Source organism: Donghicola mangrovi (assembly GCF_013377535.1).
GTDB classification, from domain to species: Bacteria; Pseudomonadota; Alphaproteobacteria; order Rhodobacterales; family Rhodobacteraceae; genus Donghicola; species Donghicola mangrovi.
Genome location: NZ_JABCJE010000017.1, coordinates 1 through 44230 on the forward strand (window position 1 = coordinate 1; position 44230 = coordinate 44230).

A 44230-nucleotide genomic window follows, 5' to 3' on the forward strand; every position below is an offset into this window, starting at 1 on the left:
GGCCGAGCGTTCATGTGACGCTTGACAACCATTTCCTGAAGGCCACGAGCGGCGGATAGTCTGCGTTCACATGCGGCCAGCACAGGTAATACATCTCGTCACTGCGCATCTTATGGGGAAGGGCGCGCACTAGCGCTCCTGCTTCCAATTCGTTTTGGATCAAGAATTCTGGCAATAGGGCCACGCCAAGACCCACCATTGCCGCTTGGGCAGCCGTAGCGAACTGATCGAAGAGCATGCCGTGTAGTGGCTCGGTCTCCACATCGTGACGCGCCATGAATTTCTCCCACGCATCGGGGCGCGATGTCAGATGGAGCAGTGGCGCTTGGACCAGATCAGCTACCTCCTTAAACCCAAATTGCTCGAGCAGCGCAGGGGCGCAGGCCGGAACCACGTCCTCTTTACACAGGGGAAGTGCGGCACATTGGGGCCAATCCGCACGGCCAAAGTGAATAGCCGCATCCAAGGGGACTTGAGTGAAATCGAAAGGTTCAAGCTTTGTGGTAAGGTTAATGGTGATCCCGGGATTTTTCTGCAAAAAGTCCGGTAGGCGCGGGGCCAGCCAGCGGGTGCCAAAGGTCGGAAGAATGGCCAATGCCAGTGTGCCGCCGCTTGGGTTGGCCCTTAGGTTCATGGACGCAGACGATATCTTTTGTAGCGCTTCTCGGATCTCTCTGGCATAGCGTTCGCCGCCGGCGGTAAGGCGGATGGATTGCTTTTCCCGGTGGAAAAGCTCTGTGCCCAATTGCTCTTCCAGTGCTCTGATCTGACGAGAAACCGCGCTTTGCGTTAAGGATAACTCCTTGGCGGCAGTGGTCACATTCTGGGTGCGCGCAGCCGTTTCGAACGCCTGAAGTAGGGATGTCGATGGCAAAAAGCGGCGGGGGATCGGCATGGTGCACCTGTGGACTTGGTATTCTGAAAGCGAATGGATGTTGCTAGGCTGCTTGGCAAGTAGGTTTAGCCGAACGTCGATCTACGCCTAAATTTTCCGCGTCAGGCTGAAATTTGGAAATCACTCGCTTTAGATCTCCTAAGAAGTCCCTAACCAAAGCAGTAGCCATTACCAAACGGAATGAGGTTACGCGCAAGAGTGACTGGCGCGAAGGGCGAAGTTGGGCAACCGTTTCCGGCAGGGAAGCAGCCCGTTCAAGACACCGGATCACGTGAACATGACCACCAAATCGCTCAGCCATGGCTTATGGGCCGCCAGCGCCCCCGAGGCTCCGACCACCCCAGCATTGGATCGGAAAATCCATGTCGATGTGGCTGTGATCGGTGCCGGTTACACCGGCCTGTCGGCCGCGCTGCATCTGGCAGAGCTTGGACGATCGGTCGCCGTGCTCGAGGCCGAAGTGCCAGGTCACGGTGGGTCAGGGCGCAACGTGGGGTTGGTAAATGCCGGGATGTGGGTGATGCCCGATGCCCTGCGCCAAAATCTGGGAGAGGATTTGGGCGGGCGCATGCTGTCCTTTCTGGGGGACGGGCCTTCGGCGGTGTTCGATCTGATTAACCAACATGGCATAGACTGCGAGGCGACGCGGCGGGGTACGCTTCACTGTGCGGTTGGCGCCTCGGGGTTAACCGAGATTTCCGAGCGGGCGCGGCAGTGGTCTGCGCTGAAAGCTCCGGTCGAGGTATTGGCGGCGAAAGATGCGGCAGAGAAACTGGGGACCAAGGCTTTTGAGGGGGCGCTGTGGGACCATCGGGCGGGCACGGTCCAGCCCATGGCCTATGTTCGGGGCCTGTGCCGCGCCGCGATGAAGGCGGGTGCACAGGTTTATGGAAAGTCACCGGTGACGGAGGTTGCTCAGGGGCCGGATCACTGGACGTTAACCACGCCCACCGGGAAGGTTCATGCGGATTGGTTGATTGCGGCGACCAATGTGTACACTGCGTCGGTTTGGCCAGAACTCGCAACCAGCCAAGTCGTTCTGCCCTATTTCAACATGGCCACTGCGCCGCTGCCCGCGGATGTGCTGGCCTCGATCCTGCCTGAACGGCAGGGGGCTTGGGACACGCGGTCGGTGCTGACGTCATTTCGGTTGGATCAGGCGGGGCGGCTTATCTTTGGCAGTGTCGGGCAACTCGGGGTCGAGGCCGCGATCCACGCCGGATTTTCGCAGCGCAGTCTGCGGGCGATGTACCCACAGCTGGGGGACGTTACGTTTGAATATCAGTGGTGGGGCCAGATCGGGATGACGCCGGATAACCTGCCGCGATTAACCAAGTTGGGGCGCAACGCGCTGGCGGTGTCGGGGTACAACGGGCGGGGCATCGCGCCCGGCACCGTGTGTGGCAGGGCGCTGGCCCATCATATCGCGGGCAATCTGCCGATTTCGGAAATTCCGTTGCCGGTGGTGGATCTGACGCCCGACCCGATGCGCGCCGCCCGAGGGCTAGGGTATCGGGCGGGGGCGGCAGCCCTCCACGCCGTGGCGCAGAGGGTCTGAAGGTTAACAAATACGCGGCAGTTGCTCGCCCACCAACATGTCCACGATGCGTGCGCCACCGAACAGGGTGCGCATGGTGACCTGACCAGCGGGGCCCTTTTTCGCGCGGCCGATGATGCAGGCGCCTTGGCCAGCTTCGGTGGACTTCATCGCAGCCAGTGCGGCCTCGGCCTGTTCCTCGGGCACGAACAGAACCAAGGTCCCCTCGTTCGCCAGATACAGTGGATCAAGGCCGAGGATTTCGCAGACCCCTTTCACCTCGGTGCGCAGGGGTAGGGCGGTTTCTTCGATCTCGATCGCCAGCCCGCATGCATCCGCCATCTCGTTCAGGGCACTCGCCACGCCGCCACGGGTCGCATCGCGGCAGGCGCGTACATCGGCGGCCTGACACACTGCCTGCATCAGATGACCGAGGCCCTGACAGTCGGACTGGATGTCGGTGGACAGCATCATGTCGCCCCGCGCCGCCAGAATGGCCGCGCCGTGATCACCAAGGACGCCGTTCACGATGGCAACGTCACCCTCTTGGATGCGGTCGGCGGACAGAGTGCGCCCCGCCGGAATCACGCCCACGCCCGAGGTGGTGATGAACACCTTGTCCGCGCTGCCACGGCCCACGACCTTGGTGTCGCCGGTCACGATGCGGACGCCGGCCTTCTCGGCCTCGATCCGCATGGATTCGACGATCCGACGTAGCAGGGCGATCTCGGTACCTTCTTCGATGATGAACGCTGCCGACAGCCACAGGGGTTTCGCGCCCCCAACGGCCAGATCGTTTACCGTGCCGCAGACGGCGATCTTACCGATATCACCACCCGGAAATTCCACCGGATCGACCACAAAGCTGTCGGTGGTAAAGGCCAGACGCGCACCCGGTTCCTGTAGCGCGGCATCCATCAGGCGGGCCTGATCTTCCATACCGTCGGGCTGGAACACGCTGGTAAAGACGCTCTCGATCAGATCGCGCATCGCCTTGCCGCCGCCGCCATGGGCCAGTGTGACGGTGTCCTGTTTAAGTCGCATCATGTTCATTCCGCAGGCTCCACGGCTCGGGCCCCGCCGTATTGGTAGTAGGCCGCGCAGGCCCCTTCGGAGCTAACCATCAGCGCGCCAAGGGGCATCTCAGGGGTGCAGCCTTTGCCGAACATCGGGCATTGGGTGGGCTTCATCCGGCCGGTCATCACTGCGCCGCATTCGCAGCCCTCGGGTTCCTGAACCGAGCGGGTGCCGGTGGCGTAGCCGATGCCAAACTTCTCTTCGGCGTCGAAGGCTTTGTACTGCTCGCGAATGCGCAGACCGGAGTGGTCGATCTCACCCAATCCGCGCCATTCAAAGCTGGGGCGCTGCTCGTAAACATCATTGATCGCGGCGATGCTGACGGGGTTGCCGTGTTCGGGCACCACGCGGGCGTATTGGTTCTGCACCACCGCTTTGCCGTCGCGGATCTGCTCCAGCACCATCAGGACCGATTGCAGCAGGTCGAGGGGTTCGAACCCCGCCACGACGATGGGCTTGCCGTATTCTTCGGCGATGAAATCATAGGGGTGCGTGCCGATTACCATGCTCACGTGGCCGGGGCCGACAAAGCCGTCCAGCTTCATGAAGGGGTCATCCAGCAGCGCCTTGATCGGGGGCGGCACGGTGATGTGGTTGCAGAAGACGGTGAAGTTGGTCAGGTCCTCTCGGGCCGCCTGCTGGATCGACAAGGCGGTCGAGGGGGTGGTCGTCTCGAACCCGAGGCCAAAGAAGATCACCTCTTTGCCCGGGTTCCGGCGGGCCAGTTCCAGCGCATCAAGGGGCGAGTACACCATGCGGATATCCGCGCCGTCCGCCTTGGCCTGAAGCAAGGATTTGCGGGTGCCGGGCACGCGCATCGCATCGCCAAAGGTGGTGAAGATCACGTTGGGCTGCTCGGCCAGTTGGACGCATTCGTCCACGCGGCTCATGGGCAGAACGCAGACGGGGCAACCGGGGCCGTGGATGAACTCGATCCCCGGATGGGTCAGCTTATCAAGGCCATAGCGGAAGATCGCGTGGGTGTGGCCGCCGCAAATCTCCATGATCCGGACGGGGTTTTCAGCGGTCGCGCCGATCTGGTCGCAGACACGCGCAATGGCGTCCAAGGCCGCGCGGGCGGCGATAGGATCGCGGAATTCCTCTGCGTATTTCATGCCCGTCCCTCCAGTGCGGCGTCGCCTGCGGCCATCGCCTCCAGGGTTTCCTGCGCCTCTCCCAAACCGCGCAGAGCTTCCAAAGTCTTCTCGGCTTCATCCTCGTCAATGACGGCCATGGCAAAGCCCACGTGGATCAAGGCCCACTTGCCCACCACATCCACCAGTTCGCCGGTGACGATAGGGGCCACGTTCACCTCGCGGCGGACGCCCGACACTTCGGCCATGGCCATCATGCGGGTAGGATCGGTAATCGCTGTGATCTGACCGGGTATTCCCAGACACATGGCTTAGTCCTCCTTGTCACTGGCGTCGGCACGGACGGGGCTGTCGATGCCATAGCGTTCGATTTTCGCGCGCAGACCCACGCGGGACAGGCCCAGTTCGTTGGCGGCGCGGCTTTTGTTCCAACGCAGGCGCGTCAGAGTTTCGCGCAGGATGCGCATCTCGATCATCTCGATCCGGTCCTTGAGCGTGCCTTCGGTGGCCAGAACCGCGTCGGTGTCCAGATCGCTGCCCGCATCGCGGGGGGCGGCCTGCAGGATGTGGCGGCTGATCAGTTCCGGCCCCAAGGTCGGGTCCTGGGAAAAGATCAGCATCCGCAGCACTTCGTTTTCCAACTCGCGCAGGTTTCCGGGCCAGTCGTATTCCGACAAAAAGCGCAGGGCGTCATCCGACAGCCCATGCACCGGTTTACCGTGGGCATTGGCCGCGTCGAACAGGGCGCGCGCGGCCAGAACCGGCAGGTCGCCGATCCGCTGACGCAGGGACGGAATTTGCAGAACCGTGGGCGCAAGCGCGTAGTACAGGTCACTGCGGAAATTGTCGTTCGCCACCTCGTGGCGCAGGTCGCGGTCGCTGCCGGTCAGCAGACGGATGTCCACGCGGATGGTCTCGAACGCACCGATGGGGCGGAAGGCACCCTCGGTCGCGACACGCAGCAGCGCCAGCTGCATCCGCGGCGACAAGTCCTGCACCCCGTTGATGAACAGCGTCCCGCGGTCGGCCTTTTGCAACAGGCCCGTCTTTTTCGAGGCCAGCCCCGGCACCGCCCCACGGCGGGCGCCGAACAGTTCCAGCTCCAGAATATCGTCGTCGATGCCGGTGACGTTCAGCTCATAAAACGGCTTGTCCGACCGGAGCGAGGAATAGTGCATCGCGCGGGCAAAGGTCGATTTGCCAGTGCCCGGTTCGCCTTGCAGCAGGACCGGCACGTTGAAGCTGGCATATTGGCGCGCCTGTTCGATCACCGCATTGATGGGCGAATTCGAGGCCCGCAGCACGCTTTCGAACCCCAGCCCCTCGCGCAGGGCTTTGCGCTGCTCTTCGACGCTGCTTTCGACGCGGCGGGACAGGTAGCGCATTTCCAGCGACATGCGTTCGTGTTCGCGGTTCAGGCGGAACAGATCGGTGGCGTTCTTGGCCACCATCAGCAGTTGGTCGGGGTGCCAAGGTTTCGTCAGGAATTGATAGATCCCCGCCTCATTGATGGCGGAAATCATGTCGTTGGTTTCGGTGTAGCCCGTGATGATAATGCGAACGGTTTCGGGCCAGCGCTCGCGCACTTCGGCTAGAAACTCGACGCCCGATTTGCCCGGCATCCGCTGGTCGCAAAAGATCACCTGAACGTCCTGCTCCTGCATGACTTGCAGAGCGGCGTCGGCGCCGGTTGCGGTGTGACACTCGAAGTCATCTTCGAGCGCCATCCGCATCGCGGACAGCGAATGTTCTTCGTCATCGACCAGCAGGATGGTGGGCAGAGCAGTCATTATTCCGCAGCCTCGGGTTTTGCCTTTTGCGCCAAGCGGTCACGCAGCCACGTGATCCAGGTTTCCATACCTTCGCCGGTGCGGGCACTGACGCGCAGGATGTCGATGGTCGGGTTCACGCGGCGCAGGTTCGCCTCGTAGAGGTCAAGATCCACGTCGCAATAGGGGGCCAGATCGACCTTGTTCAGGATCGCCAGACGGGCGGCGGTGAACATGTCGGGGTATTTCAGCGGCTTGTCCTCGCCCTCGGTCACGGACAGGATCGCGACTTTGGCGTCCTCTCCCAGATCGAAGCCTGCGGGGCAAACAAGGTTTCCCACGTTCTCGATGAACAGGATCGAGTTCGCGGCCAGCTCCAGATGTTCCATCGCGTGGCCGACCATGTGACCGTCCAAATGGCAGCCCTTGCCGGTGTTGACCTGTACGGCCTTGGCGCCGGTGGCACGGATGCGGTCGGCGTCGTTGGCGGTCTGCTGGTCGCCCTCGATCACGGCAAGGGGCTGATCCCCGAGCGCCTCGATGGTTTTGCACAACAGGGTGGTTTTCCCCGAACCGGGCGAGCTGACAAGGTTCAGCGCCAGAATTTCGCGGCCCGCCAGAATGGTGCGGTTGGCGGCGGCGTAGCGATCGTTCTTCGCCAGAATATCGGTCTCGATCTCGATCAGGCGCTCTTGGGTCATGCCGGGCACTTCGACGCCAGCGGGGCCTTGGCCAAAGTGGATGTCACCGTGGTGGTGATGATGGTGGTGATGGCTATGACCGTGGTCATGGTCATGGTCATGGTCATGGTCATGGTCGTGGTGATGATGCCCCGCGCCATGGTCGTGGTGGTGGCTATGGCCTTCGACACTTCCGGTGCCGCATCCGCAAACGTTACACATCAGATCACCTCCAGATCTTTAATTCTCATCTCGTCGCCGCCCACGGGCATCAAGCGCCCGCCCCCGCAATCGGGACAGGGGGCAAGCCTGTCATCAATCTCGACCTCCTTGACGCAGTCGTAGCACATGGCCCGACCGGGCAGGTCGATCATCTCGAGCCGCGCCCCTTCGGCAACGGACCCGCGCATCACGACCTCGAAGGCGAATTCCAGCGCGGGTTTTTCCACCCCCGCAAAGCGACCGATCTCGACCCGCACAGCCTTGACGCCCTTGATGGCGTGGATGCGGGCCTGATCCTCGATCACGTTCCTGATCCCTTCGCAGAGCGACATCTCATGCATCGGGCAATCCTTTCAGCGACACCGGCGTGCAGGGGTCGAGGATCTCGACCAGCAGCGCGGCCTCATTGTGCTTGTGGGCGGGCAAGGTCTCAAGGGTCTGCTCCATGATCCCGCCTTTGCACAGCAGATGGTCGGTGGGGGTCATCCGGCAGAACCGGGTGACGCGGCCGTCGGTAACCTCGGCGCTGACGGCGTAAATCCCGCGCGCGGCCGGCACAATGGCGTGGCCCTTGGACAGGACCTTCAGCTCGGGGTGCCAGCCGTGGATCAGCGCCTCCAGGTCCAGCGCCCGCGCGGTGACCCGCCACAGGGGGCCACGGCCATAGCGGGCCTCGATGTCCTGCATCAGCGGGTGATCCGTGCGCCGCGTCCCGACAGAGTTTTCCTGCGCCCGCTCCCCCAGAATTTCCACGTCACAGGACAGGGGCAGGCCGTTTGCGACGGCCTCCTCGGGGGCAAAGCGCCGGATCAGTTCCTGCACCATCGGTTGGAAGGCGCTGGGACGGTTCACCAGATCCTCCAGCCGCTCGGGCAGGCTGCCCCCGAACAGGACCTCCGCCAATGCGCGGTCGGTATCACCACGCACGGGCAAGGGGGCAAGGCCCAGTTTCTGGGGCAGCATCAGACACAGTTTGACCAGATGCTCGCGCCGGATTTCAGCGGCCAGTTCGAACTCTTCGTCGGGGGCGACGGACAGGCCAAGCGCGGCCCGCACCGCCATCCTCTGCGCCGTCCGGCACAGGTTGAACACGCGCGGCAGGGTTTCGGCGACCTCTTCGGCGGGGCGGCCGATGACCATCAGATGGATCGGCAGCTTGACGGGCTGCTCGACCCACAGGCCCGAGGGCCGGATATCCCGCACCGCGCCCAACGCTTAGTCCGCCATACCAGCAGAGATGATCGCGCGGCGGGTCGGAGCGTCCGACAGGATCGGCACTTCGGGTTCGGCGGCGGCTTGCTCGGCCTCTTCGGCGGCCTTCAACTCGGCCTCGCGGGTGGCGCGAATGTCGGCGCTGCGATCGGTTTCGGCGCGGTGCTCCTCTTGGAACAGGGCGACCATCACAGCCTCGGCAACCTCGACCGCGGCGGCCTGCGATTTGAAATCACCCATGGGCGAAAACAGCGAGCACGCTTTGTAGCCACCGGTCATTTCCCGCACGTTCGAGATGAACTCGTATTCGCCCGACGGAAAGGTCAGGTGCTCTTTGGCGCCGGCCATCAGGTCCGACCAGTCTTCGCCCTCGGCGGGCAGCTGGATCAGGTTCATGAACCACGGGCTGATCAGGATGCCCAAGGGGCGTCCCTCGTGGACTCGCCAGCCCACGGCCTGAACATGCAGAACCTTGTTCACAATCGGAACGTCCCGCATTTTGGCGTGCCAGACTTCGTTGAAGTCCGTGACCAGCGCCGAGGTTTTCTTGGACAGCATCGCAGCTTCGGCCATCTGGTCCGAACCGGGATCGTGGCTGACCAGAAACTGGGCCTTGGGGGCGTCGCAGTTCGGGCAGGACCAATCCTCGGGCAGATGCATAAAGGGCGTGCCCGGCAGTACCTGACGGGTGTCGTCGCCCTCTTCGGGGTCATAGGGGGTCCAGCAGATCTTACACTCCATGACGGCGCGCGGGCTGATTTTATCGTTGGCTCCCAGATAGCTGCCTTCGAAAGTGCTCATCGGATCGCCTCCAGAACCTCGAGGACACGCTCGTGGCTGTCGGACAGGTCTTCGGCGGCGGCCAGGGCCACTTCAGGCATGGCGGTCACTTCGAAGGTGTCGAGGATCAGCACATCCATCGAGTTAAAGAACTGCACGCGCCACACATGGTCCAGCGCGGTCGCGGTGATGCGGCAGTTGCCATAGCCGCGCGACAGAATATCGGTGCTGCCCTGACCCAAGGCTTGCTCCAGCCAGACCAGATCCTGCTCGGTGTGGGGCAGCAGGCTGAGGTTGATCACATAGACCTCGTCACCGGCCTGATAGGCGGCGGATTTGTCTTGCAACTCGACCAGCAGCGACAGCGCGTTCACCACGCCCGGAACCTTGGGCGCATCGGTGCCAAGAGCGGCGCGGCGGGGGGCAAACGCACGGGTGCGCGCCATATCGGGGGCAGAGCCGACCTCGATCGCGTCAAGGCCCGCGCCCTTGAGCACCCAGATGCCCGCAAACACGGATTCTTGGGCGGCAACGGCGGGAATGCCGTGCATCTTCATCGCGACTTCGCCTTCGCCCATTGTCTCGGCGACCAGACGGCGGTTGGCGGCGTCCAGATCGGACAGGTCGAAACGGGCGTTCGGGGCACCGGCAGAGCACGCCTTGGCGGCATTGGCGACAGTGCCCATCAGTTCCATCGCGGGGCGCAGGGCCTCGTCATACTCGACCTCGGGGATGTGCGCGTAATAGGCGCGCATGTCCTGCGGCATCGACATGTACTGGAGTTCTTCGTCGCCCTCGTTCGCTTGCGATCCGGGGCCATAACCCATGGGGGGCAGGTGGAAATTGCTGACCATTCTGGCTGGCTCCTGTGATTAAGCGTCTGCGGTCTGCGCAAGGATCTGGGTGATCCGCGCCATGTATTCATCCCAGTCGCGGACGCGGGGGATGCCGCCGATCATCTTGCCATCGCGGAAGAAGATCAGGCTGGGGGTCTTCAGAACTTTGGTGTCCTCGCGGACTTGCTGTTCGATGGCGTCTCCCACGACGCCGCAGTCGAAGCGGCCCTGAAAGGCTTGCTTCAGTTCGGGCAGGATCACGGCCACGTCGGCGGTTTCCAGATTGCGGGCGGCGTCGCCGGGAACGAACAGGACATGCACGCCGGGACGGGCGGTGAATTCGGTCACGTCGTGGGCGCTGTCCAGATGCGGCCAGCTGAATTCGGACGTCAGGCGGTCAATCAGCGGATGGGTCATTGTTGGCCTCTCAGGCTGTGGTTTTGCCGGCGTCCAGCGCGGCTTGCAGATGGGGGGGCAGCTGGGGGCCGCGTTCCTCGATGTCGGCGAACGCATCGCCAAGGGCATGGCCCGACATCAGATTGCGAAGGCCATCCAGCGCGGCGGTGATCTTTTGCGCCTCGTCGGCCGAGATGATTTCGCGCGCCGCCCCAAGGAACGTCAGAACCCAGTCGCCGGGTTTCGCGTCATCGGTCAGGGACAGGTCGATCAGCGCCTCTTCGGTGCCGTCAGTGGCGCGGGCAGCGATCCCGTTCACCGAGATCAGCTGCATCGGTACACCCAGACACATGATCAGGCGCTTTCCGGAAAGAAGCGGTGGTCGCCGGTGCGGCAGGCGTCTTCCTCGGAGGGGCGGCCGCCTTCGTAGGCGTCTCGCATGATCGAGGGGTCCGCAAGGTTGCTGATGTCGCCCTGACCTTCGATGGGGTGGATGCCCATCTCGGCCAGCTTCTCCAGCGCGATGTCGATCGCGGGGTCGATGCGGGCGGCCACGATGTCACGCAGGCCTCCGCCGTAATCTTCCAGCTCGACGGGTTGGCAGCCGATCAGGACCAGGCGCTCGGGGCAATAGCCCATCAGCTGTGCAGTCGCGATCACGTCCTGAAAGCCGGTCTGGTGCAGGCTCATTTTCTTGGCGCCCATAAAGCTGGGAACCTCGTCATCCTCGACGATCTTCATGGTGCCGGGCTCCAGCCCGTAATCCACGGCGTCAAAGACGATCAGCGCGTCGGCTTCTTCCAAGAAGGGGAGGAGGTAGAGACCCTGAGTGCCACCATCCAAAACAGTAACGTTCGGCCCGAAAGCCTTGGTCAGTGCGAGCCGCTCAACGCATCGAACCCCAAAGCCTTCGTCAGCCCAAAGTACGTTACCAATACCCAAAACAAGCACATTGGGCGCCATTCGTTCTCTCCTCCTCCGCCGGTGAGCTGGTTGCTAGCTTTCCGGTTTCTTCCAGTGCTGACAGTTTGGCATCTATCCGGAAGGCTTGAAAGAAAATCACCTTTTGGGTGGAATTGTAATTTTCCCTTTTGTTGCATGGGGTTGCGGGGAAAATTGGCGTCACCTGTTGAGATAAAGTGGAAATATAGTATCCACTTTGCAGTATAATTGGAAATTCATTAAACACAAGAAAGGCGGACCCGAAGATCCGCCTTTCCGATTCCTGTCCGAAGTGACAGCCTTCTGATCAATCGACGCGGTCGTCCTTGAAGGTCCGGTGCCCCGAGATCATGGTCGAGACCATGGACTGGCGGCTCAGGATGTCTTCGCGGATGGCGGCGTAGATGTGGATGATCATGAAGACCACGATGAACCACATGCCCAGATGGTGGAAGGTGTGCAGCAGCTGGGTGTTGCCAACCAGACCGATCAGCCAGCCCATCACCTGATCCGGCAGACTGCCTTGACCCGCGCCCTCGGCGTACAGAGCCCAACCGGTCAGCAGCATGAAGGTGATCCCGACGGTCATAAAGAAGAACATCGCGATCTGTGCCAGCGGGTTGTGGCCCACGTATTTCTTGGGCTCGGATTCCAGGAACATGTACCAGCGCAGCTCGAAGAACACTTCTTGCCACCAGTGCTTGTTCAGGATCGGGACATAGAACAGTTGCTTGGCGTGGTGGTTGCCCACGATGGCCCAATACACACGGCCAAAGAAACCAACCGTGAGGATCTGCGCAGCGGCAAAGTGTGCGAACCGCATGTACCCCATGACGAACTGGTGGGTCGCCTCGGCAAAGTTCATGGTCGGCAGCGGGCTGGCGATGAACCAGCCGGTGAAGCACAGCACCAGAATACAGGCTGCGTTCACCCAGTGCCACAGACGCACGGGCCATTCGTAAACGAAGACGGACGTGCGCTTGCGGACGCTATCGATATCCTCGGCGGTGGCGTCACCGGTCAGCCGCGAGGTTTCGAGGGGTCTTACCCCCTCGTTTGCTCGGTGGATGGTGTCATGGGCCATTGCTCACTCCTTCCGGCGGGCGCTGCGGAGGGTATAGAGCAGACCGGCAACCGCGATCAGGCCCAGACCGTGCATGGGCGACAGGACCCAGTGTGCAGCCCCGTTCAGGGCTGCGTCGTGACCGGGGTGCGCTGCGGCGGCGGTTGCACTCAGGAAAAGAGCGGGAATTGCGTATTTCATGGGTGAACTCCGGTATTAGCGCACTTTGACAGTGGTCAGTTCGTCGCCATCGGGCGACATCACGTGGGTCGAGCAAGCAAGGCAAGGGTCGAAGCTGTGCAGGGTGCGCAGGATTTCGACGGGCTCGTCGGGACGCTCCATCGGGGTGTTCATCAGCGACGCTTCGAACGCGCCGATGTTGCCCTTGCTGTCGCGGGGCGAGCCGTTCCAAGTGGTGGGAACCACGCACTGGTAGTTCTCGATCCGGCCGTCCTTGATCTTGATCCAGTGGCCCAAGGCACCGCGGGGTGCTTCGGTCATACCAACGCCTTTGGCCTCTTTCGGCCAGGTGCTGGGGTCCCACTTCTCGACGTTGGCGGTGCTTTCGTCGCCGTTCTTGATGTTCTGGACCAGCTTGTCGAAGAAGTGCTTCTGCAAGCGGCCACAGTATTCGGATTCCAGCGCACGCGCCGCGGTCCGGCCAAGGGTCGAGAACAGAGCGTCCACGGGCAGATCCATGGTGCGCAGCAGGCCATCGACCTGGTTCTTGATGTCCTCGTGACCTTTGGCGTAGCCGACGATGTAGCGGGCCAGCGGGCCGACTTCCATCGCGTTGCCGCGCCAACGGGGGGCCTTGATCCAGCTGTATTTCGCAGCTTCGTCCAGCTCTTCGATGCGGGTCTTGGTGCCTTTGGCGTTCGGACCCAGCTCGAATTTGGGCTCGGTGCGGCCATCCCAGGGGTGCAGACCCATGCCGGGCTCGCCGTAGTCGTACCAGCTGTGATCGACGAACTCCTGAACCTGCTCGGGGTCGCGGGGATCAACGTCGTGTACCTCGTTGAGGTTGCCGTTGATGATCGCGCCGCGGGGCAGGTGCAGCTGCTCGGGGCTGAAGTCGTTGGGATGCTCGGGGATATCGCCGTAGGCCAGACACGCCTTGGACGACAGACCGCCACCATAGAGCCAGTTCTTGTAGAAGCCACCGATCGCCACAACGTCGGGCAGGTACACGTTCTTGTTGAACTCGATGCACTTGTCGATGATCGACGAAACGTGGTTCAGACGCTCCATGTTGATCGCGCCGACAGCACCGGTGCTGTGGACGTTGATCGGGCAGGGCACGCCGCCAACCAGCCAGTTCGGGTGCGGGTTCTTGCCGCCGAAGATGGTGTGAACCTTCACAACCTCTTTCTGCAGGTCCAGCGCCTCGAGGTAGTGGGTGGTCGCCATCAGGTCTGCCTCGGGGGGCAGTTTATAGGCAGGGTTGTCCCAGTAACCGTTCTTGAACAGACCCAGCTGGCCCGATTCAACGAACTTTTTCAGGCGGTTCTGAACATCGCGGAAATAGCCGGGCGACGACAGCGGGTGCGAGGGCGACACCATCTGCTGCAGTTCGCTGGTGGCTTTGGGGTCCGCGCGCAGGGCGTTCACCGGGTTGACCCAATCCAGAGCGTGCAGGTGGTAGAAGTGCACGATGTGGTCGTGGATCTGCAGGTTCAGCTGCATGATGTTCCGGATCGAGTTCGCGTTGTCGGGAATCTGGATTCCCAGCGCGTCTTCCACTGCACGAACCGAGGTCAGCGCGTGGGTGCCGGTGCAAACGCCGCAGATGCGCTCGGTAAAGGCCCACGCGTCACGGGGGTCACGACCCTTGAGGATCACTTCCAGACCGCGCCACATGGTGCCGGTGCTGACTGCGTTGCGGATGACGCCGTTCTCGTCCACGTTCACTTCGCAGCGCATGTGGCCTTCGATACGGGTCACGGGGTCGACGACGATGCGGCGGCCGGTGTTATCGAGGTCAAAGCCGTTCGGAGTTGCGACCATGGCTTATGCCTCCTCTTTGTTGTCTTGGGTTTTGCGTTGGGCGGCCTTCAGCGCGCTGATCGCGGCGTGGGCGGCGACACCTGCGCCAACGACACCTGCGGCGGCCATGCCGATCTTGTCCGCGTTCGCTTCGATGCCGAACTGGGTCAGATCGGTCACGCGGTTGTAGAAGCTGCCCTGATCCCAGAAGCCATCTTCCGAACAGCCGATACAGCCGTGGCCGGACTGGATGGGGAAGCTGACGCCTTCGTTCCAGCGGATGGTCGAGCACGCGTTATAGGTGGTCGGGCCTTTGCAGCCCATCTTGTACAGGCAGTAGCCCTTGCGCGCGTTCTCGTCGTCCCATGCCTCGACGAACTGACCGGCGTCAAAGTGCGGACGGCGGTAGCATTTGTCGTGGATACGCTGGCTGTAGAACATCGCGGGGCGGCCCTGACGGTCCAGCTCGGGCAGACGGTCAAAGGTCAGCATATAGGTGATCACACCGGTCATAACTTCGGCGATGGGCGGGCAGCCCGGAACCTTGATGATCGGCTTGTCGGTGATGACCTTGTGGACCGGAGTCGCTTGGGTCGGGTTCGGTTTCGCTGCCTGCACACAGCCATAGGACGCACAGGCACCCCAGCTGATGATCGCTTTGGCGTCTTTGGCCGCATAACGCAGCTTTTCGACAAAGGGTCGGCCACCGGTGATGCAGAACATGCCATCTTCGTTCAGGGGCGGGTTGCCCTCTACCGCGAGGATGTAGTTGCCCTTGTACTTCTCGATGGTCTCTTCCAGCGCGGCCTCAGCCGCGTGACCGGCCGCAGCCATCAGCGTGTCGTCATAGTCGAGCGAGATCATCGACAGAACCACATCCTTGGCCAGCGGGTGCGCGGCGCGGATGAAGGATTCCGAACAACAGGTACATTCCAGACCGTGGACCCAGATCACCGGCGTACGCGGCTTGGTTTCCATGGCGTGGGCGATTTTCGGCACAAAGCTGGGGCTCAGGCCCAGGGCCGCCGCGGTCAGAGAGCAATACTTCATAAAGCTCCGCCGCGTGATCCCCTGACGTCGCATGACGTCGTAAAAGGTTTCGATCTGGCTCAAAACTGGTCCTCCCCTGACTGGATCGATTCCGTCGGAATGCGATTGCATACATTCCGTCAGGCTAAACTTCGGACAGGTGACAGTTTCGATCAAAGCGAATGGGGGCGCAGTGGGTGCGGATTTAATATGCTTTCAAATCATGGGTTTGCTGCGCAAAATCGCTCAATTTCTGCGGGTGCGTGCGGATGGGGGGTTGCCAGCTTTCCATCCGGTTGGACGGATACTTTCCGGTTAGCCCAAGTGGCGGGCCGCCGCGACCAGTGCCTGACCCAGCGCGAGGCCCCCGTCATTGGCAGGCGTTTTCGTGTGGATCAGCACTGGGGCTTGGGTGCCGATGTGGTGCAATGTCAGGCCTAGTAACACTTCGCTCTGAAAGCAGCCGCCGGACAGGGCAATCGCCTGCGCCTGACCTGAATGCACCAGCTGGACCGCAGCCTGCGCGAACTGCTGCGCCAGCCCCGCGTGAAAGCGCATCGAAATGGTGCTCAGGGGCGTGCCCCTGTCCAGATCGTCCTGGATCTGCTGCCAGAGCGGGGCGGGGTCGATTTCGCTTCCAGTCCGCGCGAACGCATAGGGTGGGGCCGAGGTGGGCTGCGCCAAGGCCTCTAGCGTCATCGCCGCCTCACCCTCATAGCTTTGGCGGTCGGGGCAGAGGCCCAGAACCGCCGCGACAGCCTCGAACAGCCGTCCGGCGCTTGATGATAGCGGGGCGTTCAGCCCCCGTTCCACAGCCATGCGGGCCATTCCCAGCGGTTTGTCCCCGAACAGCGCATCCGCCTTGGCCTGCAAACCCGCCTGATCCAGCCGCGCCAATGCATTCCGCCAAGGCTCTTTGGCCGCCATGTCCCCGCCGATCAGCGGCGCGGGCCGCAGCCAAGCCATACGCTCGAATCCGGTGTAATCCCCCAGCAGCAGTTCTCCGCCCCAGACGGTCCCATCCGCCCCAAGGCCGGTGCCGTCCAGAATGATCCCCGCCACTTTGCCCCCGCCGAGCGGCCACAGATTCTCGCCCATGCAAGCGGCCAAGTGCGCGTGGTGGTGCTGCACCTCTTCTAGCGCCAGCCCCTCGGCCTCGGCCCGCGCGGCCCCGTGGCGCGAGGCTCGGAAATCGGGGTGCAGGTCCACGGCGACGACCTGCGGCTTGTGGTCGAACAGGTCCGCATAATCGCGGTCGGCGTGCTGGAACGCCTCCCACGTCAGGGCTTCGTCCAACTCTCCCAGATGGTGCCCCGACAGGGCCTGACCGTTCTTGATCAGGCAAATCGCTGCCTTCATCTGGCCGCCATAGGCTACGGACTGAGGGGCATCGGCGAACCCTTCGGGCAAAGGCAGCGTCCCCGGAACCCGCCCCCGCGCGCGGCGCAGGATCATGGGGCCGTGAGGGGTGATCCGCTCGACGCTGTCATCCAGACGGCGGGCGATATCGCGGTCATGCATCAGAAAGGCATCCGCAAAGGGGGCCAGTTTTTCCAGCGCCTCATCGTTGCCGATCACTTGGGGCTCGCCCGACAGGTTCCCGCTGGTCATGACCAAGGGCGCACCGAACGCATCCAGCAAGAGGTGATGCAGCGGAGTGTAGGGCAGCATCCAGCCAAGGGTGTTCTGGCCCGGCGCGATATTCGGGGGGAGGCCGTCGGTGCCCTTGATCAGGACGATCGGCGCAGCGGGGTCTTGCAGCAGTGCGACTTCGGCCTCTGACGGGGCGGCGTGCTGGCGGATCATCTCCAACGTGCCCATCAGGGCAAAGGGTTTGGCAGGCCGGTGCTTGCGCTGGCGCAGCAGGGCGATGGCCCCTTCGTTCCGCGCATCACAGGCCAGATGGAAGCCCCCCAGCCCCTTGATCGCCAGAATTTCCCCGTGCCGCAGGCGGGCAGCCGCTTCGGCCAAGGGGGCGTCGTGGGGCGGCTCGATCCAGAGCTTGGGCCCGCAGGCAGGGCAGGCCACAGGCTGCGCGTGGAACCGGCGGTCGGCGGGGTTGGCGTATTCGGCGGCACAGTCGGGGCACATAATGAACGGGGCCATCGTCGTTTGGCCGCGGTCATAGGGCAAGGCGTTCAGGATCGTGAAACGCGGCCCACAATGGGTGCAGTTGGCAAAGGCGTAACCGTGCCGCCGATCCTCGGGGTCCCGGATTTCGCGCAGGCAATCGGGGCAGGTTGCGGCATCGGGCGTGACGCGGGTTTCGGCACCCGTGCCCTGACTGGCAGCGATGGTGAAATCGGGTGGTGCCTCGGCGGTCAGGGGGCATACTTCGATCGCGTCGATGCGGGACAGCGGCGGCGCCTTCGCGCGGATCAGGTCGGGCAGGGTGTCTGTGGGCCCGAAAGCCTCGATCAGCACGCCTTCGGGGTCGTTCAGGACGCGGCCCGTGACCCCCAACTCGCGGGCCAGTTGCCAGATAAAGGGGCGGAAGCCGACGCCTTGGACCTGCCCACGGACCCTGATGCGGACACCTGCCATCAGTGGACCGTGCAAACCATGCAGGGGTCAAAGCTGCGGACGATGTGCTGGACGGACAGGGGGGTATCCTCGCCCTCGGTCACAGGGGCGCCGACCAAGGCTGCCTCGACCGGACCGGGGGTGCCGCCCCCATCGCGAGGGCTGAAATTCCACGTGGTAGGTGCAATGATCTGATAGCTGCTGATCGCGCCGTCCTGAACGGTGATCCAGTGGCCCAATGCGCCCCGCGCTGCCTCGACCACACCCACGCCAGAGCCATTGGCGGGCAGGGTCACCTGATCCATGAACCGCTGTTCGGGATGGATATCGCGCAGCAGGCGCTCCATCTCCAACTGGGTCAAAGCAATCTCCAGCAGCCGCCCGATGACCCGCGCCCTGACGCCGCCCTCAGCCGCAAGCGCCCGCGCCAAGGGGTGGCCGACCACCACCTGCCGCGCCAGTGCGCCCGTTTCAAAGGTCCGACCGCCGAGGCGCGGCGCCTTGCACCAGCTGTAGGCATCCTCGCGCAGCATCTCATCAGGGATCGTTTCGCCTACGCGGGGATGGGCCGTGCTCCCAAGCATCCATGCGTGGCTGATATCCTCGGCGATGGCGGTGAAATCCACGGGGGCCTCGGTGCCGTTGTCCCACGTGCCGCCCCTGAATACGCGCCCGTCTGGCAGGGGGTAGGCGCCAAAGGACAGATACCGCCCCGTTCCGCGCCCCATCGCCCCTGTGCCGGTCGCGGCGGCCACCTGTAGGAACAGGGCAACATCGCCGCCAGTCCAGCCTTCCAACTGCTCTACCGTTTCTAGGCCCGCGAAATCCTCTAGCTTGCCGCCAAAGGTTTCGGCCTCCAGATACCGGCGGAAGGCTTGCAGCGTCGCGCCGATCCGGATCAGATCGCGCGCCGTGGGGGTGCGGGTCACGCCGCCGGGCTGGATGGCCAGCGTGTGGGGCCACTTGCCCCCCAGCATCCCGACAACGTGCATCAACTCGGCCCGCGCCTCGACCGCGCGTCGCAGGGCGCTGCCTTGGCCAGCGGTAAAGCGGTTCACGACCGTCCCGTGCCAGTCCGCCCCCGTATACCCCGCCCGCGCATAGTCGGGCATGAAGAACAGGTTGAAATGGGTCATGTGGTCCGAGACATTCTCGATCATATGGAGCAGGGCTGCGACCTTGGCCCCCTCGGGCGCGGGCTGGACCCCTGCCAGATCGGCCAGCGCCAGCGCCGCCGCCGCCGATTGGCTGATTGAGCAAATCCCGCAGATGCGCGGGGTGATGGTCAGCGCGTCCAGCGGCCCTTTTCCCAGCATCATCCGTTCAAATCCGCGAAACAGAGGGGAGTTGGCGTGGGCCGCAGCGACGGCTCCGTCCTGCACATCCAGCCGGATTTCCAGATCGCCTTCGACGCGGTTGAAAGGGCCAACAAGAAGGGTCGTCATGGTTTCGGCTTTCGCAGGGTCGGCGGGATGGTGATGCGGTCGGCGGTGGCGTTTTCGGCCAACCGTTTGGGGGTCGCGGCCTTGGACAAGGAGGCCAGCGCCATGAACCACGCCTTGGGCATGTCCGACGGCAGGCCCACGGGAATGCCCGCGAATTTCGGGGTTTCGGTAAAGCCGTGCCCGGGTTCCTCGAATTCAGGCGCGGTGCAATTGATGCAAGGGTATCCGGCCCGCGTGCAACTGCCCGTGCCGTTCCAGCCACGGATGTTGCAGTCGCCCACGGCTTGGGTCCCGATGCAGCCCAGATGCTCCATCATGCAGCCCATCTCGCACAGGTGCTCGGCGCTTGCTTTGTATTCGTAGAACTCGTTCTTGGGGCAGGCGTGGTGCACCAGATTGTCGGCGTAGAAACGGGGGCGGGCATAGCCGTCCAGATCGGCCGCCGACAGTTCGCCAGCCTTCAGCAGCAGCAGCGTTTCGGTGACCCAGTCGGGGTGCGTCGGGCAGCCCGCCACGTTGATCACCGGCAGGCCCGATTTCGTCCGCCATTTCGCGGGGAACAGACCGCCCGCGTGGCCGCCATCGTATTGCAGACCAACCGCATCCGTCAGGTTCTCACCGGCCGAAGACACGCCGCCATATGCCGCGCAGGTGCCCACAGCGATCACGTGACTAGCCAAAGGGGCTAGCTCTCGCACCCATTCCATCATCGACCGGCCGGTGCCCGCCATCATGTGGTAGCGCCCCGTACCGTTGGGGCCGCGCAGGATCGAGCCCTCGACACACAGAATGTCCAGCTTTTGTGCTCCGGTAATGACGGCATCCAGAATGCGGCGCACTTCGGCACCCGTCGCTTCGGAGATCGAGGGATGCCACAGGAACTCCAGCCCCGCGCCATCCAGCAGGTCGATCACATTGGGGTCTTCGGCGCACAGCAGCGACATGGTGCAGCCACCGCATCCGCCCGATTGAAGCCATAGGATATTCATGTCTGATCTCCCCGCAGCAGGGTCAGCCGGAAACACGCCCCTTGGACCGAGGGCACCAGCTCCAGTGAGCCGCCGTGTTCTTCGGCGATCTTGTGGCTGATGGACAGGCCAAGGCCGGTGCCTTTGCCCACCTCTTTGGTGGTGAAGAAGGGGTCGAAAATCTTGGCGGCGGCGGTGTCGGGAATGCCGGGGCCGTTGTCGCTGATCTCGATCACCGCATGAGGGCCGTCATAGAAGCTGCGGATGGTCAGGGCCGCGTCATCCTGCTCTGCCATCGCGTCCACTGCGTTCTGCACAAGGTTCATGAGGACCTGCTGCACATGGCCCGCGCGGGCGCTGGCGATGCATGATGGCTCGCCCTCGAACGCGATGGTGACACGGCTTTTGCTGCCACGCTCCACCCAGTCGGCGGCGATACTGGCGGTGCGGACCAGATCGGTGGGGGCCAGTTCACCTGACCCTTCGGCGGACAGACGGCGCAGATCCTCGACGATGTTTTTCACCCGCTCGGCCCCATCGCGGGCCCCTTCGATAGCGGTGCGCAAGTTGCGCAGGTCGCGGTCCAGCTTCAGGGTGCCGCGCAGTTCGACCAGTTCCTCGCGCGGGGCGCCGGCCTGAACGCGGTCGAAATAGGTTTCGAACCGGTTGATGTATTTTTCCAGCGCGTGGGTGTTCGCGTAGACAAAGCTGATCGGGTTATTCAACTCGTGTGCCACACCGGCCAGCAGGCGGCCAAGCGAGGCCAGCTTTTCGTTGCGGACCAGTTGGGTCTGGGTCTGCTTCAGTTCTTCGTGGCTGGCCTCAAGCTCTGAATAAGCGCGGCGCAGTTCGCCCAACGGACGGCCCGTCAGGATCACACCCGCCCGCTTGCGACCGCCGCGCAGGCGCGGGGCGATGCGGAATTCCACGGGCTCGGGGCCGATGGTGGTGGTCAGCTCTGCCTCGACGGTGTTGTCGGCGCGTTGAGCCACACTGCGCGAAATGGCGGTGATCAGGTTCCCGCCCGAGGTGCCCTGCAGGAACCCCGCGATGGGTTGGCCGACCAGCTTTTCCACGGGCAGGCCCACGGCTTTGCAAAAGGACCGGCTGGCATCCGCGATGCACAGCGCGGTGTCGGTCACCACCAGATAGTCGCTGATCGAATGCATGATCGAGGACAGGAAAGTCCGCAGCGCCTCAAGCTCTGCGTTCCGCGTTTCCAGCTGTTCCTGATAGTCCACCAGCTCCGCATAGGTGCGGTCCACAGCCTGCATGACATCCACCCAAGCCGCATCACCGATGTCGGCGCGCAGGGAATCGGTAGACTGGAAGTGGTCCGGTGACATGGCTGCCCTATCGCAAAAAGACCCCGCGGGGGATGCCGCAGGGTCCAACAGATTGAAACCAAAGGTCAAGGGCCAGCAGATTGCCACTAATGGAAGGGGCGCTTTCACTCTCCTCGGGGGTAGCGCTTGCTTTCCTCTAGGATGTTCAGGTCCATGTGGTTGCGCATATAGCGCTCCGAGGCCTTTTGCAGGGGCTGGTAATCCCACGGATAGTAGTCGCCGTTGCGCAGGGCCTCATAAACGACCCAGCGGCGGGCCTGACTGAACCGCACATCCGCGTCAAATCGGTCCAGATCCCAGCGGGCATCGGCCTGCGCCCGGAAATCGGCCAGAACCGAAGCGTAGTCGGGGTTTTCGGCCAGATTGGTCAGCTCGTGCGGGTCGTTTTCCAGATCGAATAGCTGCTCGGGGTCCAGTTTGCAGCGGGTGTATTTCCACTGCCCCTGACGCAAGCACACCAGCGGCGCATAGGACGCCTCGGCGGCGTATTCCATCGCCACGGCAGATTCGCGTTTCACCCCTTGGCCATAGGGCACCAGCGACTCGCCGGTGGTCCAGGGCATGACTTCTTCCATGCTGACGCCGGCCAGATCACACAGGGTCGGGCAGATGTCGATGTTGGACACGGGCTCTGTCACCAGACCGGCCTGCATCTGGGGCGCGCAGACCATGATCGGCACGCGGCTGGAGCCTTCGAAGAAATTCATTTTGAACCACAGGCCCCGTTCCCCCAGCATGTCGCCGTGGTCCGAGACGAACAGGATCACGGTGTCCTCGGTCTGGCGGGTGCCGTCCAGCGCCTCCATGATCTGGCCTACCTTGTCATCCAGATAGGTGATGTTGGCGAAATAGGCGCGGCGTGAGCGGCGGATGTCATCCTCGGTGATGTCGAAGTTGCGCCAGTCGTTGGCGTCGAAGATGCGCTTGGAGTGGGCGTCCTGTTCCTCATAGGGGATGGCGCCGATGGTGGGCATCAGGTGCTCGCAATCCTCGTACATGTCCCAGTATTTCTTGCGGGCCACATACGGGTCGTGCGGGTGGGTAAAGCTGACGGTTAGACACCACGGGCGCGCATCCAGCCCGCGCCCCAGATCATAGATCTTGCGGACGGCGTTGTAGGCGACCTCGTCGTCATATTCCATCTGGTTGGTGATCTCGGCCACGCCTGCGCCGGTCACGCTGCCCATGTTGTGGTACCACCAGTCGATACGCTCGCCGGGTTTGCGATAATCCGGGGTCCAGCCGAAGTCGGCGGGGTAGATGTCGGTGGTCAGGCGCTCTTCGAACCCGTGCATCTGGTCAGGTCCGACGAAATGCATTTTACCCGATAGGCAAGTCTGATAGCCCGCACGGCGCAAATGGTGCGCATATGTCGGGATTGACGAAGTGAATTCGGCGGCGTTGTCATAAACACCCGTATCACTGGGCAGTTGGCCCGACATAAAGGAGGCGCGGCCAGGTGCGCACAAAGGGGACGCCGTGTAGGCATTGCGGAACCGCGTCGAGCGTTCTGCCAGCTTTTTCAGGTGCGGGGTGTGCAGCCAGTCTGCCGGCCCGTCAGGAAAGAGCGTCCCGTTGAGCTGGTCGACCATAATAATCAGGATGTTTGGGCGTTTGGTCTCGGTCATCTCGAGGTGTCCTCTCCCGGTTGATACGAATGCCATGCGCTTTGTTGTGCGACACATCGCACTGTTCCACCGCAAACCGCATAAAATCTGGCCCGTTGCGGCGCGAAACCACGCCTTTCAGGCTTTTTCGTTGACTCCAACAGCGAGACCAGATTTTTATTGACCAGTCAATCAACAAAACTTCACGCAAGCAGAACAGGGAAAAACAGATGAAATTGAAGGCTACAATCTCGGCACTGGCGGTACTGGCAGCAGCCCCCGCATTCGCAGATTGCTCCAAGGTAACGTTCTCGGACGTTGGCTGGACCGACATCACCACCACCACTGCAACCGCGACCCACATCCTCGAAGGTCTGGGCTACAAGGTTGACACCAAAGTGCTTTCGGTTCCCGTAACTTTCGCTTCGCTCGAAAGCGATGACGTTGACGTGTTCCTGGGCAACTGGATCCCCGCACAGTCGGGCGCGATCCAGCCCTACCTCGACAAAGGCGAGATCGACCAGCTGGTCGTGAACCTCGAAGGCACCAAATACACCCTGGCCGTTCCCACCTACACCTATGAGCGCGGCCTGCAGTCCTATGCTGATATCCACAAGTTCGAAGAATCGCTGGGTGGCAAAATCTACGGCATCGAGCCCGGCAACGAAGGCAACGACTACCTGATCGGCCTGACCAAGGACAACAAGTTCGACCTGAAGAACTTCGAAGTCGTGGAAAGCTCGGAGCAGGGCATGCTGGCGATGGTTGACCGCGCCTACAAAGACGAGAAGGACGTTGTTTTCCTGGGTTGGGAACCCCACCCCATGAACGCGAACTTCAGCCTGAAATACCTGCCCGGCGGCGAAGACTTCTTTGGCGGTGAAGGCGTTGTCTACACCACCACCCGCAAAGGCTATGCAGACGAATGCCCGAACGTTGGCACCCTGCTGAAGAACATGAAGTTCAGCCTGGCCATGGAAAACGAAGTCATGGGCAAAATCCTGAACGACGGCGAAGAAGCTGGCGACGCGACCGAAGTCTGGCTGAAAGCCAACTTTGATCAGGTCGAGCCCTGGCTGGCAGGCGTGACCACTCTGGACGGTGGCGACGCGGTTGCCGCAGTCAAAGCGCATCTGGGTCTCTGATCGCGAACCTAACAAGGGGTCTGGCATCACTCTGTCAGGCCCCGTCAAAGGTTACATTTTACGACAGAGAACGAGAGACAGATGCTTGATTGGTTAACTGATAATAAGATTCCAGTAGGCGCCGCTGCCGCAGACGTATTCGACTTTCTGCGCGACAACGCCGAATTCTTCTTCGAAGGCATGTCCAATGCGATGGAGGGGCTGATTGCCGCCATCCTATGGTTATTGCAGACGCCGCACCCGCTGGTTGTGGTGGCGTTCTTTGTTGCACTGACATGGGTGATCCAGCGCAGCTGGAAGACCTGCCTGTTCGTTTTCCTTGGGTTCCTGTTCATCCTGAACCAGGACTACTGGGAGGAAACGACGGAAAGCATCACGCTGGTGATGTCGGCCTGTGTGGTCTGTATGCTGGTCGGGGTCCCGATCGGGATTTTCGCGGCCCACAAGCCCAAGTTCTATACCTATCTGCGTCCGATCCTTGACCTGATGCAGACGCTGCCGACCTTTGTGTACCTGATCCCCGCGATCGTGTTTTTTGGCATCGGGATGGTGCCGGGCCTGATCGCGACCGTGATTTTCGTGCTGCCCGCACCGATCCGCCTGACCTATCTGGGTGTGTCCTCTACGCCGCAGCAACTGCTAGAGGCCGCGCGTGCCTTTGGCGCGACCCCCAATCAGGTGCTGTTCAAGGTCGAGCTTCCCTATGCCCTTCCGCAGATCATGGCGGGCCTGAACCAGACCATCATGCTATCGCTGTCGATGGTTGTGGTCGCAGCGCTGGTTGGCGCGGATGGTCTGGGTGTGCCTGTGGTGCGCGCGCTGAACCAGGTGAACACCAAGCTCGGGTTTGAGTCCGGCTTCGTGATCGTGGTCGTCGCCATCATGCTGGACCGTATGCTGAGCAAAGGGGATCAGAAATGAGCACTGCTGTAAAATTCGACAACGTCTCGATTGTCTTTGGTGACAACCCCAAAAGCGCTCTGCCCCTGATGGACAACGGGGCCGACCGTGGCACCGTCCAGCAGGAATGCGGTCAGGTCTTGGGCGTGCACAACTGCTCGCTCGAGGTCGGGACCGGTGAAATTCTGGTGCTGATGGGCCTGTCGGGTTCGGGCAAATCGACCCTGCTGCGGGCCGTGAACGCGCTGAACCCCGTCGTGCGTGGCTCGGTTCTGGTGAATGACGGCAACCAGATGGTCGACATCACCCACGCAGACAAAGCGAACCTGCGCCGCATGCGTCTGAGCCAGATCGCCATGGTCTTCCAGCAGTTTGGTCTGCTGCCGTGGCGCACTGTGCGCGAGAACGTGCAGCTGGGTCTGGAACTTGGCGGCATGGACAAGGCCGAGCGCGATTCCAAGGTGGAAAAGCAGCTGGAGCTTGTAGGCCTGTCCCAGTGGGCCGACCGCAAGGTGGGTGAGCTTTCTGGCGGTATGCAGCAGCGTGTGGGTCTGGCCCGCGCGTTCGTGACCGACGCGCCGATCCTGCTAATGGACGAACCTTTCAGTGCGCTAGACCCGCTGATCCGCGCCAAACTGCAGGACGAACTTCTGGAGCTTCAGCAGAAGCTGAACCGCACCATCATCTTCGTGAGCCACGATCTGGACGAGGCGTTCAAGATCGGCAACCGCATCGCGATCATGGAAGGCGGCCGGATCGTCCAGTGCGGCACTCCGCAAGAAATCTTCTCGAAACCCGCAGATGATTACGTGACCGAGTTTGTGGCGCACATGAACCCGCTGGGTGTTCTGCGCGCGGGAGATATCATGTCGGCGGCGTCGGGAATGGCGGTTGATCAGGTCGATGCAGCCATGCCCGTGGGCGAGGTTATGCAGCGCATCATGGGCACCGAGGCGCCCTTGGCCGTGGTGAACGGCGGTCAAATCGTCGGTCAGATCACCAAGGACGACATTCTGCGCAATCTGGTGGACCCGCGCAGCGCGGCCTAACCGATTTTCAGGATCGGGCCACCGGCGGCCTCGGCTTCGGCGGGGTCGTGGGTGACCATCACAACCGGCAGATTTCTGGTGCGGGCGCGGGTGAAAACCAGCGCCCGTATCTGTTCGCGCAGTTCAGGGTCCAGACCGCTGAACGCCTCGTCCAGCAGCAGAGCTTCTGGTTCACTTAGCAGCATCCGCATCAGGGCAACGCGCGCCTTTTGCCCGCCGGACAGGGTCGCGGGATCACGGTCGTAAAAACCCGCCAGTCCGATGTCGTTCAGGGCCTCGAAGATGCGGGCTTTGCGCTGTTGGCGTGTGCCCCCAGCGCGCAGGCCAAAGGACAGGTTTTCCCCGACGCTTAAATGCGGAAACAGCAGGTCGTCCTGAAACAGGATACCAACGCGGCGCTGTTCCGTCGGCAGGTCAGTGATGTCTCGGCCGTTCAGGATGACCCGCCCGGTCGTGGTAAACCCATCGGCCAAGGTGCCGGTCAGCGCGGCCAGTAACGTGGACTTTCCCGCCCCCGACGGCCCCATAATTGACAGGACTTCGCCCGCCGGAACGTGGGTGTCGATCTGCACCAAAGGCGCCCCATGCCGAGAGATGGCAAGTGAATTCAGGGTTAATCCCGTGGTCATGGTCACTCCGGTCTCAGGGCGCGGCGGTTGCGGAACAAGATGCGCGGCAGGGTTAACGCAATGGCAAAGGGGATCAGCGCGGCGCAGGTCTGCGCGATCCCGTAGACCCCAATGGCGCGGCGGTTGCCGCCCGATGTCAGGGCGACGGCCTCGGTGGTCAGGGTGGCGATGCGGCCCCCTCCGGCCAAGAGGGTGGGCAGGTATTGCCCCACGGACACGGCGCACCCCACGGCGGCGGCGGTCAGGATCGGGGTCAGAAGCATAGGCAGGCGAATGCGGAACAGAACGCGGTTCGGACTGGCACCCAAGGCACGTCCAACGGTGCCATACCGCCGATCCCAAGCGCGCCACGGATCGGACAGGGACAGGAACACATAGGGGATAACAAAGACCAGATGGCTCAGGATCACCACCCAGCGCCCCGAGGTTAGCCCCCAATTCAGCAGCAGCACTTGAAGGCCCGGTAGGAAGGCGATCTGCGGGACCAGTAGCGGCAGATACAGCAGCGCCATCGCGCGGGTGGTCGGGCGCAGGTTGTGGCGGGCCTCGGCCTCTAGGCTGCCGATGCACAGGATCAGGGCGATCAGCGTGGTGGTCAGAGCGATGATCGCGGTCTCTTGGATCGGTGCGCCGAGCGCAGGTCCGAACCGTTGCCAGTTGCGCAGGGTTAATGGGGCGGGCAGGGCGTCGGGAAAGCTCCACTGTCCGGCAAAGGACCACACCAGCAGGCCCGCGATGCCCGTCAGAACCACAGCGGCAGATGCAGTGCCAAGGCCGCTTGCGATGGGGCGCAGAAGGCCGATCCCATGGCTGCGTGCGCCGCTGGTGATCCAACGCCGGCCAAGGGCAGCGATCAGATGTTCGCCCACCCACCAAACCGCCAGCGCGCCGATGACCAAGGCCAGTTGCAGCAGGGCACCGGCCGCCCCCAGCAGTCGCAGGCTCAGGTCGGGGTCGGACATCCAGCGCAGGATTTGCACGGATAGCGTGGTTGGCAGCGTCGGCCCGAGGATCATCGCCACATCCACAACCGTCATCGAATAGGCCAGCACCACGTACACGGGCAGGCGGATTTGGCGGTAGACGGCGGGGAATACGGTTTTCAACCACGCGCCGGACAGGCTGTGCCCCAAGGCGCGGGCGATGAGCAGGGATTGGCCGGCTCGGATCTGTCCCAGCGCGGCCAGTGACATGAGCAGTAGAAAGGGCGCCTCTTTCACAGCGAGGCCGAGGGTCAGCGCAATACCCCACGGGTCATTCAGGATGAGCAGGTCCGGCGGTTGCGCCCAACCCGTGGCCCACGGGCTGAACAGGCGGGCGATCCAACCGGAAGGGGCAATCAGGAACGCCAGCCCGAACGCCGCAGCGGCATGGGGCATCGAAAGCAGCGGGGACAGAAGGCGGCGCAGGACCGCCAGCCCCCGCGTGCCGTGCAGTTGGGACAGGATCAGGACCACCAGCGCCAGCGCCATTAGGGTCGCACCGAAACCGCTGGTGATGCTTAGGGCAGAGGCGTCAGTCAGGCCGGGCCACGCCAAGAGGTCCGCTATGGCCTGATCAGGATCGGCCCCCGCAATGTGGACCAACCCCAGAAGGGGGGCGATCACCCCCCAGAGCCCCGCTCCGACCGGCAGCAGCAATGCGGCCAGCGTCAGGCGGGGAACCCATGTCAGACTGGGCCTCACTTGACCCCGTAGCGGGTGGTCCACTCGGCCTTGAGCATTTCCATCCAGCTGGGATGGGGCTCGGGCAGGGCGGTGCCAAGTTCTGCGGGTGTCAGGGTCGCCATGCCTAGTTCAATCGCGTCAAAGGCAGCTTTCTGCTCGTCGGACAGGGTCTTCATGTCCAGAACGGTGCCGTAGCCAAGGTTCAGTGGGTCCAGACCGTGGGCCTGCGCCTCGGGGGACAGGATGAAGTTCGCCACAACCATCGCCCCCGCCGCTGCATTCGCGTTGTAGGGGATCGCCAGATAGCTGGCGTTGCCCAACGTGCCCTTGTCCAGAACATAGGTGCGGACGGTGTCGGGCAGCTCGAAATTGGCGATGGCGGTCGAAGCCTCGCCGGGGCTGAAGCTGATGGCCAGATCAATCTCGCCGTCGTTCATCAGCTGGATTTGCTGGGGGCCGGTCTGGGGATAGGCTTGGCCTTGGCGCCACAGAACGGGGGTCAGTTTATCCAGAAAATCCCACAGGGGCGCGGTGACTTTGTCGAACGTCTCGGGCGTGGCGGGCTGCATCAGGGGGGCCGGATCATCGGTCAGGTCCAGCAGAGCCTGCTTCAGGAACGTCGCGCCAAGGAAATCGGGCGGCTGGGGATAGGTGAAGCGGCCGGGATGAGCCTGCGCCCACTCCAGAATGGCGTTCATCGAGGGCAGGGGCGCGTCGATGTCGGCGGTGTCATACATGAAAACAACCTGCGCCATGGCCCACGGGCTCTCGTAGCCGTCGGTCGGGATGGTGAAATCGGTCTGGACGGTTTTGCCTGCGGTGTCGACGTACTGCCAGTTGGGCAGCTGTTCCGCGAACGGGCCGAACAGCAGGTCCTGCCGCTTCATCGAGGCAAAGTTTTCACCGTTGAGCCAGATGATGTCGACCGCGCCGCCTTCGTTCTTGCCGGCTTGCTGTTCGGCCAGAACGCGGGCAACGGCGTCGGCGGTGTCGGTCAGTTTCACATGTTCTAGGGTGACGTCGTATTCCTCGGCCACGCGGTCACCGACCCACGCGATAAAGTCGTTGGTAGTGGTCGAGCCGCCCCATGCGTTCCAGTACACGGTCTGACCGCGCGCCTCTTCCAGAACGCTTTCCCAGTTGGTCGGATCGGGTTGGGCCATAGCTGTGGTGGCCAGCAGCGTCGCCGCCAAAGCCGCAGTGATGCGTTTCATCAAATGCTCTCCTCGTTTCGGGTATTGGGCCCGAACACCTGTCGGGCCAGCAGAATGCGGGAAATGGCCGTCACAAAGCACAGCGCGCCAAACACATAGGACGCGGGCGCAAACAGGACAGGCCATAGGCAGATCAGGGCAAAGAAACCGATGGTCTCGGCACCCTCGAGGATGCCGCCGGTGAAATAGAGCGACTTGGCCCCGCGCTTGGCGGTCTGCATCCCGTGCTTTTCCGCCAGAATCGCGTAGCCAAGGAAACTGGCCCCGTTGAAGTAAAAGCTCGTCAGCAGGAACGCCCCAGCCAGCCCGTTCGCGGCAGGGTCCAGCACGACGAACCCCAGGGGGATCGCGCCATAGAACAGAAAATCGCAAGTGATATCGAGGTAGCCGCCGAAATCCGTGCCCTTAGTCGCGCGGGCGATGGCGCCGTCCAGACCGTCGGCCAGACGGCTGGCCAGCATCAGCGCCAGCCCCAGATTGGTCAGCCCCACGGCGATAAATCCCGCAGCGGCTAACCCCAGCGCCAGCCCCGCCAGCGTGACGCCGTTCGCACTGAAACCGGCGCGCGCCAACCCACGGCCGAGCCGGTTCAGGGTGGGGTCAATCAGAGGGCGAAGGGCTGCATCGAACATGGGCGGGAATTTGCTGCGAGGTCGGCGGGTTGTCACCCGTTTTGTAACAGTCTTGCAGGAAACCGACAGGATCGTGAACGAGGATTCCTAGAAAAATCCAACAGATATCGTTAGTCACAGGGGAACCTTTGGCGGTGTGTATGTGTTGCCTAAGTGTAATTCTCCGTTCCGGCACAGGCTGCATGTGCACCGGCCCGTCCCCTCGGGTGCCGAACAAAACGAACTCAAGAACAAGAAGAAACTGCACGACATGATCCGACCCCTCTCGACCCTGTCGAAGCTGATGCTGGCCTGTATCGTGGCGCTGACCCTTGTCTGGTCCGGTGCCTTGCTGGCCCAAGAAGCAACCACCGATACTGCTGCATCGACTGAAACGGCGACCTCTGCCGAAACCGATAAACTGATCGAGGTGCTGCAAGACGACGGCACCCGTGACCGCCTGATCGAGGCTCTGAAGGCCATTGATCAGGCCCCCGAAACCACAACCACCACTGCGGACACCGCTGAAACGCCCGTCGAACAGGCCGCCCAAAAGGCCGAAGCCGTCGCGGCCAGCGACGAGGCTACCTTTGGCAAGCAGATCGCGACCTTTACCAAATCGCTGGCCGAGGAGTTGATCGACGAAGGCCAGCAGGCCTGGAGCCAAGTGGTGTTCTCTTTCTCGACCATCACGTCACTGGGCAGCGGGGATGCCGCTGATCTGTTCGCCACGTTCAAGGACGTGGCTTTCGTGATCCTGTCCACCGTCGCGGTGTTTCTGGTGCTGCGCGGGTTTGCGACGACCTACTACACCCGTCTCGGGGCCAAGGCCTCGGACAGTCCGTTCCTGAAATCGGTTGGGCTGTTCTTCTTGTCCGGCTTCATCGACGTGCTGGTGGTGCTGGTGTCGTGGCTGACGGGCTACATTTTGGCGCTGACCGTCTTTGGCGAGTTTGGCCAGATCGGCATCCGTCAAACCCTGTATCTGAACGCCTTCCTCGTGGTCGAGCTGATCAAGGTGGTGGTGCGTCTGGTCTTTTCCCCCACGACGTCGAGCCTGCGGATGTTCCCGTTGGATGACCCGACCGCGCGCTATATTTCGCGCCGTTTGAACCTGCTGATCGGCCTGCTTGGCTATGGTCAGCTGCTGGTCGTGCCGGTGATTAATCAGGACGTATCGTATATGACGGGCCGCGCGGTGACGCTGGTTCTGGCGCTGTTGGTGCTGGGGATCATCGTGGCGACCGTGCTGCGCAACCGTTCGAACGTGGCCAGCTACCTGCTGGGTCAGGACGAAGACCGCGCCCCCCGTGGGGCGGCCCGCGTGCTGGCGCGCAACTGGCATTGGCCGGTGCTGCTGTATCTGGCTGGCGTGTTCTTGATCGTGATGACCCGCTCGAACGCGGTGGTGTTCGACACCTTTGTGAACACGGCGCAGGTCGCGCTGGTGGTTCTGCTGGGGATGCTGGCGTCCGGTTGGCTGACCCACATGGTGCGTCACGGCATCCATCTGCCCGACAGCTGGAACGCCCGCCTGCCGCTGCTGCAAACGCGCCTGAACAGCTTTGTGCCCAAGATCATGGCAGGTCTGCGCGTGCTGATCTTCTTGTTCGTGCTGGTCTTTGCGCTGAACGCTTTGGGCGTGTTTGATCTGGGGGCGGCTTTGGCAACCCCGACCGGCGTGTTCCTGTCCGGCAAAGCGGTGAGTGTGGTGCTGATCCTTGCGGCGTCCTGCCTGATCTGGCTGGCGATGACCTCTTGGGTGGATTACCGCCTGAACCCCGATTGGGGCACCATCGCCAGCGCCCGAGAGGCAACCCTGCTGACCCTGCTGCGCAATGCGGCGACCATTGCGCTGATCATCATTACCCTGATGTTCACCCTGTCCGAGATCGGACTGGACATCGCGCCGCTGCTGGCCTCGGCCGGGGTGCTGGGTCTGGCCATCGGTTTCGGTGCCCAGAAGATGGTGCAGGATATCATCACCGGTATCTTCATCCAGTTCGAGGGCGTGATTAACGTCGGTGACGTGATCACCCTGAACGGCACCACCGGTGTGGTCGAAAAGCTGACCATCCGCTCGGTGTCCCTGCGCGACTATCAGGGCGTTTACCACATGATCCCCTTCAGCAGCGTCGATATGGTGTCGAACTACATGAAGGACTACGGCTACTTTGTTGCCGACATGGGCGTCGCCTACCGCGAGAGCGTCCCCGAGGTGAAAGAAGCCATGTTCGCCGCCTTTGAGGAACTGGTGTCCGATCCCGACAACAAGGTTAAAATCGTTGGCGATCTGGAATGGATGGGTCTGAACGCGTTTGGCGACAGTGCCATCGTTCTGCGGGCGCGGATCAAGTGTCGCCCCGGCGATCAGTGGGGCATCGGCCGCGCGTATAACGAAATCGTCAAACGGATCTTTGACGAGCGCGGGATCGAGATTCCCTATCCCTATCAGACCCTCACCTTTGCCGAGGCCAAGGATGGCAAAGGCCAATCCGTCGGCGTCAAGATGGAGGAGAAGGTCGTCAAAACCATCAAGCCCGAGTCCAAGCCTTCGATCGTGGATCATACCCACGACCCCAAGGAACTGGATTTGCCCGATCACACCGACGACGATGTTGGCGATGACGGGGATGATGGCGGGCGGTAATCCGCCGGACTAGGACCAATTTACGATGGCCCGCGGGGATTACGTCCTTGCGGGCCATTTGCCATTCAGAGACACTGCGGCAGCCAGTCTGCCGAGTGAGGATTTAGGCAGACTCGCCTGTATGGGAGGTGCCTTGTGTCCGATCTTCGTGACCACGCAGACCGTGTTCTTTCCGTCGTCGAGTCCGGTTCCGCCGCAGCGCGTTCGCGGCTGGCGGCGTCGTGGCGGCGTTCTTTGGTGCGCCATGGGATTGACCCCGCCACCGGGCAGGGGCCCCAGCGCCTGAGCCAGCGGGAACTGAGCCCGATCCTTGAATACAATGACAATTTCATGCGCAGTGCGACGCCGCGGGTGGATAACCTGTATGCCTTGGTCGGGCAGTCGGGCTGTGCCGTCCTGCTGACCGATGCCCGCGGGATCGTTCTGCAGCACCGCGTGAATGGCAGCGACGAGGACGTATTTTCCAAGTGGGGTCTGTGGTCCGGCGGCAACTGGAGCGAAGAGGCCGAAGGTACTAATGGTATCGGCACCTGTCTGGCCGAACGCCGTCGCGTCACCATCCACCGCGAGGATCACTTCATCGCCCGCAACACCAGCCTCAGCTGCATGGACGCGCCGATCTTTGGTCCCGAGGGGCAACTTCTGGGGGCCTTGGATGTGTCCTCGGCCCGCAGTGACCAGACCGAAGGGTTCAACCAGCTGATCTCGGCGATGGTGGAACAGACCGCCCGCCAGATCGAAGTGGACTACTTCCGCGCGACCTTCCCCAAGGCCCGTATCATTGTGGCAGGCGAAGAGGGGCGCGAAGGATCGCTCTTGGCGGTTGATCAGGATGATTTGGTGATTGGGGCCACCCGCTTGGCCCGCGCCGCGCTGGACCTGCCGACCGAAGGCGTTCTGCGCCCGATCCCCGCCGTGGACCTGCTCGGCCGGTCCGAAGAATCACCCACCGGATTCGAAGGCGCCGAGCGCGCGGCCCTGATGCGTGCGCTTTCACGTGCGGATGGCAACGTTTCTGCGGCGGCCAAAGCGCTCGGAATCGGGCGGGCCACGATGTATCGCCGGATGAAGCGTCTCGGAATCTCGGAAAAGTCTCACTGACTGTCTCAGTCCTGAGACAGTCCCCCCGAGACTGAGACTTTGGTGGGGATGCGCAGGATCAAAAGGGTGGGCATCGTCTTCTCAATCCCGGTCGGAGGATATCGGGTCTACGAGGAGGAATACCATGAACGAGATGGCTCAAGCCGGTTCTGCAGCACGCGTGTCGCCCTTCAAAGAGCGTTACGACAACTTCATCGGCGGCAAGTTCGTTGCCCCCGTTTCTGGCCGTTACTTTGACAACGGCAGCCCCATCACTGGCGGCAAAATCTGTGAAATCGCACGTTCGGAAGCCGCCGACGTCGAAGCAGCTCTGGACGCAGCACACGCAGCCAAAGCCGCATGGGGCCACACCGCCCCCGCCGCACGCGCAGCCGTTCTGTTGAAAATCGCGGACGTCATGGAAGCCAACATGGAACTGCTGGCAACCTGCGAAACCTGGGACAACGGTAAGCCGATCCGCGAAACCATGGCGGCTGACCTTCCGCTGGCAATCGACCACTTCCGCTACTTTGCTGGCGTTCTGCGTTCGCAGGAAGGTTCGATCTCGGAAATCGACGCAGACACCATTGCGTACCACTTCCACGAGCCTCTGGGTGTTGTTGGCCAGATCATTCCCTGGAACTTCCCCCTGCTGATGGCGTGCTGGAAACTGGCACCCGCGCTGGCAGGCGGCAACTGTGTGGTTCTGAAGCCCGCAGAACAGACCCCCGCAGCGATCATGGTTCTGTGTGAACTGCTGGCCGACGTCATCCCCGCAGGCGTTCTGAACGTTGTGAACGGTTTCGGTCTGGAAGCAGGCAAGCCGCTGGCACAGTCGAAGCGCATCGCAAAGATCGCGTTCACCGGCGAAACCTCGACCGGCCGTCTGATCATGCAGTACGCATCGGAAAACCTGATCCCCGTTACTCTGGAACTGGGTGGCAAGTCGCCGAACATCTTCTTCGAAGACGTTGCAGCACACGACGACGACTTCTTCGACAAAGCGATCGAAGGCTTCGTAATGTTCGCGCTGAACCAGGGCGAAGTTTGCACCTGCCCCAGCCGCGCACTGATCCAGGAATCGATCTACGAGAAGTTCATGGAGCGCGCTCTGGCCCGCGTTGAAGCCATCGTTCAGGGCGACCCGCTGGACCCCAACACCATGATCGGTGCACAGGCTTCGCAAGAGCAGCTGGAAAAGATCCTGAGCTACATCCAGATCGGTCGTGACGAAGGCGCAGAAGTTCTGGCTGGCGGCGACCGCAACATCCTGGGTGGCGATCTCGAGAACGGCTACTACGTCAAGCCGACCGTGATGAAGGGCCACAACAAGATGCGCATCTTCCAGGAAGAGATCTTTGGCCCGGTTGTATCGGTTACCACCTTCAAGGATGCCGAAGAAGCGCTGGAAATCGCAAACGACACCCTGTTCGGTCTGGGTGCAGGCGTATGGTCGCGTGACGCGAACACCTGCTACCGCTTTGGCCGCGCCATCCAGGCCGGCCGCGTCTGGACCAACTGCTACCACGCATACCCTGCACACGCAGCGTTCGGTGGTTACAAGCAGTCGGGTGTTGGCCGCGAAACCCACAAGATGATGCTGGACCACTATCAGCAGACCAAAAACATGCTGGTCAGCTACAGCCCCAAGAAACTGGGCTTCTTCTAAGTCCGGAATACGTGGGGGGCCGTCGGCCCCCCACACCCCCCGAGGGTATTTTCGCCAAGATGAAGGAGGCGGGTCATGTCTGAAAAACTGGACAAGGTCACTGCCACCCCAGGCGCGCTGGAACTATTGGCCGAGATCGTCGCAGATCATGGTCCCGTCATGTTCCACCAGTCCGGAGGCTGCTGCGATGGCTCGGCCCCGATGTGTTATGCGCAAGGGGATTTCAAAATTGGTGTTCACGATGTTTTAATGGGAGAGATTGGCGGCATGCCATTCTACATCTCGGATCGTCAGTACGAGTTGTGGAAGCATACGGACCTGATCATTGATGTGATCGATGGCCGCGGTGGCATGTTCAGCCTTGATAATGGGCGGGAGCGTCGTTTCCTCACACGCTCTGTGCTCTGCGCCACCTGACTCCCCTACTTCCATCCCAAGTGGCGCTCTCCGGCGCAGGCCCCTCCTCACTGGCCTGCGCCTTTCCCCTTTTTAGGGGGACAGGAATTGTGGGGCTCCGAAGGTGGCGCGCCATTGGGCGATGAACCGTTTGCGGCGGTGCTGGTCGCGGGCCACCAGCAGCATCGGGTCGATCGGGATCGCCCGTTCCGAGCTTTCTGGCAAAAACGTTTCCTCTGGGTCGCGGCGCTGGACGAGGCCGCTTTCCTTGAGCAGCGCCTCGCCGCGGGCAGACAGAAGGAAGTCCAAAAGGCGCGTGGCGTCGCCCTGATTGCGGGCATGGCGCGGGATCATGTAGGCGCGCGACAGGAACAGGGTGTAATCCTCGGGCATGACGACGCTGACATTGTCGCGGTACTGCGTGCTGACATAGGAGCCGAGCACGTTGTAGGCGATCAGATAACGGCCGGAACTGACGCCCTGAATAATCTCGTTCGAGCAGCAGGTGGCGACCGCATCCACGCGGCTGAACCCTTCGAGGAGGGCGCCGAATGTGCTGGCCTCAAGGCTGTCGGAAAAGGCGAAGAGGTAGCCTAGGCCCGATGCTTCGATATCATAGGTGGCGATGCGGTCCTGATAGGCGGGGTTGTTGCGGCGCATCAGGTCCAAGAGTTCAAAGCGGCTGTGGGGGACGTCCTCGGGGGGGACCAGAGCGGTGTTGTAGATCATGACCGCCGCTTCGCGGGTGATCCCCCAAAGTTCGTTGCGCCACCGTCGGTCGGCGGGCAGGGCCTCGGTCTGGGGCGAGCGGTAGGGCGCGGCGCAGGCGCTGTTTACTAATTCCACCATCTGATGAACCGCCGAGGACAGGATCGCATCGGCGCCGCGGCCCTGATCGCAATCGCTGCGGGATTCGTCGAACAGGGCGTTCGACCCCCATTGTTCATAGATCACGTGGATATCCGGGTTCAGGCGGGTGAATTCCTGAATGGTCGGCCCCAGAACGCGGATATCGGTGGTCGAGCGGAACAGCAGCGGGCGACCGAATTCGCTGCCGAAGACGGCGGTTTCCTCGGCGGCGCTGGCGGGCAGGGCGCTCAGGATGGTCAGGGCTGTCAGGGCGGCGCGGATCATTGCGGATCTCCGGTACGGGTCGGGCGCAGGGGCAAGAGCAGCGTCACGCGAAAGCCGTTTTCGCCGGGGGCCATGCGGACTTCGCCTTGGAAGGCGCTGGCGACGGCTCGGACGATGGAAAGGCCAAGCCCCGCGCTGCGCCCCGAAGAGGCCGAGCTGCGTTCGAACCGCTCGCCGATGCGGTCAAGAATTTCGGGCGGGGGGCCGTTTCCTGCATCCTCGACCCAGAGGGCGGCGTTGGTGCCCTCGACCGTGACGCCGATAGTGACTGGGGATGCTCCGTGGCGCAGGGCGTTGTTGAACATGTTCTTGGCGGCCTCGGTCAGAGAAATCTCGTCTGCCAGAACGATCACCTCGTCGGGGCCGATGCGCAGTTCGACCTCGGTTTCGGGGGCCAGTAGTTCGTGGTCGCGGCTGTCCACCACCTCGAGCGCGATGTCGCGCAGGTCGATGGGCAGGCGCGGGGCGCTGTCGGTGCGGTGAATGACCAGAGCGCGGGAGAGCATCTGGTCCAGCAATTCCCCCAGCGACCGCGAGCGTCGGGTCAGGCGGGTGACCATCTGCTGGCGGGCGTCGTCGTTGGTTTCTTCGCCGATCAGTTCGGCTTGGGCACGGATGGCGGCGACGGGGGTGCGCAGCTGGTGCGCGGTGTCCGAGATCAGGTTGCGCATGCTGGAAAACTGGCGATCCAGCCGCAGCATGAAGCGATTCATGGCGTCGATCATCACCGACACCTCGGCGGGCACGTTCCGGTCCATCGGGGTCAGATCATAGGGGTCGCGGTCCAGAAGCTCCGACGCGATGCGGTTCAGGGGCTCCATCGCGTTGCGGATGACCAGCGCGGCCAGCAGCATCAGCGCGACCCCCGCCACCAACGAGGCGATCAGCGCATCGCGGGTCAGGCTCAGGGCCATGGCATTTCGCGCAGCTATGGTCTGGCCGACGGTTACGCTGACGGTGCCGGAAAAGTCGCGCTCGGCAAAGCGGCGGTAGACGGTGACGAAGCGCGCGGTGTCGCCTTGCATCGGGTGGTCAAAGAAGTGCGGGTTGCCGGTGGTGACGCGGGTGTCGGTCGGCGGGCGGGCGAAATCGTTGCCGGTCAGAAGCTGCCCTTGAGGGCCGCGCACGGCATAGGCAATGCGGTCATCAGGGGCCAGGGCCAGCAGTTTGAACGCGGAAATGGGCAGGTCGGCCAAGGGCTCGCCTCCCAGCACGCTAATCGATTCAGCGATGTCGTTCGCGGCCCCCAGCAGCAGGCGGTCATAGGCTTCGCGGGCGGCTTGGCGGCCATAGGCGAAGCTGGCGATGGCGACGATGATTCCCCCCACGAAAAGCAGCGACAGAACCCCCGTCACCACGCGGGACGAAAGGGAACGCTGCGCATCGGGACGAGGGGCGTCAGTCATCCAGACAGATCCGGTAGCCAAGGCGGCGCTGGGTTTCGATGCTGACGCCGGTGCCGTTCAGTTTCTTGCGCAGGCGCCCGATATAGAGCTCGATCGCGTTCAGCCCCACATCCGCGCTGTCAAAAGCGAACAGACCATCATACAGGCGCTCTTTGCTCAGAACCTTGCCGCCGTTGCGCAGCAAGAGGCTCAGCAGGGCGGCCTCGCGCCGGGTCAGGTCCAGCGGGGCATCACCAATCTCGGCGGTCATCGAAGAGGGGAAGAATCGCAGGGGGCCGAGGGATAGGGTGTCGGTCTTTTGTTCGGCCTCGCGGCGGACAAGGGCGCGCAAGCGGGCCTCAAGCTCGCGGTGATCAAAGGGTTTCACCAGATAATCGTCCGCCCCGAGGTTCAGCGCGGACACGCGGTCATCCACGGAGAACAGGGCGGTCAGCATCAGGACAGGGGTGCGTACGCCCCGCGCCCGCAGGTCGGACAAAAGGTCGGTGCCAGACCGGTCAGGCAGATTGATATCCAGAACAATCGCATCATAGCGCTGAACGGCCAGAAAATCCTCGGCGGCTTCGCAGCAGTCGGCCAGATCACAGGCCATTCCTGCCTTGCCCAAACGGATCGCGACGGCTTCGGCCATGTCCGTGGCGTCCTCGACGATCAGGATGCGCATGGGTTTTTCTCCGTTCGGGTGCGTAATGGATAGTTTCCTGTCAAATTGACAGGTTCGCGACAGCTTCACTCGCTAGTTACATCCTTCATAGCCCGCCACGAGGAGACTGCAAACATTTGCAGCGTCGGCGGGAAGGAACATACCGGACGGCCTCGAATCGTCCGTAAGATCACTGTGGAGGAGTACATCAATGATCTTTAAAGCGACCCGCTTGACCGTGGCTGCCCTGCTGCTGGGTGCAACTGCATTTGGCGCTTCGGCCGAAGGCTGGCAGCCCGAGAACCCCGAGTGCATCGCGCCCGCCAACCCCGGTGGTGGCTGGGACTTTACCTGCCGTCAGGTCGGTAAATCGCTGCAGGACCAGGGCCTGATCGAAAAGACCATGCAGGTTGTGAACCTCGCCGGTGGCGGCGGTGGCGTGGCCTATGCAGAAGTCGTGAACAAGCGCGGCGACGACAGCGACCTGATCGTTGCAGCATCGTCGGCAACCGCGACCCGTCTGGCGCAGGGCGCATACCCCGGCAACACCATGGATCAGGTTCGTTGGCTGGCGTCGATCGGTGCGGATTACGGTGTGATCGCCGTTGCCAAAGACAGCGCAGTGAACACTCTGCCCGAGCTGCTGGACATGATCAAAAACGACCCGACTTCGGTTGCGGTTGCTGGCGGTTCGGCTGTTGGCGGCTGGGACCACCTGAAAGTTCTGATCGCAGCGAACGCATACGGCGTCGAAGACGTGCGTAAGGTGAAATACATCGCGTTCGATGGCGGCGGCGAAGCTGTGACCCAGCTGCTGGCTGGTTCGGTTCAGGCCTTCACCGGCGATATCTCCGAAGCCAAAGGTTTCGTTGACAGCGGCGACATCAAAGTTCTCGCAGTTCTGTCCCCCGAGCGTCTGGGTGGCGAGTTCGCCGACTTCCCGACCGCAAAAGAGCAGGGCGTTGACGCAATCGGCGCAAACTGGCGCGGTTTCTATGCCCCCGCTGGCATGAGCGACGAAGCCTACGACGCATGGGTTGCCAAGATCGGCACCCTGTACGAGTCGGCTGAGTGGAAAGAAATCATGGCAGCAAACGGTCTGGCACCGCTGGACCTGCGTGGCGCTGACTTCCAGAACTTTGTCTCGATGTCGGTAACTCAGATCCAGAACATCTCGAAAGAGATCGGGATCATCAAGTAATTCTACGCAGCCCCCCTGTGTAGATATTAGGGACGCCGCTTCTCCCCTTCATGCGGCGTCCCTTTCCTTATATTCCAACGCCGCCTCAGGAGATCCTTGATGAGTGATCGTATCTTCGGCGTGTTCGGCATTCTTCTGGCAATCGGGTTCGCCATGTCGGCCCTGACCATCGAAGAGAGCTTTCTGTCGGACGCCGTCGGACCCAAAGCCTTTCCCCTGATTATCGCAGCGATCCTCGGCATCAGCTCTGCCGTGATTGCGATAAAACCCGATCCGGAGCCCCACTGGCCCAACTTTGCCCGTCTGGCAGAGATCGCGGCCGCTGTCGTGGTTATGGTTCTGTACGCTCAGTTTCTGCCTGTTGCCGGTTTCGTCCTCGCGACCGCTGCTGCGGCGACCTACCTGTCGTGGCGCCTTGGTTCGACCATCATCGGCTCGGTTCTGACCGGTGTGGGTACGTCGGTCGGCATCTATGTCATCTTCCATCTCGTGCTGGGGCTGTCGCTGGCCCGCGGCCCGCTTGGTTTCTAAGGAGGTCTCAGGATGGATATGCTGAACTCTCTGGCCGATGGTTTCATGATCGCGCTGACCTGGCAGAACCTGCTGCTGGCTCTGCTCGGCTGTTTCCTTGGTACGATCATGGGCGCGCTGCCCGGCCTCGGGCCGTCGAACGGCGTGGCTATTCTGATCCCGCTGGCGTTCACGCTGGGTCTGGGGGCGACGCCCTCGTTGATCCTGCTGACCTCGGTGTATTATGGCGCGATGTATGGCGGCCGTATTTCGTCGATCCTGCTGAACATCCCCGGTGACGAACCGGCGATGATGACCTGCCTTGACGGTTATCCGATGGCGAAAAAGGGTCTGGCAGGCGAAGCGCTGTCGATCTCGGGGATTGCGTCGTTTGTGGGCTCGTTCTTTGCGACTTGGGGTCTGATCCTGCTGGCCCCCCAGCTGGTCAAGATCGCGCTGCTGTTCGGTCCGGCGGAATACTTTGCGCTGTTCGCTCTGGCGTTCATGACCCTTGGTGGCGTCAGCTCGACCAACCAGGCGAAATCGGCCTTTGCCGCTGCGCTGGGTCTGGGTCTGGCGATGATCGGTGTGGACACCCAGACCGGCGTGCCGCGCTTTACCTTCGGCGAAGTGCACCTCTATGACGGTCTCGATTTCCTTGTGGCGATCGTGGGTCTGTTCGCCCTGTCCGAAGTGCTGATCTTCCTTGAGGAGCGTCACGGCAACGCAAGCGCCGAAGGCCGCAAGCTCGAGGTCGGTCGCCTGACCCCGCCGCTGTCGATGGTCAAGGAATGCACCCCGACCATGCTGCGGACCTCGTTCCTTGGCTTCCTTGCCGGTGTTCTGCCGGGTGCGGGTGCCTCTCTGGGTTCGTTTATCGCCTATTCGTTCGAAAAGCGTCTGGTCGACAAAGACGGCACCTTCGGCAAAGGCGATCCGCGCGGTGTGGCTGCCCCCGAGGCCGGTAACAACGCGGCTGCCGGTGGCGCTCTGGTGCCGATGCTGGCGCTGGGTGTTCCCGGTTCGGGCACCACTGCGGTTCTGCTGGCGGTTCTGCTGTCGCTGAACATCACCCCCGGTCCACTGCTGTTCAGCCAGAACCCGGACGTGGTCTGGGGCCTGATCGCTGCGCTGTTCATCGCGAACTTCATGCTGCTGGCTATGAACATTCCCATGGTTGGTCTGTTCACCCGTCTGCTGATGGTGCCCCCGCGCATCCTGATGCCGGTGGTGGCGATGGTCAGCTTTGTCGGGATCTACGGCATCTCGGGCTCTTCGTTCGACCTGCTGGTGATGATCGGCTTCGGCGTGATGGGCTGGGTCCTGCGTAAACTGGATGTTCCGCTGGTTCCGATCATTCTGGGTACCCTCTTGGGCAACGCCATGGAAAGCAACCTGCGCCGCGCGATCACCATCGACAACGGCGACTGGTTCACCCTGATTGACAGCCCCTTGGCGATTGGCCTGTGGGCCGTGGCGATCATCGGGTTCATCCTGCCCATCATCTTTGGCCGCGTGGTGAAATCCAAGATGCGCCGCCGCGAAGACGAAGAAGGCGCAATCACCGACTAAGGATTGGCCTGCCGGAAATCAGAAACCCCCGCTCTCATCGGCGGGGGTTTTTCTTTGGGTCAGGCGGGAAACAGGGTTTCTAGTCCGTCCACTGCCCGCGCGGCCCGATGCTGATAGGCGGCGGCTTCCAGAGGGGGCATCCGCGCGACCACCCGCCGGATTTGCAGGTCCCCGATCAGCAGGGACAGGTAGACTTCGGTCGCCTCATCCGCTGGTCCACTGATCGCCCCCGTGGTGACCGCCCGCTGTATGACATCTTCGATCAAAGGGGCGACCGTGCCGCGCCCCGCCTGCGCCAAAGCCACGGCCAGCTCGCCCGTCGTATCCGCCGCCGCTGCACGGTTCAGCGCCACTGCCTTTTCATCCAGCAATGCAGACAGCAACACGGGTCCCAGATTGCGCAGGGTCTGCAAGGGCTCTGCATTCTGGTCCAGCGCGTCATTCAGAACAGTGACAGCCTGCTGCGCGTTCCGCTCGACCAAAGCGCGGAACAGCCCAACCTTGTCCCCGTACCAGCGATACATGGTTTCGTTCGAACACTTCGCCTTCTTGGCGATCGAGAGCATGGACGCCGCGCCATAGCCCTTGTCCCGCAGCACCTCATAGGCGGCGTCTTCGATCTGCTGGCTGCGGGCTTCTTTCTTGTGGTCTTGCATGGGGAATTCCGACTGTTGACACGAAACCGTACACACTGTTACGCCTACAGTGCAAGCGTACACATCATTACGGATTTTGATTATGGCGATTCTGGAAGACAGACATGTACTGGGCAGCGCGGCGAAACTGGCAGCGGATGCCTCTGGCATTACCGGGTTGATCTTTGCGGGTGCGATCTTTGGGTTCTTTTATGCATGGGTCTGCTCGACCATGTGGGGGCTCGATCAAGCGGACCCCCGTGTGGCGATCATCGCGATGCAAGAGATGAACAGATCGGTCAGAAATGCGGTCTTTGCGCCGGCATTCTTCGGGACGCCGTTTGTGTTGGCCTTGGCTGCGGTGCTGAATCGCCGGGCGGGATTCGGACGAACGGCGATCTGGATGGCCCTTGCGGCGGTCATTTACGGAGTCGGCGGGATGTTTTTGACCATGAAGGTGAACGTTCCGATGAACGAAGCCTTGGGTGCGCTAGATATTTCTCTGGAAACCAAGCTGAGCGATGCCCACGATATATGGAAGGCATACTCGGGTAAGTGGCAGCTCTGGAATACAGTGCGAACCTTGTTTTCTGGGCTATCCTTGATGTGCGTGGGGCTTGGCCTGTTAGCGAGGATCAAGATGTAGTGGAGGGGGCTTCCCTAGGGGAAAGTCGAGGAATTCTAGATATTTGGCCTTTCTGTCATTTTTCTC

The 44230-nt window shown here is 62.3% G+C and carries 42 protein-coding genes; 12 read left to right on the top strand and 30 right to left on the bottom strand.

All coding sequences use genetic code 11. The annotated features are described in order from the left end of the window. Window positions 1–10: 10 nt before the first annotated feature. Window positions 11–895, bottom strand: coding sequence for a LysR family transcriptional regulator (locus HJ536_RS19290; RefSeq protein ID WP_177159046.1), 885 nt, complete (start codon window positions 893–895; stop codon window positions 11–13). Window positions 896–1172: 277 nt separating this feature from the next. On the opposite strand from HJ536_RS19290, the gene HJ536_RS19295 reads away from it, so the two are divergent. Next, complete coding sequence (locus tag HJ536_RS19295) at window positions 1173–2453, top strand: NAD(P)/FAD-dependent oxidoreductase (RefSeq protein ID WP_177159047.1); 1281 nt, start codon at window positions 1173–1175, stop codon at window positions 2451–2453. A 3-nt stretch (window positions 2454–2456) separates the two neighbouring features. Here HJ536_RS19295 and hypE read toward each other — a convergent pair whose 3' ends face one another. From hypE to betC, 21 genes are all read right to left on the bottom strand, one after another. Next, entirely contained in the window at window positions 2457–3485 is a 1029-nt protein-coding gene (gene hypE, locus HJ536_RS19300; protein WP_420811104.1) for a hydrogenase expression/formation protein HypE, read from the bottom strand. Further along, the gene (hypD, locus tag HJ536_RS19305) at window positions 3482–4624 is read right to left on the bottom strand and encodes a hydrogenase formation protein HypD (RefSeq protein WP_177159048.1); all 1143 of its coding nucleotides are present in this window, start codon (window positions 4622–4624) and stop codon (window positions 3482–3484) included. Before hypD ends, hypE begins: the two co-directional genes overlap by 4 nt. Beyond that, window positions 4621–4911 carry a HypC/HybG/HupF family hydrogenase formation chaperone gene (gene hypC / locus HJ536_RS19310; RefSeq protein WP_177159049.1) on the bottom strand — a complete coding sequence of 97 codons (291 nt, stop codon included), beginning with the start codon at window positions 4909–4911 and terminating at the stop codon, window positions 4621–4623. Before hypC ends, hypD begins: the two co-directional genes overlap by 4 nt. Before the next feature lie 3 nt (window positions 4912–4914). Next, on the bottom strand, window positions 4915–6393 hold the full coding sequence (locus HJ536_RS19315; RefSeq protein WP_177159050.1) for a sigma-54-dependent transcriptional regulator: 1479 nt from the start codon (window positions 6391–6393) through the stop codon (window positions 4915–4917). After that, window positions 6393–7274: a hydrogenase nickel incorporation protein HypB gene (gene hypB / locus HJ536_RS19320; protein ID WP_177159051.1), complete on the bottom strand. Its 882-nt coding sequence runs from the start codon at window positions 7272–7274 to the stop codon at window positions 6393–6395. The genes HJ536_RS19315 and hypB overlap by 1 nt, the downstream gene beginning before the upstream one ends. Beyond that, complete coding sequence (gene hypA, locus HJ536_RS19325; protein WP_177159052.1) at window positions 7274–7615, bottom strand: hydrogenase maturation nickel metallochaperone HypA; 342 nt, start codon at window positions 7613–7615, stop codon at window positions 7274–7276. The genes hypB and hypA overlap by 1 nt, the downstream gene beginning before the upstream one ends. Continuing rightward, entirely contained in the window at window positions 7608–8486 is an 879-nt protein-coding gene (locus HJ536_RS19330; protein WP_177159053.1) for a hydrogenase expression/formation protein HupK, read from the bottom strand. The genes hypA and HJ536_RS19330 overlap by 8 nt, the downstream gene beginning before the upstream one ends. 3 nt (window positions 8487–8489) lie before the next feature. Then, entirely contained in the window at window positions 8490–9287 is a 798-nt protein-coding gene (gene hybE, locus HJ536_RS19335; protein WP_177159054.1) for a [NiFe]-hydrogenase assembly chaperone HybE, read from the bottom strand. After that, on the bottom strand, window positions 9284–10120 hold the full coding sequence (locus HJ536_RS19340) for a hydrogenase expression/formation protein (RefSeq protein ID WP_177159055.1): 837 nt from the start codon (window positions 10118–10120) through the stop codon (window positions 9284–9286). Before HJ536_RS19340 ends, hybE begins: the two co-directional genes overlap by 4 nt. Before the next feature lie 18 nt (window positions 10121–10138). Further along, on the bottom strand, window positions 10139–10519 hold the full coding sequence (locus tag HJ536_RS19345; protein WP_176856076.1) for a thioredoxin domain-containing protein: 381 nt from the start codon (window positions 10517–10519) through the stop codon (window positions 10139–10141). 10 nt (window positions 10520–10529) lie between these two features. Then, a complete protein-coding gene (locus HJ536_RS19350; protein WP_176856077.1) occupies window positions 10530–10850 on the bottom strand; it encodes a HypC/HybG/HupF family hydrogenase formation chaperone in 321 nt (106 codons plus the stop codon). 2 nt (window positions 10851–10852) lie between these two features. After that, on the bottom strand, window positions 10853–11461 hold the full coding sequence (locus tag HJ536_RS19355) for a HyaD/HybD family hydrogenase maturation endopeptidase (protein WP_176856078.1): 609 nt from the start codon (window positions 11459–11461) through the stop codon (window positions 10853–10855). 286 nt (window positions 11462–11747) lie between these two features. Continuing rightward, complete coding sequence (gene cybH / locus HJ536_RS19360) at window positions 11748–12524, bottom strand: Ni/Fe-hydrogenase, b-type cytochrome subunit (protein WP_176856079.1); 777 nt, start codon at window positions 12522–12524, stop codon at window positions 11748–11750. A gap of 3 nt (window positions 12525–12527) precedes the next feature. Then, window positions 12528–12704 carry a DUF6732 family protein gene (locus tag HJ536_RS19365; protein WP_176856080.1) on the bottom strand — a complete coding sequence of 59 codons (177 nt, stop codon included), beginning with the start codon at window positions 12702–12704 and terminating at the stop codon, window positions 12528–12530. A 15-nt stretch (window positions 12705–12719) separates the two neighbouring features. Next, a complete protein-coding gene (locus HJ536_RS19370) occupies window positions 12720–14510 on the bottom strand; it encodes a nickel-dependent hydrogenase large subunit (protein ID WP_176856081.1) in 1791 nt (596 codons plus the stop codon). Between the two features lie 3 nt (window positions 14511–14513). Then, complete coding sequence (locus HJ536_RS19375; protein WP_176856082.1) at window positions 14514–15602, bottom strand: hydrogenase small subunit; 1089 nt, start codon at window positions 15600–15602, stop codon at window positions 14514–14516. A gap of 231 nt (window positions 15603–15833) precedes the next feature. Then, complete coding sequence (gene hypF, locus HJ536_RS19380; protein WP_177159056.1) at window positions 15834–18062, bottom strand: carbamoyltransferase HypF; 2229 nt, start codon at window positions 18060–18062, stop codon at window positions 15834–15836. Then, window positions 18062–19486: a nickel-dependent hydrogenase large subunit gene (locus HJ536_RS19385; RefSeq protein ID WP_177159057.1), complete on the bottom strand. Its 1425-nt coding sequence runs from the start codon at window positions 19484–19486 to the stop codon at window positions 18062–18064. Before HJ536_RS19385 ends, hypF begins: the two co-directional genes overlap by 1 nt. Beyond that, window positions 19483–20475 carry an NADH-quinone oxidoreductase subunit B family protein gene (locus tag HJ536_RS19390; RefSeq protein WP_177159058.1) on the bottom strand — a complete coding sequence of 331 codons (993 nt, stop codon included), beginning with the start codon at window positions 20473–20475 and terminating at the stop codon, window positions 19483–19485. The genes HJ536_RS19385 and HJ536_RS19390 overlap by 4 nt, the downstream gene beginning before the upstream one ends. Beyond that, a complete protein-coding gene (locus HJ536_RS19395) occupies window positions 20472–21800 on the bottom strand; it encodes a PAS domain-containing sensor histidine kinase (protein WP_177159059.1) in 1329 nt (442 codons plus the stop codon). Before HJ536_RS19395 ends, HJ536_RS19390 begins: the two co-directional genes overlap by 4 nt. Before the next feature lie 104 nt (window positions 21801–21904). Next, window positions 21905–23428 carry a choline-sulfatase gene (gene betC / locus HJ536_RS19400; RefSeq protein WP_176856087.1) on the bottom strand — a complete coding sequence of 508 codons (1524 nt, stop codon included), beginning with the start codon at window positions 23426–23428 and terminating at the stop codon, window positions 21905–21907. Between the two features lie 209 nt (window positions 23429–23637). Between betC and choX the strand changes: the two genes are divergently transcribed. From choX to choV, 3 genes are all read left to right on the top strand, one after another. Further along, entirely contained in the window at window positions 23638–24552 is a 915-nt protein-coding gene (choX, locus tag HJ536_RS19405) for a choline ABC transporter substrate-binding protein (protein ID WP_176856088.1), read from the top strand. Window positions 24553–24633: 81 nt separating this feature from the next. Next, entirely contained in the window at window positions 24634–25473 is an 840-nt protein-coding gene (gene choW / locus HJ536_RS19410; RefSeq protein ID WP_176856089.1) for a choline ABC transporter permease subunit, read from the top strand. After that, window positions 25470–26501: a choline ABC transporter ATP-binding protein gene (gene choV / locus HJ536_RS19415; protein WP_177159060.1), complete on the top strand. Its 1032-nt coding sequence runs from the start codon at window positions 25470–25472 to the stop codon at window positions 26499–26501. The genes choW and choV overlap by 4 nt, the downstream gene beginning before the upstream one ends. Here the strand turns inward: choV and HJ536_RS19420 are convergent. The 4 genes from HJ536_RS19420 to HJ536_RS19435 are packed head-to-tail and all read right to left on the bottom strand — an operon-like array spanning window position 26498 to window position 30643. After that, window positions 26498–27130, bottom strand: a complete 633-nt coding sequence (locus HJ536_RS19420; protein WP_177159061.1) for an ATP-binding cassette domain-containing protein — start codon at window positions 27128–27130, stop codon at window positions 26498–26500. The genes choV and HJ536_RS19420 overlap by 4 nt on opposite strands. 2 nt (window positions 27131–27132) lie before the next feature. Then, a complete protein-coding gene (locus tag HJ536_RS19425) occupies window positions 27133–28815 on the bottom strand; it encodes an ABC transporter permease (protein ID WP_338082464.1) in 1683 nt (560 codons plus the stop codon). After that, the gene (locus HJ536_RS19430; protein WP_177159062.1) at window positions 28812–30011 is read right to left on the bottom strand and encodes an ABC transporter substrate-binding protein; all 1200 of its coding nucleotides are present in this window, start codon (window positions 30009–30011) and stop codon (window positions 28812–28814) included. The genes HJ536_RS19425 and HJ536_RS19430 overlap by 4 nt, the downstream gene beginning before the upstream one ends. Beyond that, window positions 30011–30643: a CDP-alcohol phosphatidyltransferase family protein gene (locus HJ536_RS19435; protein ID WP_177159063.1), complete on the bottom strand. Its 633-nt coding sequence runs from the start codon at window positions 30641–30643 to the stop codon at window positions 30011–30013. Before HJ536_RS19435 ends, HJ536_RS19430 begins: the two co-directional genes overlap by 1 nt. Before the next feature lie 250 nt (window positions 30644–30893). On the opposite strand from HJ536_RS19435, the gene HJ536_RS19440 reads away from it, so the two are divergent. From HJ536_RS19440 to HJ536_RS19455, 4 genes are all read left to right on the top strand, one after another. Continuing rightward, complete coding sequence (locus HJ536_RS19440) at window positions 30894–33272, top strand: mechanosensitive ion channel domain-containing protein (RefSeq protein ID WP_228028828.1); 2379 nt, start codon at window positions 30894–30896, stop codon at window positions 33270–33272. Between the two features lie 135 nt (window positions 33273–33407). Continuing rightward, entirely contained in the window at window positions 33408–34373 is a 966-nt protein-coding gene (locus tag HJ536_RS19445) for a GAF domain-containing protein (RefSeq protein WP_176856094.1), read from the top strand. Between the two features lie 124 nt (window positions 34374–34497). Then, complete coding sequence (gene adh / locus HJ536_RS19450; protein ID WP_176856095.1) at window positions 34498–36021, top strand: aldehyde dehydrogenase; 1524 nt, start codon at window positions 34498–34500, stop codon at window positions 36019–36021. Window positions 36022–36096: 75 nt separating this feature from the next. Next, window positions 36097–36438, top strand: a complete 342-nt coding sequence (locus HJ536_RS19455) for a DUF779 domain-containing protein (protein WP_176856096.1) — start codon at window positions 36097–36099, stop codon at window positions 36436–36438. Between the two features lie 72 nt (window positions 36439–36510). Here HJ536_RS19455 and HJ536_RS19460 read toward each other — a convergent pair whose 3' ends face one another. The 3 genes from HJ536_RS19460 to HJ536_RS19470 are packed head-to-tail and all read right to left on the bottom strand — an operon-like array spanning window position 36511 to window position 39621. Next, window positions 36511–37551, bottom strand: a complete 1041-nt coding sequence (locus HJ536_RS19460) for an ABC transporter substrate-binding protein (protein ID WP_177159064.1) — start codon at window positions 37549–37551, stop codon at window positions 36511–36513. Then, window positions 37548–38957: a sensor histidine kinase gene (locus tag HJ536_RS19465; RefSeq protein ID WP_177159065.1), complete on the bottom strand. Its 1410-nt coding sequence runs from the start codon at window positions 38955–38957 to the stop codon at window positions 37548–37550. Before HJ536_RS19465 ends, HJ536_RS19460 begins: the two co-directional genes overlap by 4 nt. Beyond that, window positions 38950–39621: a response regulator transcription factor gene (locus HJ536_RS19470; RefSeq protein ID WP_177159066.1), complete on the bottom strand. Its 672-nt coding sequence runs from the start codon at window positions 39619–39621 to the stop codon at window positions 38950–38952. Before HJ536_RS19470 ends, HJ536_RS19465 begins: the two co-directional genes overlap by 8 nt. Before the next feature lie 190 nt (window positions 39622–39811). On the opposite strand from HJ536_RS19470, the gene HJ536_RS19475 reads away from it, so the two are divergent. The 3 genes from HJ536_RS19475 to HJ536_RS19485 all read left to right on the top strand — a co-directional run bounded on the left by HJ536_RS19475 (window position 39812) and on the right by HJ536_RS19485 (window position 42883). Beyond that, window positions 39812–40801: a Bug family tripartite tricarboxylate transporter substrate binding protein gene (locus tag HJ536_RS19475; RefSeq protein ID WP_176856100.1), complete on the top strand. Its 990-nt coding sequence runs from the start codon at window positions 39812–39814 to the stop codon at window positions 40799–40801. Between the two features lie 99 nt (window positions 40802–40900). Continuing rightward, a complete protein-coding gene (locus HJ536_RS19480) occupies window positions 40901–41332 on the top strand; it encodes a tripartite tricarboxylate transporter TctB family protein (RefSeq protein WP_177159067.1) in 432 nt (143 codons plus the stop codon). Between the two features lie 12 nt (window positions 41333–41344). Beyond that, window positions 41345–42883, top strand: coding sequence for a tripartite tricarboxylate transporter permease (locus HJ536_RS19485; protein ID WP_176856102.1), 1539 nt, complete (start codon window positions 41345–41347; stop codon window positions 42881–42883). 59 nt (window positions 42884–42942) lie between these two features. Here the strand turns inward: HJ536_RS19485 and HJ536_RS19490 are convergent, their stop codons facing one another. Next, entirely contained in the window at window positions 42943–43539 is a 597-nt protein-coding gene (locus HJ536_RS19490) for a TetR/AcrR family transcriptional regulator (protein ID WP_177159068.1), read from the bottom strand. A gap of 82 nt (window positions 43540–43621) precedes the next feature. Between HJ536_RS19490 and HJ536_RS19495 the strand changes: the two genes are divergently transcribed. Beyond that, window positions 43622–44164: an anthrone oxygenase family protein gene (locus HJ536_RS19495; RefSeq protein WP_177159069.1), complete on the top strand. Its 543-nt coding sequence runs from the start codon at window positions 43622–43624 to the stop codon at window positions 44162–44164. Window positions 44165–44230: the final 66 nt, after the last annotated feature.

Bases quoted from the DNA above. Each gene is read 5' to 3' on its own strand.
- HJ536_RS19480 (WP_177159067.1), top strand. From the start codon at position 40,901: ATGAGTGATCGTATCTTCGGCGTGTTCGGCATTCTTCTGGCAATCGGG.
- hypC (WP_177159049.1), bottom strand. From the start codon at position 4,911: ATGTGTCTGGGAATACCCGGTCAGATCACAGCGATTACCGATCCTACC.
- betC (WP_176856087.1), bottom strand. From the start codon at position 23,428: ATGACCGAGACCAAACGCCCAAACATCCTGATTATTATGGTCGACCAG.
- HJ536_RS19370 (WP_176856081.1), bottom strand. From the start codon at position 14,510: ATGGTCGCAACTCCGAACGGCTTTGACCTCGATAACACCGGCCGCCGC.
- HJ536_RS19395 (WP_177159059.1), bottom strand. From the start codon at position 21,800: ATGTCACCGGACCACTTCCAGTCTACCGATTCCCTGCGCGCCGACATC.
- HJ536_RS19355 (WP_176856078.1), bottom strand. From the start codon at position 11,461: ATGGCGCCCAATGTGCTTGTTTTGGGTATTGGTAACGTACTTTGGGCT.
- HJ536_RS19315 (WP_177159050.1), bottom strand. From the start codon at position 6,393: ATGACTGCTCTGCCCACCATCCTGCTGGTCGATGACGAAGAACATTCG.
- HJ536_RS19470 (WP_177159066.1), bottom strand. From the start codon at position 39,621: ATGCGCATCCTGATCGTCGAGGACGCCACGGACATGGCCGAAGCCGTC.
- hypE (WP_420811104.1), bottom strand. From the start codon at position 3,485: ATGAACATGATGCGACTTAAACAGGACACCGTCACACTGGCCCATGGC.
- HJ536_RS19390 (WP_177159058.1), bottom strand. From the start codon at position 20,475: ATGAATATCCTATGGCTTCAATCGGGCGGATGCGGTGGCTGCACCATG.
- HJ536_RS19365 (WP_176856080.1), bottom strand. From the start codon at position 12,704: ATGAAATACGCAATTCCCGCTCTTTTCCTGAGTGCAACCGCCGCCGCA.
- HJ536_RS19290 (WP_177159046.1), bottom strand. From the start codon at position 895: ATGCCGATCCCCCGCCGCTTTTTGCCATCGACATCCCTACTTCAGGCG.
- cybH (WP_176856079.1), bottom strand. From the start codon at position 12,524: ATGGCCCATGACACCATCCACCGAGCAAACGAGGGGGTAAGACCCCTC.
- hypF (WP_177159056.1), bottom strand. From the start codon at position 18,062: ATGGCAGGTGTCCGCATCAGGGTCCGTGGGCAGGTCCAAGGCGTCGGC.
- HJ536_RS19475 (WP_176856100.1), top strand. From the start codon at position 39,812: ATGATCTTTAAAGCGACCCGCTTGACCGTGGCTGCCCTGCTGCTGGGT.
- hypA (WP_177159052.1), bottom strand. From the start codon at position 7,615: ATGCATGAGATGTCGCTCTGCGAAGGGATCAGGAACGTGATCGAGGAT.
- HJ536_RS19385 (WP_177159057.1), bottom strand. From the start codon at position 19,486: ATGACGACCCTTCTTGTTGGCCCTTTCAACCGCGTCGAAGGCGATCTG.
- HJ536_RS19460 (WP_177159064.1), bottom strand. From the start codon at position 37,551: ATGATCCGCGCCGCCCTGACAGCCCTGACCATCCTGAGCGCCCTGCCC.
- HJ536_RS19435 (WP_177159063.1), bottom strand. From the start codon at position 30,643: ATGTTCGATGCAGCCCTTCGCCCTCTGATTGACCCCACCCTGAACCGG.
- HJ536_RS19495 (WP_177159069.1), top strand. From the start codon at position 43,622: ATGGCGATTCTGGAAGACAGACATGTACTGGGCAGCGCGGCGAAACTG.
- HJ536_RS19340 (WP_177159055.1), bottom strand. From the start codon at position 10,120: ATGGTCAGCAATTTCCACCTGCCCCCCATGGGTTATGGCCCCGGATCG.
- hypD (WP_177159048.1), bottom strand. From the start codon at position 4,624: ATGAAATACGCAGAGGAATTCCGCGATCCTATCGCCGCCCGCGCGGCC.
- HJ536_RS19350 (WP_176856077.1), bottom strand. From the start codon at position 10,850: ATGTGTCTGGGTGTACCGATGCAGCTGATCTCGGTGAACGGGATCGCT.
- HJ536_RS19345 (WP_176856076.1), bottom strand. From the start codon at position 10,519: ATGACCCATCCGCTGATTGACCGCCTGACGTCCGAATTCAGCTGGCCG.
- HJ536_RS19430 (WP_177159062.1), bottom strand. From the start codon at position 30,011: ATGAAACGCATCACTGCGGCTTTGGCGGCGACGCTGCTGGCCACCACA.
- HJ536_RS19295 (WP_177159047.1), top strand. From the start codon at position 1,173: ATGACCACCAAATCGCTCAGCCATGGCTTATGGGCCGCCAGCGCCCCC.
- choX (WP_176856088.1), top strand. From the start codon at position 23,638: ATGAAATTGAAGGCTACAATCTCGGCACTGGCGGTACTGGCAGCAGCC.
- HJ536_RS19455 (WP_176856096.1), top strand. From the start codon at position 36,097: ATGTCTGAAAAACTGGACAAGGTCACTGCCACCCCAGGCGCGCTGGAA.
- HJ536_RS19490 (WP_177159068.1), bottom strand. From the start codon at position 43,539: ATGCAAGACCACAAGAAAGAAGCCCGCAGCCAGCAGATCGAAGACGCC.
- choV (WP_177159060.1), top strand. From the start codon at position 25,470: ATGAGCACTGCTGTAAAATTCGACAACGTCTCGATTGTCTTTGGTGAC.
- HJ536_RS19420 (WP_177159061.1), bottom strand. From the start codon at position 27,130: ATGACCACGGGATTAACCCTGAATTCACTTGCCATCTCTCGGCATGGG.
- hypB (WP_177159051.1), bottom strand. From the start codon at position 7,274: ATGTGTAACGTTTGCGGATGCGGCACCGGAAGTGTCGAAGGCCATAGC.
- hybE (WP_177159054.1), bottom strand. From the start codon at position 9,287: ATGAGCACTTTCGAAGGCAGCTATCTGGGAGCCAACGATAAAATCAGC.
- choW (WP_176856089.1), top strand. From the start codon at position 24,634: ATGCTTGATTGGTTAACTGATAATAAGATTCCAGTAGGCGCCGCTGCC.
- HJ536_RS19485 (WP_176856102.1), top strand. From the start codon at position 41,345: ATGGATATGCTGAACTCTCTGGCCGATGGTTTCATGATCGCGCTGACC.
- adh (WP_176856095.1), top strand. From the start codon at position 34,498: ATGAACGAGATGGCTCAAGCCGGTTCTGCAGCACGCGTGTCGCCCTTC.
- HJ536_RS19440 (WP_228028828.1), top strand. From the start codon at position 30,894: ATGATCCGACCCCTCTCGACCCTGTCGAAGCTGATGCTGGCCTGTATC.
- HJ536_RS19465 (WP_177159065.1), bottom strand. From the start codon at position 38,957: ATGACTGACGCCCCTCGTCCCGATGCGCAGCGTTCCCTTTCGTCCCGC.